General features: G+C 38.1%; 38 protein-coding genes and 1 tRNA gene. 12 read left to right on the forward strand and 27 right to left on the reverse strand.

All coding sequences use genetic code 11. From position 1 onward, the window contains the following. Positions 1-494: 494 nt before the first annotated feature. Positions 495-1,868 carry an MATE family efflux transporter gene (locus NEOC95_RS02980; RefSeq protein WP_213151448.1) on the forward strand — a complete coding sequence of 458 codons (1,374 nt, stop codon included), beginning with the start codon at positions 495-497 and terminating at the stop codon, positions 1,866-1,868. Between the two features lie 101 nt (positions 1,869-1,969). Here NEOC95_RS02980 and NEOC95_RS02985 read toward each other — a convergent pair whose 3' ends face one another. From NEOC95_RS02985 to NEOC95_RS02995, 3 genes are all read right to left on the reverse strand, one after another. After that, entirely contained in the window at positions 1,970-2,665 is a 696-nt protein-coding gene (locus NEOC95_RS02985) for a leucine-rich repeat domain-containing protein (protein ID WP_283248242.1), read from the reverse strand. 9 nt (positions 2,666-2,674) lie between these two features. After that, positions 2,675-3,454 carry a leucine-rich repeat domain-containing protein gene (locus NEOC95_RS02990; RefSeq protein WP_213151452.1) on the reverse strand — a complete coding sequence of 260 codons (780 nt, stop codon included), beginning with the start codon at positions 3,452-3,454 and terminating at the stop codon, positions 2,675-2,677. Positions 3,455-3,749: 295 nt separating this feature from the next. Then, positions 3,750-5,579 (reverse strand): leucine-rich repeat domain-containing protein, encoded by a 1,830-nt coding sequence (locus NEOC95_RS02995; RefSeq protein ID WP_213151454.1) that lies wholly within the window; start codon positions 5,577-5,579, stop codon positions 3,750-3,752. Positions 5,580-5,634: 55 nt separating this feature from the next. On the opposite strand from NEOC95_RS02995, the gene NEOC95_RS03000 reads away from it, so the two are divergent. Continuing rightward, complete coding sequence (locus NEOC95_RS03000) at positions 5,635-5,823, forward strand: hypothetical protein (RefSeq protein WP_213151456.1); 189 nt, start codon at positions 5,635-5,637, stop codon at positions 5,821-5,823. Positions 5,824-5,930: 107 nt separating this feature from the next. Here the strand turns inward: NEOC95_RS03000 and NEOC95_RS03005 are convergent, their stop codons facing one another. From NEOC95_RS03005 to NEOC95_RS03025, 5 genes are all read right to left on the reverse strand, one after another. Further along, complete coding sequence (locus NEOC95_RS03005) at positions 5,931-6,857, reverse strand: hypothetical protein (protein WP_213151458.1); 927 nt, start codon at positions 6,855-6,857, stop codon at positions 5,931-5,933. After that, positions 6,854-7,834, reverse strand: a complete 981-nt coding sequence (gene lipA, locus NEOC95_RS03010; protein WP_213151460.1) for a lipoyl synthase — start codon at positions 7,832-7,834, stop codon at positions 6,854-6,856. The genes NEOC95_RS03005 and lipA overlap by 4 nt, the downstream gene beginning before the upstream one ends. A 19-nt stretch (positions 7,835-7,853) precedes the next feature. After that, positions 7,854-8,027, reverse strand: a complete 174-nt coding sequence (locus NEOC95_RS03015) for a hypothetical protein (RefSeq protein ID WP_213151462.1) — start codon at positions 8,025-8,027, stop codon at positions 7,854-7,856. Further along, a complete protein-coding gene (locus NEOC95_RS03020; protein WP_213151466.1) occupies positions 8,017-8,379 on the reverse strand; it encodes an oxidoreductase dimerization domain-containing protein in 363 nt (120 codons plus the stop codon). The genes NEOC95_RS03015 and NEOC95_RS03020 overlap by 11 nt, the downstream gene beginning before the upstream one ends. Before the next feature lie 904 nt (positions 8,380-9,283). Continuing rightward, positions 9,284-9,979, reverse strand: coding sequence for a hypothetical protein (locus tag NEOC95_RS03025; protein ID WP_213151468.1), 696 nt, complete (start codon positions 9,977-9,979; stop codon positions 9,284-9,286). Between the two features lie 93 nt (positions 9,980-10,072). Here NEOC95_RS03025 and NEOC95_RS03030 point away from each other — a divergent pair, with 93 nt between their 5' ends. Next, entirely contained in the window at positions 10,073-10,525 is a 453-nt protein-coding gene (locus NEOC95_RS03030; protein ID WP_213151476.1) for a phage holin family protein, read from the forward strand. Positions 10,526-10,911: 386 nt separating this feature from the next. Here NEOC95_RS03030 and secA read toward each other — a convergent pair whose 3' ends face one another. The 6 genes from secA to NEOC95_RS09495 form a co-directional block, all read right to left on the reverse strand. After that, positions 10,912-14,007: a preprotein translocase subunit SecA gene (gene secA, locus NEOC95_RS03035; protein WP_213151478.1), complete on the reverse strand. Its 3,096-nt coding sequence runs from the start codon at positions 14,005-14,007 to the stop codon at positions 10,912-10,914. Between the two features lie 470 nt (positions 14,008-14,477). Continuing rightward, positions 14,478-15,389 (reverse strand): archaetidylserine decarboxylase, encoded by a 912-nt coding sequence (asd, locus tag NEOC95_RS03040; protein ID WP_213151479.1) that lies wholly within the window; start codon positions 15,387-15,389, stop codon positions 14,478-14,480. A 5-nt stretch (positions 15,390-15,394) separates the two neighbouring features. Beyond that, positions 15,395-15,784 carry a hypothetical protein gene (locus NEOC95_RS03045; RefSeq protein ID WP_213151480.1) on the reverse strand — a complete coding sequence of 130 codons (390 nt, stop codon included), beginning with the start codon at positions 15,782-15,784 and terminating at the stop codon, positions 15,395-15,397. Positions 15,785-16,068: 284 nt separating this feature from the next. Then, positions 16,069-16,929 (reverse strand): hypothetical protein, encoded by an 861-nt coding sequence (locus NEOC95_RS03050; RefSeq protein WP_213151483.1) that lies wholly within the window; start codon positions 16,927-16,929, stop codon positions 16,069-16,071. 67 nt (positions 16,930-16,996) lie between these two features. Continuing rightward, positions 16,997-17,791 carry a TatD family hydrolase gene (locus tag NEOC95_RS03055; protein WP_349305243.1) on the reverse strand — a complete coding sequence of 265 codons (795 nt, stop codon included), beginning with the start codon at positions 17,789-17,791 and terminating at the stop codon, positions 16,997-16,999. 452 nt (positions 17,792-18,243) lie between these two features. Next, positions 18,244-18,372: a hypothetical protein gene (locus tag NEOC95_RS09495; protein WP_283248241.1), complete on the reverse strand. Its 129-nt coding sequence runs from the start codon at positions 18,370-18,372 to the stop codon at positions 18,244-18,246. Positions 18,373-18,975: 603 nt separating this feature from the next. Between NEOC95_RS09495 and NEOC95_RS03060 the strand changes: the two genes are divergently transcribed. Next, positions 18,976-20,418, forward strand: coding sequence for a bifunctional trypsin-like peptidase domain-containing/SEL1-like repeat protein (locus NEOC95_RS03060; RefSeq protein WP_166156520.1), 1,443 nt, complete (start codon positions 18,976-18,978; stop codon positions 20,416-20,418). Positions 20,419-20,481: 63 nt separating this feature from the next. Beyond that, positions 20,482-21,225 carry a hypothetical protein gene (locus NEOC95_RS03065; RefSeq protein WP_213151485.1) on the forward strand — a complete coding sequence of 248 codons (744 nt, stop codon included), beginning with the start codon at positions 20,482-20,484 and terminating at the stop codon, positions 21,223-21,225. Between the two features lie 496 nt (positions 21,226-21,721). Here the strand turns inward: NEOC95_RS03065 and NEOC95_RS03070 are convergent, their stop codons facing one another. The 4 genes from NEOC95_RS03070 to NEOC95_RS03085 form a co-directional block, all read right to left on the reverse strand. Continuing rightward, the gene (locus NEOC95_RS03070) at positions 21,722-22,642 is read right to left on the reverse strand and encodes a DMT family transporter (protein WP_166156514.1); all 921 of its coding nucleotides are present in this window, start codon (positions 22,640-22,642) and stop codon (positions 21,722-21,724) included. A 116-nt stretch (positions 22,643-22,758) separates the two neighbouring features. After that, a complete protein-coding gene (tsf, locus tag NEOC95_RS03075) occupies positions 22,759-23,613 on the reverse strand; it encodes a translation elongation factor Ts (RefSeq protein WP_242678210.1) in 855 nt (284 codons plus the stop codon). 3 nt (positions 23,614-23,616) lie between these two features. Beyond that, positions 23,617-24,432 (reverse strand): 30S ribosomal protein S2, encoded by an 816-nt coding sequence (rpsB, locus tag NEOC95_RS03080; protein ID WP_166156511.1) that lies wholly within the window; start codon positions 24,430-24,432, stop codon positions 23,617-23,619. 80 nt (positions 24,433-24,512) lie between these two features. Then, positions 24,513-24,583, reverse strand: a tRNA-Gly gene (locus NEOC95_RS03085). A gap of 126 nt (positions 24,584-24,709) precedes the next feature. Between NEOC95_RS03085 and NEOC95_RS03090 the strand changes: the two genes are divergently transcribed. Together NEOC95_RS03090 and queF are read left to right on the forward strand one after the other, a co-directional pair. Next, the gene (locus NEOC95_RS03090) at positions 24,710-28,102 is read left to right on the forward strand and encodes a penicillin-binding transpeptidase domain-containing protein (RefSeq protein WP_213151487.1); all 3,393 of its coding nucleotides are present in this window, start codon (positions 24,710-24,712) and stop codon (positions 28,100-28,102) included. A 478-nt stretch (positions 28,103-28,580) separates the two neighbouring features. Beyond that, positions 28,581-29,408 carry an NADPH-dependent 7-cyano-7-deazaguanine reductase QueF gene (gene queF / locus NEOC95_RS03095; protein WP_213151496.1) on the forward strand — a complete coding sequence of 276 codons (828 nt, stop codon included), beginning with the start codon at positions 28,581-28,583 and terminating at the stop codon, positions 29,406-29,408. Positions 29,409-29,751: 343 nt separating this feature from the next. On the opposite strand, the gene NEOC95_RS03100 is transcribed toward queF, so the two are convergent. The 3 genes from NEOC95_RS03100 to NEOC95_RS03110 form a co-directional block, all read right to left on the reverse strand. Continuing rightward, positions 29,752-32,715 carry a hypothetical protein gene (locus tag NEOC95_RS03100; protein WP_213151498.1) on the reverse strand — a complete coding sequence of 988 codons (2,964 nt, stop codon included), beginning with the start codon at positions 32,713-32,715 and terminating at the stop codon, positions 29,752-29,754. A gap of 24 nt (positions 32,716-32,739) precedes the next feature. After that, complete coding sequence (locus NEOC95_RS03105; protein ID WP_213151500.1) at positions 32,740-33,834, reverse strand: polysaccharide biosynthesis/export family protein; 1,095 nt, start codon at positions 33,832-33,834, stop codon at positions 32,740-32,742. A gap of 193 nt (positions 33,835-34,027) precedes the next feature. Further along, positions 34,028-34,945: a glycosyltransferase family 2 protein gene (locus tag NEOC95_RS03110; RefSeq protein WP_213151502.1), complete on the reverse strand. Its 918-nt coding sequence runs from the start codon at positions 34,943-34,945 to the stop codon at positions 34,028-34,030. 293 nt (positions 34,946-35,238) lie between these two features. Here NEOC95_RS03110 and NEOC95_RS03115 point away from each other — a divergent pair, with 293 nt between their 5' ends. The 3 genes from NEOC95_RS03115 to NEOC95_RS09810 all read left to right on the forward strand — a co-directional run bounded on the left by NEOC95_RS03115 (position 35,239) and on the right by NEOC95_RS09810 (position 37,545). Continuing rightward, the gene (locus NEOC95_RS03115) at positions 35,239-36,438 is read left to right on the forward strand and encodes an amino acid permease (RefSeq protein ID WP_213151503.1); all 1,200 of its coding nucleotides are present in this window, start codon (positions 35,239-35,241) and stop codon (positions 36,436-36,438) included. Positions 36,439-36,706: 268 nt separating this feature from the next. After that, entirely contained in the window at positions 36,707-37,336 is a 630-nt protein-coding gene (locus NEOC95_RS03120; RefSeq protein WP_213151504.1) for a hypothetical protein, read from the forward strand. A gap of 71 nt (positions 37,337-37,407) precedes the next feature. Further along, positions 37,408-37,545 carry a transposase gene (locus NEOC95_RS09810; RefSeq protein ID WP_213151523.1) on the forward strand — a complete coding sequence of 46 codons (138 nt, stop codon included), beginning with the start codon at positions 37,408-37,410 and terminating at the stop codon, positions 37,543-37,545. 395 nt (positions 37,546-37,940) lie between these two features. On the opposite strand, the gene NEOC95_RS03130 is transcribed toward NEOC95_RS09810, so the two are convergent. The 3 genes from NEOC95_RS03130 to NEOC95_RS03140 all read right to left on the reverse strand — a co-directional run bounded on the left by NEOC95_RS03130 (position 37,941) and on the right by NEOC95_RS03140 (position 41,153). Further along, a complete protein-coding gene (locus NEOC95_RS03130) occupies positions 37,941-39,362 on the reverse strand; it encodes a DUF4116 domain-containing protein (RefSeq protein ID WP_213151505.1) in 1,422 nt (473 codons plus the stop codon). Positions 39,363-40,002: 640 nt separating this feature from the next. Continuing rightward, positions 40,003-40,959, reverse strand: coding sequence for a rod shape-determining protein MreC (locus NEOC95_RS03135; RefSeq protein WP_213151506.1), 957 nt, complete (start codon positions 40,957-40,959; stop codon positions 40,003-40,005). A 50-nt stretch (positions 40,960-41,009) separates the two neighbouring features. Beyond that, a complete protein-coding gene (locus NEOC95_RS03140; RefSeq protein ID WP_213151507.1) occupies positions 41,010-41,153 on the reverse strand; it encodes a hypothetical protein in 144 nt (47 codons plus the stop codon). 340 nt (positions 41,154-41,493) lie between these two features. Between NEOC95_RS03140 and NEOC95_RS09500 the strand changes: the two genes are divergently transcribed. Then, positions 41,494-41,847 (forward strand): hypothetical protein, encoded by a 354-nt coding sequence (locus NEOC95_RS09500; RefSeq protein ID WP_349305244.1) that lies wholly within the window; start codon positions 41,494-41,496, stop codon positions 41,845-41,847. An 800-nt stretch (positions 41,848-42,647) separates the two neighbouring features. Here NEOC95_RS09500 and NEOC95_RS03150 read toward each other — a convergent pair. Beyond that, positions 42,648-43,325, reverse strand: a complete 678-nt coding sequence (locus tag NEOC95_RS03150) for a leucine-rich repeat domain-containing protein (RefSeq protein WP_213151508.1) — start codon at positions 43,323-43,325, stop codon at positions 42,648-42,650. 112 nt (positions 43,326-43,437) lie between these two features. Here NEOC95_RS03150 and NEOC95_RS09365 point away from each other — a divergent pair. Next, positions 43,438-44,213 (forward strand): IS5 family transposase gene (locus tag NEOC95_RS09365; protein ID WP_349305245.1). Its coding sequence is split into 2 segments (ribosomal slippage): positions 43,438-43,780 and positions 43,780-44,213, totalling 777 coding nucleotides; the frame shifts between segments, so codons are not numbered across the junction. Here the strand turns inward: NEOC95_RS09365 and NEOC95_RS03165 are convergent. Both NEOC95_RS03165 and NEOC95_RS03170 read right to left on the reverse strand, forming a co-directional pair. Next, positions 44,168-44,575, reverse strand: coding sequence for an F-box protein (locus tag NEOC95_RS03165; protein ID WP_213151517.1), 408 nt, complete (start codon positions 44,573-44,575; stop codon positions 44,168-44,170). The genes NEOC95_RS09365 and NEOC95_RS03165 overlap by 46 nt on opposite strands. A gap of 538 nt (positions 44,576-45,113) precedes the next feature. Further along, on the reverse strand, positions 45,114-46,391 hold a 1,278-nt coding region (locus NEOC95_RS03170; protein ID WP_213151519.1), incomplete at its 5' end, for a leucine-rich repeat domain-containing protein.

Raw genomic sequence — 46,391 nt, forward strand, 5'->3', positions numbered from 1 at the left:
ATCCTTAAAGCCAATCAGATGGCCTATCAAGAACTGCAAAATTTACAAAGGAGTTTTATGCCTGCGTAAGGTGAGTTTAAAACTTAAGCAAGGAATCTAAATACTTTTTTTACATCGTTAGTTTTCTCTATCTTTTTCATCAAAAACGTAAACGGTCATGGCGAAAAGAAATACTTAAGCTCTTGATAAGCAGAAGATAATGTAATCAGAAAGCGCAGTAAATAGAAAAACAGTTATTTGAGAGCTTTTTTGTCTTTGCAGATGCCCGCAGAATCCCATCTAAATTTGGGCTTAGCCCCGTGACCGCTTAATTAAAAGCTTTCTTCCTACCTCTTAAAAAGCCAGAGGGTTTTTTCTCAACAAAAATTGTTTACAATCCCCTGCTCATTTGTTATGGTATTGCCAAGAAGCCTTTTTACTGATGTAATCTCTTTCTTTATGACCATTTTAATTTTATATAAAATTTAAAATATCTTTGCTTTTCATAAGGTCCTATGGCACTTACTAAATATCAAGAAGGCAGCTTTCGAGAGCTTTTTTCTATCTCTTTGCCGCTCATGCTCTCCTCTTTTTCTATGATGCTCATGCTTTTTGTCGATAGGTTACTGCTAGCCCATTATTCTACGGCAGCCCTTAATTCAGCAGTCAATGCTTCTACCTTAGGATGGGGATTACTCTTTGGATGGGTGGTGCTGACCAATATTACTGAAGTTTTCGTGGCTCAATATCATGGCGCTCAACAGCTTAATCGTATGGGTGAGCCTGTTTGGCAGATGATCTGGCTTTCCCTCTTTTCTTTCCTTTTCTTTATTCCTATGGCTATATGGGGAAGCGAATGGTTTTATGGCACTTCCCCGCAAACAGCCATGGAAAGAACTTATATGCGCTGGATGTTATTATTTGGCCCGACTTTTGCTGCTTATGCCGCCCTCAGTGGCTTCTTTGTTGGGCAGGGCCAAACTAAATTGATTACTCTTTTAGCGATTGGCGCCAATATTATTAATGTTTTTTTAGATATCTTTCTTATTTTTGGTATTGAGGGAGTGGTGCCTTCAATGGGCATCCTGGGAGCAGCTATTGCCACAAGCCTAGGATCTTTATTTCAGATGCTGGTCCTCTTTTATTTTTTTCTTAAGAAAGAAAATAGAGAAAAAAAGGGTACAGGAAATTTTTACTTTCGCCCTCTAGCTTTTTGGCAATGTTTTAAAATTGGTTCTCCAGGAGCAATGTTTGCATTAATAGAAATCATGGGTTGGGCAGCTTTTTATCAGATGATGACAAGATTGAGCGAAGTACATATTACTATAGCAGGAATCTGCCAAAGTCTATTTATGCTGCTGCTTTTTTTTGCAGAAGGTGTAAGTAAAGCTGCTACTACTATCTGCGGAAATCTTATTGGTGCTAAACGCACCTGGTTCATTTCTCACGTATTAAAGGCCGGTATACGTATTCATCTGCTTTTTTTATTGGTTATTTCTACCCTGTTTGTCTATTTTCACCCTCTACTTATCGACCAATTTCTCCCTTATGCTACCCCTGAATATAGAGCTTTTATTGAAATAAAACTCATGAATTGCTTATATGCCACTCTTATTTATGTATTTTTTGAAGGCATTCGCTGGCTGCTATCGGGAATTTTAACAGCAGCTGGCGATACTACATTTTTATTAATTGCAGGGTCCTTAAGCGTATGGATACTGATGGTTGCTCCTGTCTACTTCTTTGTAGTAAAAAATCAAGCTTCCGTAGAAGTGGCTCTTTATTTTTGGCTGCTTTTTAGTATAGGAACAGTGATCATCTACTATTGGCGCTATGCCTCAGGCTTATGGAAAAGCAAGTCTATTATCTTAGAAAAGCCTATCTTATAGGCAGAACAATCAACAAAAAGCTAACGAATTCTTCCTTAATTCTTCACGCGTAACTTTTTCTATTTCTTTACTCTTAATTAATCTAAAAGACAAGCAAAGCTTTACAATCTAAAGTGCTGTTTTAGTTGATCTGGAATGTTCTTCAAGGCATTTCCCGTTAACATGAGAATTAACTCTTCTGGTAGCTGCTCTATCTCTATAGGAAGAGAGGTAAGCTTGTTGTCCTCTAAGTTAAGCCAACGTAATTGCGAGAGCTGTCCCATCTCTGTAGGAAGAACGGTAAGTTGATTATTGCTTAAGCTAAGCGTCCACAGCTGAGACAGCTGCCCTATTTCTACAGGAAGAGTGGTAAGCTGGTTATTGCTTAAGATAAGAGCTTTTAGCTGAGAGAATTGTTCTATCTCTGTTGGAAGGGCGGTGAGATGGTTGTCGTTTAAGTACAGCTCTTTCAGCTGAGACAACTGCCCTATTTCTGCAGGAAGAGTGGTAAGCTGGTTGTTGTTTAAATAAAGAGCTCGCAGCTGAGAGAGCTGCCCTATTTCTGCAGGCAGACTGGTGAGCTGGTTGTGGTCTAAGCAAAGGCTTTGCAGCTGTGATAACTGCCCTATTCCTGCAGGAATAGAGGTAAGCTGGTTGCTGCTTAAATAAAGCCATCGCAATTGCAAGAGCTGCCCTATCTCTGTCGGAAGGGCAGCTAGATGGTTGGTGCTTAAATTAAGTGTTTGAAGCGGTAAGAGATGTCCTATTTCTGCAGGAAGAGTGGCGAGCTGGTTGCTGTTTAAATGAAGAGCTCGCAGCTGAGAAAGCTACCCTAACTCTGAGGGAAGAGCGGTAAGATGGTTGTTGTTTAAATAAAGAACTTCTAGCTGGGAGAATTGCCCAATCTCTGTGGGAAGGGCGGTGAGATAGTTGTCGTTTAAGTACAGCTCTTTCAGCTGAGAAAGCTGCCCTATTTCTGCAGGAAGAGTGGTAAGTGGGTTGTTGTTTAAATAAAGAGCTTGCAGCTGAGAGAGCTGCCCTATCTCGGGAGGTAAAAAGCTTAAGCCGATTCCCCTTAAATATAGCCTTTCAATATTTTTACCGTGGTTTTCTATCCAATCTCTAAAGAGCTCTCCTTGTTTTTCTAAAGGTAAATACTTGATTTTTTCCTGACTTAAATATTCTTCTCCACCAGGAAGCTTTTTCCACATTAATAGGCGATTAATATTTATAAGATAAGAGGTATAGTTAGCCAGCGTAAAACATCTCTTGTCCTCGGTTCTCCATTTAAATTCTAACTCCAAAGGGGCAAGCGATCTAGCTAGAGCAAAGGTTTGCTTGAAGATTACCTTAGCTTTTTCTCCTTCTGAAAGTCTATCTTCTAGCTTATAAATTTTATCTAGAATAAAAGCCTGCTTGCTAATATCTCCGTGAGGAAAGTGCATTTTACCTATTTGCTTATAAAGGGGCGGCATGACTTCAGTAGCTAGCAAATGACGCCATTTTGTACAAACGCTAAATAACGAGGGGTTAGCACAAACCTTTAAGATAGGGAGCAGCAATTCATTGGGTAAGCTTTCAATAAAGGCCGAAGAGATAGGATTCATGAAACGACCTCTTTAAGATGCGTATATATTTTTAGTCGCTTTGTAGAAGTATCGCCTTATACATAAAAAAACAAAATAAGCAAAAAAATAGTAGAAATCAAACTTTAACATTTAGCATTGAAAATGAAGGAGTAAAAAAGCTGTTAGAAAATTTTTGCCTTAATTTTAGCTAAGAAATAGAGCTTTAGATCCTATGCCTTTATATTAAACCAAAGGCTTTCTATATCTTTAAAGCTTCTAAGCCTGCCAATTTGCCATTTTAATGTTATAATGATGAAAAAAGGCACCTTTTCAGCTACAGTCTAAAGTATTTTTTTAGTTCATTAGGAATACTTTTCAGCGGATTTCCATCTAACCTCAGATCTAAACGTTTAGGTAGCTGCCCTATCTCTACAGGAAGGGAAGCAAGCTGGTTATCGCATAAATCAAGCTCTTGCAGTCGCAAGAGCTGCCCCATCTCTGCTGGAAGGACGGCAAGATAGTTATTGTTTAAATGAAGTTTTTCCAGATAAGATAGCTGCCCTATCTCTACAGGAAGGGTGGCAAGGTGGTTGCCACCTAAGCGAAGGATTTGCAGCTGCGATAGCTGCTCGATCTCGGCAGGAATAAACGTAAGCTGGTTATTCTCTAAGTCGAGCCATTTCAATCGAGAGAGCAGCCATATCTCAGCAGGAAGAGTGGTAAGCTGATTGTTTTTTAGATTAAGGTAGTGCAGTTGCAAGAGCTGCCCTATCTCTGCAGGAAGGGAGGTGAGCTGGTTGCTGTTTAGATGAAGTTGTTGCAGCTGAGATAACTGCCATATTCCTGCAGGAAGAGTGACAAGATGGTTGTCGCCTAAGCAAAGATTTTGCAGCTGGGATAGCTGCTTAATCTCGTCAGGAACGAACGTAAGCTGGTTATTCTCTAAATCGAGCCAATCCAATTTAGAGAGCAGCCATATCTCAGCAGGAAGGGAGGTGAGCTGGTTGTTTTTTAAATCAAGGCGGTGCAATTGCGAGAGCTGCCTTATTTCTGCAGGAACAGAGGTAAGATGGTTGTTGCTTAAGGAAAGTCTACCGAGGTGTGATAGCTGCCCTATCTCTGCAGGAAGGGAGGTGAGATTGTTGGCATCCAATTCAAGGCCTAGCAGCTGTGATAACTGCCCTATTTCTACAGGAACAAAGCTAAGCTGGTTGTTGTTTAAATAAAGCCATCGCAATTGCAAGAGCTGTCCTATCTCTGCGAGAAGGAAAGCAAGCTGGTTATTGACTAAGCTAAGATCTCGCAACTGAGGCAGCTGACCTAGCTCTGCAGGAAGGGAGGCGAGCTGGTTGCGGCCTAAGCAAAGGCTTTGTAGTTGTGATAACTGCCCTATTCCTGCAGGAACAGAGGTGAGCTGGTTATCGCTTAAGTTAAGAGCTTTTAGCTGAGAGAATTGCCAAATCTCTGTGGGAAGGGCGGTGAGATGGTTGTCGTTTAAGTACAGCTCTTTCAGCTGAGACAACTGTCCTATTTCTGCAGGAAGAGTGGTAAGCTGGTTATGGATTAAGCTAAGAGCTCGTAGCTGCGATAGCTGCCCTATCTCTGTTGGTAAAAGGGTTAAGCCGAGTGCCGTTAAATATAACCTTTCAATATTTTTACCCTGGCTTTCAATCCAATCTCTAAGAAGCTCTCCTTGTTTTTCTAAAGGTAAATACTTGATTTTTTCTTGATTTAAGTATTCCCCTCTACCAGGCAGTGCTTTCCACATTAACAGACGATTAATATTTATAAGATAAGAGGCATAGTTAGCCAGCGTAAAGCACCTTTTTTCCTCGGTTTTCCATTTAAATTCTAGCTCCGTAGGAGCAAGGGATTTAGCTAAAGTAAAGGTTTGCTTGAAAATTGCCTTAGCTTTTTCTCCTTCTAAGGGTCTATCTTCTAGCTTATAAATTTTATCTAAAATAAAAGCCCGTTCGTTAATATCTCCTTGAGGAAAGTGTATTTTACCTATTTGCTTATAAAGAGAAGGCATTACCTCGGTATCCAACAAATGTCGCCATCTTGTGCAAACGCTAAATAAGGAGGGGCTAGCACAAACCTTTAAGATAGGGGCTAATATCTCATTAGGTAAATGCTCGATAGTGATAGAAGAGCTAGGATTCATTATACGGCTTCCTTATTAAAACTGATGTCTATTATCAAGCGTTTTTAAACCATAGATGAATAAAAAAGAAACAAGACATACAAGAAAATATCAAAAAACAGCTTCTTACACTCTACTCAAAGCTCAAAAGATTAGAAAAAACATAAATGAAATACTTTTAAAATTCCTTTTTGCTTTAGCAGGGAACGACATGCCTTTAGATCCATCTATAGGTAGAAGGTCAAATATTCTCTCCACCTTTTAAAATTTTCAAGAAAGTATTTTAAAGCTTATTTCCTTCCTTATACCATCCTAAGTATTAGTGTATAACCCCTAGTTTGTGAAAGAAAAAATAAATTTATTCATCTCTCATTAAGGTTCGCTAGGACTTGTTTCCCATAGGCTAGCAACAGCATGAATATCTTGTATAAGCATTTTTGATATTCTGCTTTCCTGTGCAAGAAGTTGGAAAGCTGTACGGTCCTCTAAGCTTTTTAAGCCTTCACAAGCTAAAATCAAATAGGTTGCCAAAGGAATATCCTTACGAACCTGAGGATCCTTTAACATTTCTAAACATGCTTTGGCCACATCTTCCTCTTCTTTAAAAGCAATCAAAGCAATAGCTGCTCTTTCATTATCCTCGTTAATGGGACGGCCATGCACCACTTTTAGCAAGAAATCTTTGGCTGGTTTTCCTATGGCACGTAAAGCTGCCAACACGATGTCTTCTTCAAAAAAATCTCCTTGGCTCAAGGATTCGAATAAGGCAATAATAGCACGTTTATCGCCTATCATTCCTAAGCATTTGGCAGCTAAAGAAGGCGCTAGACCATACCCTGGAAACAGAGGATCATAAAACTCCTCTGCTTTAAGCAATTCTATTAAAGCAGGTACTATAGCTCCTTTTTCCTGAACAATCGCTTCAATTTCTTGAGCAGCCTCTAAATCTTCAGATAAAATTAAATCAGCCACTAAAAGCATATTTTTCGTTGTCGATTTAGGCTTTTCATATAGGCTTCTAAGTTTTTTGTAAGCTGTTTTGGCTTCTGCAATTTTTTCTGCCTCAACCCCTGCAAGCATTAAAGGAGCCAAATCTGTTTTCATTTTCTTCTCTATTTTAGCTAACGTATGAATTCTTTCTAATTCAAATTCAGGGTTTACCCCTTTTCCCTCATTAAGATAATAATCCAGCATGACATCAAACTTTCCTCCAAAATGCACCTCACGGTGCATAAGAATCGCATGATCTAAGGCGTTGGCCAAAGGTAGATCTTCGATAGCTGCTTCTTCATCTCTCATTGTTTTTCTCCTTTACGCGTCTGCTTCCAAACCGCTTCAGCATTATAGCTAGAACGAATAAAAGGTCCGCAATACATATTTTTGATTCCCAAGGAATATCCATATTCTTCATATTTTTTAAATTGCTGAGGGGTAATAAATTCTTTAACCAACAACTTATTTTTTTGTGGTTGTAAATATTGCCCCAGGGTAATGATATCACAGCCTACTGCTTTTAAATCTTTAAGCGTTTCAAAAACTTCCGTTTCACTTTCCCCTAAGCCTACCATTATGCCAGACTTAAGGAGTAGGCTTGGCGCTCCTTGTTTCCTTACATAGCTTAACACCCTCAACGTTTTATCATAAGTTGCCCGATGGCGTACACGTGGAGTTAAGGCACGCACCGTTTCCAAGTTGTGATTAAAAATTTCAGGGCAGGCTTTTAGGATAACATCTAAGGAGGCATGTTCACCGGCAAAATCGGAGGTTAAGACCTCAATGGTAACCTCACCAACTTGCCGCCTAACTTCAACAATCACCTTAGATAAATGCTCGGCACCTCCATCAAGCAAATCATCTCTAGCCACCATAGTAATTACCACATGCTTTAAACCTAGCGCTAATACCGATTCAGCCACACGCTGGGGCTCATCAGCTTCTAATGCCTTAGGAGCTTTTGAAAAATCAATATCGCAAAAACCGCAAGCTCTGGTGCACTCTTTGCCCATCACCAAGAAGGTCGCTGTCTTTTTAGACCAGCATTCCATTAGATTAGGGCATTTGGCTTCCTCGCAAACTGTGGGCAAGCGATTTTGGTTAAAGATATGTCCTGTTTTCCATACGTTGCTTCCAGGAAGGAGCTTACGATGTAACCAAGAAGGAAAACGCCCAAGACCAACAGCTCTATCCTGGCGGGCTACGTCAGGATTAATAGGAAGAATGTTTAACTTTTTCTTTTTTATCCTAGGCGTATTATCAAACAGTTCTAAGGGATTCATAAGAATTAAGCCTGCTCTTTTATATTTTAGAAAGAAAATGTAAAGGTGGATCAGCCGCTATAAAGGCAGCTTCTAGCTCAGCCTTCGTTGACATTAAATAGGCATGGATGAGCTTTTTAATTGGCTCGATAGTCAATTTATTCGCTATCGTCCAGCCCATTTGCACTATTAAAGTAGAAGCTTCATATCCCACAGCTTGGAGCCCCTAAAGTTTTCCCTGTAAATTTATCTTTTATTATTCGTGTAAATCCTTCTATGAGATAGGTGGCCTGAAACTTGTCCAAAGCATGCAAAGGAAAAGCTTTTACCTCTACTTGATACCCTTTCTGTAAAGCCTCTTCTAAGGACACTCCAGCTGAGACAGTTTTCGGACATGCCAAAACCCCATAAGGGATCGCCTCATAAAGCGTATAGACTTCCTTTCCAGCCGCATGGCGCCCAGCTACGCAACCTTGATGTGTAGCCCCATGAGGTAAACAGCAGTTGGAAGCGAGTTCACCCACAGCATAAATGCCAGGAAGATTTGTTTCCACACTAACATTCATAGCCAGCAAACTATTCTCATTAAAAATTACTCCAGCTTTTTTTAAGCTATTTATAAAGCAACCTATAGCTACCTATCCCCTCTTGGCTGTATTGCTCTTTCCTTCCGCCCGCTGCACCTTAATACCTTCTGAGGTTTTGTCAATCCCTTCTACCTTTATTCCTCACGTCTATTATAATATTAGCTTTCCGAAATGCTTGAGTAAGTACCGCAAAAACAGCCTTACTTTCCAGGGGCAAAAGACAGGGCAACATCTCCAACCTCACTACTCCTGATCTAAAAAAGGCAAATAGTGAAGCAAATTCATATCCAATAGATCCTCCTACCGTGACAGCTTTCTTAGAAAGGTTTTATTAGAATTAATAAGAAATAGAAGCATGAATTTTTTCTTAGCCGAAAGGAAAAGTGGAAATATTGCAAAGCTCCGAGCCAGTGGCAAGACTTACTTTTTCAAACTAATCAGTTATTAATCTTTCTAAACCTTTACATATTCTAACCAAAATCCCACCTTTTTACCATGTGCGCGTAATCAAAACCTAACTTCTCAGCCTCAATGCCAAATTCTTCAGCTTCTTGAGTGCAAGTGCAAATCGCCGAGCAAGCCATTAAAGCTTTAGAAAGGATACATCCCCTATTTAAGTAGGCACCCCTTCATTTTTTTACATCCATCAACGCTACAGATTTGCCAGCTTGCATGGTGTGGATAGCAGCCAGATCACATAGGTTAGTCCTTTCCCTATAGCTGCCCCCTCAAGAGGATATGGCCTATTTTCCATCTTCTTTTCTGTTGCTTTATCAACTGTTCAGATTACTACTCCTCAGGGGATGAGTAAAGAATGGACGTTAAGCTTAAGCTAGAGTTATAGAAGTACTAGAATACAAAAGCCTTATCAAGGGTAGGACCCTTATTCTGCATCTTCATAGGGAAGATTTTCCCAGACGACTAAAGAGTTTTTAGTTAAGGGCAAAAATTTTATTCCAAAATTTCCCCTCTCGCGCCATCCAATATAAAAATCACTTTTCCATTTAGACCCGTAGGATAAACGTAAAGAGATTAAGGGCTTTCCTCCATGTAACCCTAAGTAGAAAGATGTATAACGACCAGCAAAAACTGTGCGCGCTATGGGTTCGTAATGCAAGCAAGAAAAATGGTTTTTATTGATTTTTAAAAGGGTAAATTCGTCATTTACACATCCAGCATTCCCTATCACGTAATGGCAGAAGTTATGTAAAGGATTGCGCACCATCCAAGCAAAAGCCTTAAAAAAGCTAGTAGGCCTGCAAGGTTTAAACAAGGGTAGTTGGGCTTCAGCAAAAAGTCCATGATCATCATTTCCAAAAAGAGCCCATGTGCACCAATGGCCTAAATCAAACCAATAGATTTGGCTACGATGCCGAGGAATTAGATAATAAAGCCAATGAGAAGAAGCTTGAGAATGATAAGTATCATATAAAATCTTCTCTTCCTGCTTTAAAAGGCCTGGAGGCTCAACATAATAACGCTCTGTAGGGTACTTGTAAGCAGCACAGCTATAAAATAATCCAATCATTACACACAATGGTAGATAGAAAAAGTAGCTTCTGGCAAAGTAGTTAGACAAGTAAACTCCTTAACATCAGTTGAATTATTTCTTGCAAGAAATTATAAATAAGGCCATGAAATTGTTTTTAACCCATTTAACACAGAGCCAGTTATGAGTGCCCTACCCAAAAAGAAGTTATGCTGGAATTGCGAAGGTCGTGTCGCATTTTCTGATGAGAACTGCCCTTATTGTGGTGTGTATCTAAGCTCTTCTTCTCTTCTTACCCAGCATGATAAAAGCTTGACCCATATTGCTCCTTTTCCTTCTTATCGTCAAGATCCCTCTGAAACTTATGATATCAATAAAGTAGACGAAGAATCTTCTGAGGAAGAAGAAGACTTGGAGGCAGCTAATTCTTCTGCTAATTATCCAACAAGCTTTCTGCTACCTTTTGTTTTATTACTCACAGGCTCTGTGTTTCTTATTTTTGGAATCATTTTATTCAGTTTTTCTCAAGAAGGCATCCTAACGTTACAATGGAATGCTAATTATTGGGTTTTATATTTAGGAACTGCTGGGCTTTTAATTTTTTTGGGTTGGCGAGCCATGCACCCTTTGAATTAGCAGGTAGGGCTACTTTCAAGAGATTTAAGGGGTAAGAGTATTGGTTAGCTATATAAAAAACCTTATCGATTATCTTATAAGCTTTTCTTCTTTCTTTTTCTTAACTTTAAGCCTTCTTCTGTACAGAAAATGAGTGCTTTTAAGCTGCTTTCTATAAGCAAGGCGCCTATGAGGAAATAAGATCTTAAAAGATCAAGCAGCCCCTCCTCTTTTTTTAAATCATTAAATAAATTTAAGAGAATCCAGGTGAGAATGAGGGCGACTGTTTGCTGTTGCTTTTCATAAACTTTAAAAATTTATCTAAGATTTTTTTTGCTTAATCAAAAACCTTAAGATATAAGCAAAAAAGGAGCCCTCTTGATAAGAAGAGCCCCTAATCCATGCTTTTAAGAAACTTGCTCTCCCACTTCTTGTTGAAGCCCACAGCATTTTTTATATTTTTTACCACTGCCACAGGGGCAGCTTTCATTACGTCCTGCCTTGGGCTCGACAACTAAGGGTTGTAAACGAACAGTAGGAGCATTACTTTCCCTTGCCTCTTCAGCATGGCTTGTAGAAAAAGCAGGTTGAGAGTCTCCATCTAAGTCGGCGACCAGCGAGCGCTGGGTTTCAAGACGCATCTGGGTTAATAAATGTTGGATAGCAGGATGATCCTGCGTTAAGATTTCAAAACGAAAGAGTCCTTGGGCAATCTCGCCTCTTAATAAATTACCTAATTCATCAAAAAGAGTAAAAGCTTCTTGCTTAAACTCCATCAAAGGGTCGCGCTGGCCAAACGTACGTAAGTTAACATCTGCGCGCAAATGATCCATAGCTAAAAGATGTTCTTGCCAACGCTGATCTAGCTTACGGATCATTAGATTACGAATAGCTTCATTAACAGGTTTGGTAGCAGATTTTAGCTTTTCCCCTTGCCCAGCTTGGACAGGAGCTTTTAGATCTTCACGTTCATATTTTTCATTAAAGGCTTTTACGATTTGATCGATCGCTTTTTTTTCAAGATCTATCATATCTGCATGCTCATCATCGAAGTATCCTTCAGGAAAGCTTACAGGAAAGTGGCTAATTAACCAATGGCGATACCCCTCTGCATCCCATCCGCTCTCCTCTCCACGATTTTTAAAATACTTCTCTGCAGCTGCTTGGCAAACAGATTCTAAAACTTCAATAGCCAGAGGCTTAATATCGAGCGCATGTAAAATATCATTACGGAAAGAGTAAATTTCTTTTCTTTGCTTATTCATTACATCATCATACTCTAAGGTATGCTTACGAATTGTATAGTTACGTTGCTCGATACGTTTCTGAGCAGTTTCGATAGATTTATTAAGCATGGAAGCAGAAATCGGCTCCCCTTCAGGAGGACGAAATTTCTGCAACACAGCTGTCAAGCGAGGAGAAGCAAATAAGCGCAGTAAAGAGTCTTCAAAAGAAACATAGAATTTAGATGAACCAGGATCCCCTAAACGAGCACAACGGCCTCGCAATTGGCGATCAATACGACGTGATTGATGACGAGTGGTCCCCATGACATAGAGACCCCCTATTCCAGCGACACCAGCTTCAAGTTTAATATCGGTTCCCCGACCTGCCATGTTAGTGGCAATAGTGATAGCTCCACGTCTACCCGCACTCGCTATAATTTCCGCTTCTCTAACATGATTTTTAGCGTTTAAAACGGTATACTCTAATTTATTTTGTTTGAAAATACGGGAAAGTTTCTCTGAAACTTCTACCGATTCTGTTCCAATCAAAAGAGGACGGCCTGCTTCATGCACCTCACGAACATCTTTTAAAATTGCGCTGTATTTTTCACGTTCGGTCATATAAATTTCATCATTGAAATCTTTGCGCAAGCAAGGTTTATGAGTAGGTATTTCTAATACGTCTAGTTTATAAATTTGCTTAAATTCATTAGCTTCTGTTACAGCAGTCCCGCTCATCCCTGCTATCTTTTCATACATACGGAAAAAGTTTTGTAAAGTTATAGTGGCATACGTTTGCGTCTCTTTTTGGATAGAAACAGCTTCTTTTGCTTCTATAGCCTGATGCAGGCCATCAGAAAAACGCCTACCAGGCTGAGGACGCCCGGTATTTTCATCAATGATAATAATTTTGTCATCCTGAACAATATAATCGACATCTTTTTCCATCAGTAAATGCGCACGCAATAACTGACGAAGATTGTGAGCTCGTTCTTTCCGCTTAGCATCCTCTTCTTGCACTTCCAGTTTTTTTTGTACTCGAGCAGTTTCATCTAAAGAGGCATCTTCATCGATTTGTAGGTATTCATGGCTAATATCTAGCATGATAAAGTCATCGCCATGATCACTTCCTACAACTTCTTTCCAGAGATTGATGCCTTTGTCTGTTAATTCATACTCGTTGCTTTTTTCATCGATGAGAATATAAAGCTCTGCTAAAGCTGTATGCTTTTCTTCTTTATTAGGATCTGCATAATAGTATAAATCCCATTTATCGATCGCAGCTCGAACATCTGGATCCTCTTTCATACGTTTTAAGATTTTATTGTTAGGCGTGCCCTTACCTACTAACCATAGCTTGCGATAAGCCTCTTTTTCTTGTTCTTCTTCTTTTTTATGGCGTTTTGTTTTTATAGAAGAACCTTCACTAAGCTTTAGGCTATCTAAAGTTTTTTTAGCTTCAGAAGCAAGACGATTACATAAATCCCGTTGGAAGCGCACCATATCTGCTACGCTGTGTTTAAGCTCATCATACATTTGTCGGCTGACAGGTACAGGCCCTGAGATAATCAAGGGAGTTCTAGCTTCATCGATTAAAATGGAGTCCACTTCATCAATAATAGCATAATAGTAGCCACGTTGAACTTGCTCTTCTTGGCTAGAAGCCATGGAATTATCGCGTAAATAGTCGAAGCCAAATTCAGAGGCAGTTCCATAAACAATATCGCTGAGATAAACTTTTTTACGCTCTTCCATTGGCGTTTCATTGGTTAAAGCACCTGTGGTCAATCCCAACCAACGAAAAACCGTTCCTACCCATTCACAGTCACGCTGGGCCAGATAATCGTTAACGGTGACTAAGTGAACAGGTTTTTTAGTAAGAGCATTTAGATAAAGAGGCATTACAGCCGTTAGGGTTTTACCTTCGCCCGTTTGCATTTCTGCAATGGAGCCATGATGTAAAGCAATGGCTCCTACTACCTGAACATCGTAAGGAACCATGTCCCATTTCTGATGATAACCTGAAACGTGAATTTCTGTGCCTGCTAAGCGTCTACAAGCGTTTTTTACCACTGCATAGGCTTCTGGAAGTAAGAGCTCTAATGTTTCACCTTTTCTATATCGTTCCTGAAACTCCTGCGTTTTTGCCCGCAGTGCCTCATCACTTAAATTTTGAAATTTAGCGTCATACTCGTTAACTTCTTCTACTATTTTAAAATATTTTCGTCTTAGACGATCCTGAGCTGAACCAAAAAATTTTTTTAAAAATCCAAACATGATATCTCAACTTTTTTAGGCATTTAAGAAGATAAGAATACTTAAAAATTGCTTTTAATACAAGCAACCTGCATAAACTCTAGAAATAAGCCTCAAAAGCATTTTCTTTATTTATATGCTTCAGGGAAGCTTCTTACGCGATCATCTATTAAAAAAAACAAGCCTTTAAGAAGCTAGAAAGTCGCTAAAGGGGTACTTTTTTTTAAATGCAGGCTTAAGTTTTCCTTTTTTAAATTCATTAAAAGAAAAATTAAGTTATCTAGATAAAAGTTTCCCTCCTTTGCATACCTTCAACAGAATCTGTGGAAAGTTTCTTGCTTGGGAAGGCTTGAGATTAAGAATTAGATATACGATTAGGCATGCAGTTGGTAAGGAAGAAAGGTTACCTAAAGCGAAAAATGATAAGCTCTATAAACTTATAAAAAAATTATTTAAAATAAGAATAAAGAGCCGTTTGGTATTTGCCAAGGTCAGCTAAGTGCTTTTCCCATACTCTGACCCATTAAACATTTAATTTCTAAGCCTTGCTGGCTAGCAGCTAGCAGGTCTTGATCAAATTGAATCTTACCAGGCTCAAATAATAAAATAAGGGAAGAACCCCCAAATGAAAAATAGCCTTTTTCATCTCCTTTTTTTTGCAGTACATCGAGTTGATAGGTTTCGTGAATACTACCTACATTAGTCGCTCCGATTTCTAAGAACAAAATACAACCAAAGCAGGATGTAGCTAATTTACAAAGCGTTCGCTTGTTCTTAGTAAAGATATGAATATCTTTTTTTAAGGCCGCAGGATTGACAGAGTAAAGCCAACCATTAATGATTTTTGTTTTGCCGGCCACGCAATCACATGGAAAATGATAACGATGATAATCGCTAGGACAAAGCCGCGCAATGGCCATAGCTCCCTTAGCATAGTGTGCGGCTAAATCAGCATCGTCTAATAAGCTTGTTAAATCAAATTTTTCTCCCTTAACGATAAAACCATCCACTTGTGATAGGTCGGGATAGAATAAGTAACGTCCATCGGCAGGAATAATAGCTACATCCTCTCCAGAAGCAAGAGGGCGAGCTGTGGGCTTAAGCTTGCGAATAAAAAAATCATTAAAAGACTTAAAAGAAGAAACTTCTTCTAGAAATTCCAAGGGGTCTAAGCCAAATTCACGAATGAAAGGCTCTATTTTATTCTTAGACTTTCGTGAGGCTTGCCATTTACCATACCAAGCTGAAAAAAAAGAATATCTTACTAAACTATGTAAAAGTAGAGGGCCTACTATTTTGCTTATCCAATCCTGACCGTATAAAAGTCTTAGGGCTCTGGCCCCATACACTTTTTCTATTTCACGCTTACCATTTTTTCGATCGAGATAGTAAATAATATCCATATCTTTTAAGGGGTGGAACTGCCCTGTTTAGTCGCAAATTGCGAGAAGAAAGTCAATTGGCTTATAAACTCTGTGTCAAAAGTCTGAAGCAGATGGTTGGCTTTTATAGCTTCTAACAATTGATAAGCAGCTTTCACCATATGTAGAGTAGATTCTTTATCCTGAGGATTTTGTAAATAGAAAGATTGCCGCTCTTGGTAATGGAGAAAAATTTCGCGCAAAGCTTTTTGCTGCTCTAAATTCCTTTCAGTAACAAAGATTAGCTGGTCTAAACGTTTAAGTTCATTTTTTACTACTGCTGCAGGTTCTGTTTCCTTCAAATTATAAAAAGGTTCAACAGCAATTAAACGACTTAAACAACTAAATATAGCTATTAAAAAGAGTGTATAGTTCATTATTTCCTAAATTTTTTAATGAGTAGGGAGGAGATTTTTGTTAAGGGCTGAGCTAATCTATCAGGCATAGAGCGTAAAAAAATTTAGGCTTTCTACCTATTTCTCTTACCCACTTAATCTGCCTATGTACTTTCAGCTGCTTTGTAGCTTTTTTCCTAGTGAGGCCTATAAGCCCTTTAAAACAATTGCCTCTTTAGTAAAAAGCTTAAAGTTGTCGCATAATAAGAAAAGAGACCACCGATAGGCTTTTTATGAACAAATGCTTAAATGTTTTGCATTTATGGCTACTTAGCTATTTTTTGACTTCTCAACTCTATAATACGTTTATCAATTTTTGCCAAATTTGTTCCTTGAATGCTGATCTCGCGGTTAATTTCTTTTAGCACGGTAGCCGGATCTAAATTCTCATCGTCTATTTTTATTTTTACGGAAGAAGAAATTTTAGCATTTTCCCATAATTTTTCTCGTAAAGTCTTCATTTGCTCTAAAGCTGTCAGGCGTATATGCTGATCAAGGTCGCTCTCGCTTTTAAAAAAACTTACTATACGCCATTGAGAATTAAGATTTTCATCCAATCTTTTAAGATTTTCTTTATGGGTACTATATTGAATTAAATCATAAAAAGCATTTAGAACATGGATTCGGGAAGCTTTTTCTTCTTCTATTTTTTTATCAATATATTTCATTTTGCGGTAAAATCTTTGAATAGCTATTGCTGCCTGATTTCTTTTATTGAATAAAGCTAGCTGTTCTCTTTTTGCAATCTTTTCAGCCACCAGTACATCCGTTAAAGGTTTAAAAGGCTCATCTTCTGATAAAAGCTTAAGAGGCTCAGACTCCGAAGCAATAAATGGCTTACTGAATACTCTTGATTTTATTTCTTCGGAATAAATAAGAGTTTTAACGGCACGGTCAAAATCTAGCCGATATTGAAAAAGAAAAAATAATTTCAAACTATGAAAAATTTTAGAAGCAATTACAGTAATCTGCGTGGCAAGTGTTTTTGAATGCTTTTTATAAAGGACTTTACAATCCACCTCTACATGGTGCCTAGGATGCCTTATAAGCAAATTAATCTGTTTATTTATTTCAGGATACCAAAAGTGATCCCCTAAGCTGCAGATGCGCATAATATTATTTGCCATACATTAACCATATAAACATGTGACTGTGCATGATATTAACTTAATCTTACAATTTTTAAAAGCTTTATCAAATTTTTATTTTAAATAGTTCACAAGCATTTCTAACTGTTTGGTCTGCTAATTCTTTCAAAGAGATATCTTTTAGCTGAGCAATAGTTTGGGCTGTTTCTACTATATAAGCAGGTTCATTTATTTTTCCCCGACGAGTCTGCGGGGCTAAATAAGGAGCATCTGTCTCTATCAACAATTTATCTAGAGGAATTTTTTTTACAATCTGGCGCAGCTCTTCGCTTTTTTTAAAGGTCAATATCCCACTTATTGATAAGTACCATCCTCGCTCTATGACTTGTTCAGCCTCCTCTATAGTGCCCGTAAAGCAATGCAAAACTCCTGGCTGATGTTTACCCTTACTACTCATATATTCTTTATCTAAAATTTCAAAGAAATCTTTAAAAGCATTTCTACAGTGAATCACCACCGGCAACTTACATTCTAAGGCTAAGTGAAAGTAACGTCGCAAGAAAACTTTTTGAATAGCAGACGAAGAAGCATAATAATGGTAGTCTAGTCCCGTCTCACCTATAGCGACCAAATGTCCGCTATGTGCATGCTTAGCAATAACAGCAAAAACGTTTTCGCCTTCTTTTTCTACATCGTGAGGAGGCGTAGCGGCAGCATTATAAATCCATGGATAATTTTTAGCTAATTCTAAGCCTGCGTTTAGGGTGCTAATACTGGTGCAAATATTTATAACTGAGCACACACCTGCATGCTGCGCACGTTGTAAAATTGAATCAATAGCCGTAAAGGTAGAATCTGTTAAATGAGCATGCGAATCCACCCATTGCATTGCATTTGCCACTATTACTTCATCCTCTTTAAGGAGCCTTTGCTCTTTCTTAGCTCGGGTATCATAGAATATAGCTCTAATAATTTACAATCACCTTTCCACTAGGTGCCAAGAAAGCCAATCAAAGCTTTTTTACCTGTATCTCTTAATTTAGATAGAAGAAAACATTATTTATCCTCCTTAATTGCTTTAATCTTAGTCAACCTTTCCTACTCTAAACAAGAGCAATAAGGAAGATAAAAATAACCTGCTTTTTTAACTGGTAGAAAATCTACGCTATACAATTCTAGGCAAATAATTAATATAAAAAAATTTATTTATCTTTTTTTTTTTCCTTAGGTGCTATTAGGTCGATTAATCTTAATTCCAGCGTAAAAAGTTCTAAAGAAGTCTTTAGCTAAAATCCCCGCTTATTTCCTCATCATTTTATATTTTTTTCTCACGAAAGCCTGCTTAAGCAAGACCTAAAGAGCTAAAGAAGCTATTGTTTCGTTCTCTAGCCCACCTATATAAGATCCCTCTTTAATTATTTCGTTTTCTGCTATAGCTTTGTTAATAGTCATAATATTGTTACCCTCATCTTTTAAGCTCACGCGTTATTTTCTTAGCCAATAGAAGCAATATAAAAGTGCCAACCTGACGCGAGCCTTTAAATAATTTTATCAAGCAGGAAACTCTTTTCTCCCAAGTTAAATTTTGGATTAGAGGGCATTAAAAACAGTAAACAATACAACAGCTAAAAGCGATAATAAGCTAAAGGATAAAAAATTTTACAAGTGGCTTGATGAGAGTTGTCCATGGATAGCTAAAGGGAAGGAAGAGAGCTCTAACATTTTAAAATTTCTTCACAAAGAATAGCCAGACAGCCTTCTTCATAAAAGAAAAATCTTTCCAAAATGGAGTTAACCTAAAAGCAAGTGTATAGATAAATCTTTAAAAATAAAGCTTACATGCTTAAAGAAATAAGAATTAACTTTTTAACTTTTAGCAAAATTACTTTTTTGGCATGGTAAGAAGTGTTCATTATTTATTTTTTTAGTCGTTTGATTATTCGGTAGTAGAATTTCTATCCTAGCGGCTATTTTCTCTCTATAGAGTCTTCTCTATAGGGAAAGGAAATATAATAAATCTGCGAATCTAAGAATTAGGGATCAAACAATAAAGCTTATTAATAGTTTTTGTAAAAAGGAAGTAACATGGCTATTGGACAAAGCGTTAATTCACAATTTTACTCTCAAGATTTTTGCATTGAAAACCTTTATAAACTCCATGAACTAAATTTAGGTGAATCTCTAGAAAAAACTATTCAAGAGCAAGCCGACAGCGTAGCATGCATGATGCCAGATCATAAGCTAAATAGAATCAATAATCAGGGTTTTATTACTTATAAATTTGATACGGAGAGAGTTAGGACGTTAGGGGAACGTATTTCTAAAAAAGCTAAAGGAATACCCCTAGGTCATACTGATTCTTTTCTCCACGAGCCTACCCCTGGATTAAGTACAGCCTTCTTAGTCGCGCCTCAACATGTTGTTACTGTGGCTCACTGTGTTACACGTTCAAACCCCTATACGAAATTAAAACCCAAAAAAGCAAGGGGCGTAATTGTTCGAACAAGTCTAAAAGCGCAAAGCGAATTAGAACGTATTAAATTTGTGTTTGGTTTTCAGATGAAAAGCCAAAACATGAGGACTGAGGATTATGAATTTTGCGAATCAGATGTTTACAGTTTTAAAAAAGTTGTTTTTTTTAATTATACATGTGCGCCGGATTACCTAATTGATTGGGCTCTAATAAAGTTAGATAGAGAAGTTATCGGGCGTCCACCTTTAGCAGTTAATTTTATAAAAAAGTCTTTATTAAATAAAAAAATCTTTATGCTAGGACACCCTCGGGGTTTACCCTTGAAAATTCATCTAGGGGCCTCCGTAAAAAAAGAATGTAGTGATCAACATATTGAAACTAATCTAGACTCTTTTCATGGAAATTCAGGCTCCCCGGTAATCGACGAAAATCTAGAAGTAGTAAGCATCCTTTTTGCAGGAAATGTAAGTAATAAGCCCTGGACCACACCATCTGGCTATGAAGCCAGCACAAAAATGAATCTTCCTACTAACCAATTAAGGCCTAACCCCACCAACCGCACCCATTTGTGCCAAACCACTCATGGCATGTCTTTCGTAAAAATTCATTTAAAAAAATTAAAGCTAAAAAAGCAGAATAAAAATCTAGAGACTGCTGAGTTAAGTGAAATGGGAGCTCATTACCTAAATTTCTATCTTAGCATTTGTATTTCCGACCAGGAAGATGAAGCATGGATCTGCTCGGTTAAAGCAAAAGCTTTTAAATATCTAAGCCAAGCTGCTATCGAAGATCATCGAGAAGCCTTATGCAATTTAGGCATATGCTATGAACGATCACTAGGTACAAGAAGAGATTTAAGGAAAGCTTTTGAGTGTTTTAAAAAGTCTTTCGATAATGGCTATAAAAATGCGGCTTACCATTTATTCCAGTGCTATGAAAGTGGAATAGGAACGGAGAAAGACTCAAAATTAGCTCAATATTATTTTGACCTCGCTCATGCCTTCGGTCATAAAGATGTAATAAAAATTGAGGGACCAAATTGCCTATTGATGTAATTGTACGAAAAAATGTATATAAAAAGTTTTTGAGGACACTTATACCAAGGAAACGATTTAGGCATGCAAATAGCTCTTTTGAGGAATCAACGAGATTTTCATCTGTCAGCTAAGACAATATTCCAAGAACCTTTTAAGCAAGCTTATAAAAATTTTAGCATAACTTTTTGTAATAAGGCTTACTGCTCAGATCAGCTAGAACCCCTATCCATTAGCAAGAAAATCGTTTGCTTATTCACAGCTCTAATCTATTGTGTGCCTATCATTAATACAATTATATTCGTTTTCAAAGAAATACTAGGTTCTTATAAACACAAAATTCAATGGAAAAAATATTATGAAAATCACCCTTTAAATAAATTAACCGATAATAACCTGAAAATTTTAAAAAAATCCCTTTCCTCAGCTATTTTGTCTATTAATTTTGATGACTCCCTTAAATATGCTAATACTCAAGAATGTAACCTAGCTGAATTAGAGTTCAACTCTGAAGGAAAGTTGAAGAATGTATATTACGGTCACTCCCTATGGGATGAAGGTTATGAAGGGCGGGGATTTAATCTTAAAAATGATTCTTTTTATGTGCTTTTATCTATTCAAATTTCAACTTCTAAAGCCTATAATCATAATCCTTATTACCTAGAGGCTGAAGATTTAGAATATTATAAGGAACACTATCCCCCTCGCATCCAGGAAACTCTCGAGCTCATGCTTGATAAGCTTAACAATAAATATGCTGAATTAGCTCTTGTAAATTTTAAGAAATCCCAATATGACCCGCTTGTTTGTAAGGTGGTCTATTTATAGCTTTCTATTCTAACCTGCTGTTTCTAGAGCCTTCTCTTAGTCAACAATAAGAAGAAAGGAAAAAAATTTAAATATCTTATTGCTAAAGTCTGTATAAAGATTAAACTCGGCCTAGATTAAAAGTAGCTTGGAAAAACGCCCAGTAAGTTTATCAGCAAAAGAAAAATAGAAATCTATTTCGCAAGCGCTTTTAAAGGCTAAACGAAAAATTACAAAACTTAATTGCTCAAGGTTATTTATTGAATAAGCTATCCCTTAGCTTTTTTAGAAAGTATTCTCTTTGCCAGCCAATCCACTCCTAGTGAAAACCTTTGCTAAAAAATATTTATAGAGAAGCTAGAATGGGATTTTAGTCTAAAAGCGTTGGGCAAGGGCGTTAACTTAAACCCTTATAAAGAAACAAAGCATACAAGATAAAAAAATCCTCAGCCCTTCCTAATAGATATAACGCTTAAGAAAAAATCTTTCCGATTATCAAATAGGTAAGTTTCAAGGCTTAAGCTTCTTGCTGAAAAAATCTTGGACGCCGCCATTTAAAGCTAATGACTTCATTGACAATCAGCATGCCTAAAAGGATTAAACCTGCTGAAAAAATGCCGCCTGCCGTTAAAGCTTCATTAAGAAATAAATAGCCTAATAACATGCCTACCGCAGGAAAGAAACAAGAAACCATTGATATAGCTGTAGGACCGCAGTGCTCTAAAAGATAGTAATAAATCAAAAAAGCTAAATATGTACCTAGCAAAGTTAACCCTAGAATAGCTAGTATGCTAGTTAATGAAGGGAAGATAAAAGTAGATTTTGTCTCTATAGAACCTAAAACAAAAGGTAACATCATCCATGCTGTCATGAATAATTGGGCTGTTGGAGCTACAAAACGAGGTTGCCCAGCAATAAACTTTTTAGCATACACATGGCTAATAGCATAACAAAAAGCACCTATTAAAGCAGCAGACATACCTATAAAATCTCCATCCATGCCTTGAGCAATGTTAGGGGAAAATAGTAATAAAATTCCACAAAAGCTTATTAAAATTCCTATGAGTTTATGAATAGACATTCTATCATTTGGTAAAAACAAATGAGCCAAAATGGCTGTAAACATGGGTGAACAGCCATTGAGTATTGCTGCAAGAGCGCTTTCTATAGAGGTCTCAGCATAACAAAATAAGAAGGAAGGAAGTCCCGAAGAGAATATGGCCATAAAAGCTGAATGTTTCCAAAAAGTAAGGCTTTTTGGTAAAGATCCTCCCTGTAAGCGTAAAGCTATCCAAAATATTAAGCTAGCTAGGCTAACTCGCAGAAAAACAATAGTGGCAGGATTAAAATCAACCAACGCAAGTTTTATCAAGAGGAAACAAGGGCTCCACATCAATGTCAGAGCCAGTATTAAAAGCGATCGCTTGATAGGTGTCATATTAAACTAAAGAATAATTGTTGTATTCATGATACCTATAACAAAGAAATAATCGCAAATGAAAAAACGGGAGTATTTTTTCTCCCGTTTTAAAACTATAAAAAGTAGAGCTTTAACTATTGACCCACAGTCCAACGCAAGAAGTTAGTCAATTGAAGAGGCTTGCCGCTTTGCTTGGCTCGATCTTCAACGATCTGGGCAATCGATTTGCTATCATCCCTAATGAATTTTTGCTTGGTTAAGCATACACTTTCATAGTAGGCATTGAGCTTACCTTCCACAATCTTATCGATAAAATTCTCTGGCTTGTTTTTGATCTGGCTTTTTGCAATCTCTTTCTCATTGTTTATAAGCTCTGGGGGAACTTTTTCAGGAGAAAGAAATTCTGGATGAGCAGCCGCTACATGCATAGCGATATCTTTAGCTAAAGATTGTTCCGCATCCGAGCCTTCTATCTCAACCATTGTAACGACCTTACCACCAAGGTGAGAATAAATACCAATCGATTTAGATGGAGACTTTGCAGTTGTAAACAAGCGTTTAATCTGGATATTTTCGCCAATCGTTTGGACGACTGTTGCACGATATTGGTCGATAGATATGGAAGTATCTTTAGAATAAGGCTGCGCAAGAAATGCTTCTAAAGAAGCAGGATGGGTTTTAGCAATTTCTGCAGCAATGTTTTCCAAAAACTCTTTAAAACGCTCGTTTTTGGCTACAAAGTCTGTCTCTGAATTAACTTCAACAATAGCAGCAGTCTTGTCATTTTCAAAAAAGCCAATCATCCCTTCATTGGTGGTACGACCTTCCTTTTTAACAGCAGAAGCAATGCCTGCTTTACGGAGATTTGAAATAGCAAGCTCCATATCCCCATGAGCCTCTTCCAAAGCTTCCTTACATTTTCCCATCCCTACGCCGGTTCTCTCGCGCAGTTCTTTAATCATTGTAGCAGTAATAGGCATCTTGGACATAAATTAAACCTCCGAAATTGCAGAAGCTTTTTCATCGGCCTCATCTTTTTCATCATATTTGCCGCTTACACCTTCTTCGTTTTCCTCATCTTCTCTTACATCGCCTTTGCCGAATGCAATTTGCATTTCATTTTTCTTTTCTATAATAGCATGAGCTAATGCTTGGATGATAAGTTTAACGCTTTTAAGAGCATCGTCATTACAGGCAATGACATATTCGATAGGGTCAGGATTACAGTTTGTATCCACTAAGCCCATCACAGGAATGCCTAATTTGTTAGCTTCAGCTACAGCGATATGTTCTTTACTTGGATCTACTACGATCACCAGGCCTGGTAGCTTACGCATCCCTCTTATTCCTGAGAGATTGCCATTGAGTTTCAAGTAGTCCTTATTTAGCAAAGAAAGCTCTTTCTTTGTTAACCCTTCTCCACCAGAAGTAATACGTTTTTCAATACGTTCAAGCTTTTTAATGGATTGACGGATCGTTGACATATTAGTTAACATACCACCTAGCCACCTTTCGCAAACATAAAATTCTCCCGCTTGCTCAGCTAGCTCACGTACGACTACTTTCGCTTGTTTTTTTGTCCCCACAAATAGAATGGAACGATGTTTTGCGACCACCTCTTTAACTACTTCTGTAGCCAATCTTATTTGTTGAAGTGTTTTAGCTAAATCTATGATGTATAATCCATTGCGCGCTTCAAAAATGAAACGTTTCATTTTTGGATTCCATCGACGGGTTTGGTGACCAAAGTGAGCACCAGCCTCTAGAAGATCTTTAATAGTAACATTAACTTGTTGTTGTGTTGCCAAGCCTTGTCCCTTTATTTTGACGACGGCATTCTACTTAGGATAGAATTTCGGTCTTGGTTGATATTAGAATTTGTAAATTGAGCGCCTGATCAGAATCGAACTGACACTCGTAGCTTGGAAGGCTACTGTTCTACCATTGAACTACAGGCGCATTTAATGATTGCGAGCTAAATTATACCTGATAGGCTAATTCTTTTGCAACATCAATTCAATTTTTGCAATCCTATTTTGCTTTAGAATTCAAAATCGTATATTCTCAAAGCCGGGCAATAAAATCATGGCAAGACATATACATTCCTCTTCTCGCAGAGCAAAAAGCAATCTTAATATACCCGAAAAGGCTAATAAAATCCTTAATCTGATTTTTATCGCCTTGGTTGTAATTATCCTGCGCATTTGGTACCTGGCTGTTATTCAATATGAGGTCAAATTAGAGGAGGCCCTTAAGCCTCAACGCAAGACTGTCATTGAACCCTCTAAAAGAGCTACTATTCGCGACCGCTTCAACTATCCCTTAGCTCTGAATAAAATTTCTTATCGGGCTGCTATCATCTACTCTCAGCTGCGCCAGATTCCTTCTATTAGATGGGAAAAGGATGCTCAAGGAAATAAAAAAAAGAAATTTAAACGTAAAGAGTATATTACACAGCTGGCCCAGCTACTAGGAGAAGAGCTTCACTTAGATCCTCTAAGGCTTGAAGACCTTATTCATGCTAAAAGCTCATTTTATGGGCAGATACCTTTCGTAATTAAAGAAGATCTTACCGAAAAAGAATATTATCGCTTGAAAATGCTTGAAAAAGACTGGTTAGGTATTCATGTGCAAAAAGTACCTAAGCGCCACTATCCTAAAGGGCGTGTAGCGGCGGATATCATTGGCTATATGGGGGCGATCAACCGTCAGGAATATGATAAGATCATGCTGGAGATCAAAGTACTAGAAGCATACATTCAAGGTAGTGATGCAGGTGACGAAATACCTCTTCCCTCCGGTATTGACAATTTAGCTCAAGCCCGCCAGCGCCTTCAAGATCTCCTCGATCATGCTTATACGATTAATGACTATGTAGGGAAAGCAGGTGTTGAAGGCAGCTTTGAAAATAATCTAAGAGGCTATCATGGCAAGAAAAGTTATTACTCTGATTCTCGTGGCAATTTCTTAAGAGAATTATCAGGCTCGCATGAGCCTGTAGCAGGACAGCGTATCCTTCTTACGATTTCGGCTGAGCTGCAGGAATATGCAGAACAACTTCTCATTCAAAATGAGCGCATTCGCGAAACGCGTTTATCAAAATACCTTTCCAAGCCTACCAAGCAACCATGGATTAAAGGGGGGGCTATAGTAGCATTAGATCCCCAATCAGGAGAAGTTCTTGCTTTGGCCTCTTACCCCCGCACAGATCCTAACGATTTTATTCCCGCTGCTAATCCCGAGGTGGCAAAAAAGAAAATGGCCAGCATCATTCGCTGGTTTGAAAGTGAGAATTATGTAGCTGAAATGTGGGATCAAAAACGCCCGTTAGAAAGAGAATTTTATCAGGAGGAAGCTAAAGAATTTTATGAAGATACTTTAATGATTGATTGGAATAATTATTTAAAACTTATACTAAAAGCCGATACTCCAATCATGCAGGCCATCCAAGGGGTGGATAGCGTGCAAAAAGCGGTAAGCATCCAACAAGCTATCGATCAGTTAATTGAATTAAGTGGCACCTGTAATATCTATCTGCTGTTAAAGTTACTGTATGGCGAAGATGGAATTCACGTCCAAAAAGAAAAAATTTCCCTTCAAGCAAAAATGGCGATTGAAAATAATCTAAAAGTACATGCCGACAGTGTTGAGCAGCAAAAAAAAATATTAGATCCCTATTTTTCTGCTTTATTATTACATTATGATAAGATCTTACTTATGGATCTATGCCGCCTTGCCGTCTGCAGCGATCGCTTTTCTCCCCAGCTCCTTGCTGCAAAAGGACACCAATCGCTTGAGGATTATAAAAATTCTTCCGCTGCCTACATTTCTTTACAAGAAACAGCGCAAAAGATGGCTAAGGAATTATTTCATGAACAACATTTCCTACCCTGGCGCCAAGAAAATGAAAAGCTTTTTTTAAAAGAAAAACGGGCAGAAGAAAAAGCTCATCATCAATACCCCAAGCCTTATATAGACTATTTTGATAGGCAAGAAAAAGAGATGTTTAATTCATTTTGGAATGAGCATCAAGGGGACTTACTTTTAGCCTTTTTGACGGGTCGCATTTCACCTCATGTATCGGTAGAAATTATACCCTATCTTAATCATTTCTTAACCTGGCATAACGAACTGCAAGCAGGTGCTCATGCGGCGCTTCCTTGGAAAAATGCCTTTTTTAATTTATCTTTTGTTTTGAAAGGATTAGATGATGGGTTGGCGAAAGATTACTTGCGTACTTTTCGCAGCTTTCACCATCTGGATAGACCCTTACTTGGATATTATCGTTACCTCAACAAAACTAATGGAAAGCAAATAGAAAAAGATCTTGCTCGTGCTTTTTATCCTCTACGGGGATATGGTTACGGGCGTTCTCAAGCCTATAGGCAAGCTGCAACGCAGGGCTCTATTTTCAAGTTAATTACCTCTTATGAAGCGTTAAAGCAACGCTATCATCATCTGAACAATGATAAGCTCTCCCCAAGCAGCCTCAATCCTTTGATTATGGTCGACCAGATCTTTAAAAAAGGTAGGGATACTTTTGTAGGTTATCATCAAGATGGCACTCCTATTCCTCAATATTACAAGGGGGGCCGTATGCTTAAAAGCCATGCAAAAAACATTGGTAAAATTGATCTGATTCGGGCAATTGAAACCTCTAGTAATCCTTATTTTTCTATTCTAGCTGCAGAGTATTTAAGCTCTCCGGAGGATCTTTCGCGGGCAGCTTTAGATTTCTCTTATGGCACCCGCACAGGTATAGACTTGCCTGGTGAAATTGCAGGAAAAGTTCCTAATGATCTTATGACTAATCGTACAGGCCTTTATGCTATGGCTAATGGTCAACATACTTTAGTCGTTACTCCCCTGCAGGCTAGCATCATGCTGTCTGCGATAGCTAATAAAGGGCATGTTTTGAAGCCCAAGATAGTTTCTTTAACAGCCGGATACCGTTCACAAGCACAGAGTAAACAGCCCCTTGAAGCTGCCTGCCTTGATCACTCCCAAATCGTGAAAAAAGCTCCTACCCTCGTTCAAAGAAACCTGTTTATGCCTGATATTATTCGCAATATTTTGCTTATTGGAATGCATAAAGTAGTTTTAAAACAATTATCTGAGGGATTGACTAGCCTTTCCCGCTTATATCGTGAGTATCCTGAGGCTATTGCCGATTATCTTGAGCTCAAAGACGAAATGGTTGGAAAAACCAGCACAGCTGAATCCATGGAGAATATTGACTTAGACTTTTACGATGGGACAAACCTTTATACTCACGTCTGGTTTGGAGGCATTGCTTTTAATCAAAAAATACCTAACGATTCGCATGCTCTCCTCTATCTGGATCGCTGGGGCAATCCTGAATTGGTGGTCGTGGTCTACCTAAAATATGGCGCCTGGGGAAAAGAATCGGCTCCTTTAGGAGCTCAAATGGTGCGAAAATGGCGAGAAATCAAAGCTCGTCATGAAGCTCATCGCTAATTGCGAAATGTTTTACGTGAGATTTTAAACCAAATTTTACTTCATTCAGCTCTTAAGAGTTTTGCTTTAAAAGCTTATACTCTTCCCCTCTTAGAGGGTTAAAAAATAAGCCACGCTTAAATCTAATGCTCTTTTTTATATGACAGCCGCTTATAAAAAAAATACTATTAGAAAACAGCCAATTGTCTATTTATAAGCTTTTAAGCAATTCTTAATAAAACTATACATTTTAAAAAACTATCTTTAATTAAAAAGAAAATTTTCAGAAGATTTAAGTGCTTATTTAGATTCCATTTTCTCTCAGATTTATAAACTAGCCCCTTCTTTATTTTGCAAAAAAAGCTCTACTTCCATGTATAGCTCTATTTTTAGAGATGCTTAAGCTAGCTCTCTTAAGAGTTAACCATTGAAAAATATCATTTTGCAGAGTATGGTGGATGCTTAAATTAAACTTTATTTTATCGGAAAAGTGGCTTTTATGAAGGATGAAACTCTTATCAATTCACCGCTAGGAAAACAGACATTTTATAATACTGCCTATGATCCTAGCTTACTATGCCCTTTACCTAGAGATAAACAACGCCAAGCCCTTGGGATCGCCGATGTAAATTTACCTTTTCAAGGCTACGATGTTTGGAATGCTTATGAGTTGTCATGGCTTAACGTAAAAGGAAAACCTCTCCTAGCGATAGGAGAATTTTTCTTTCCTTGCCAATCCCCTTATATTGTAGAATCTAAATCCTTTAAGCTTTATTTGAACTCTTTCCATCAAACCACTTTTGCCAATCTTGAAGATGTTCAGGCCATCTTAGAAAAAGATTTAACAAAATGTGTGGGCCAGCCAGTAAAAGTTAACCTTATTCAATCTAAAGATTATGCAAGCCTTTGCTTTAAAAACCTCCCGGGGTTTTGCTTAGACAACTTAGATATTGAAACCAATCTTTATGCAGTCGATCCCTCCATTCTTGAACATGCAGCAGAACTTGTGGAGGAAGAATTTTATTCTAATCTTTTAAAATCTAATTGCCCGGTTACTAAACAACCTGACTGGGCAAGCCTTTACATTCATTATATAGGGCCTAAAATTAACAAAGAGGCCCTTCTTAAATATATTATCTCCTTTCGCAGCCACTACGAATTTGGAGAGCATTGTATTGAACGTATTTTCATGGATGTGCAAAAACATTGTCGCTGTCATAAGTTAACAATTTATGGCCGGTACACAAGACGAGGGGGCATAGATTTAAATCCCTTTCGTTCAAATTTTGAAAGCTCCTTAAGAAATATCCGGGACTATCGCCAATAAGTGGGCAAAAGATGAAAAGGCGTAAAGCAAAAAAAGATTTTAAGAGAAGAATAGGAAAAATATTTCCTGATCATACCTTTTGAGCCAATTCTTAGACAGTCCCCTACTTTATAAAATCTCTTTATTTGAGCAGAGAGACATGTTTCAGAGAGCTAGGTATGCAGACTAAGTTTTTTTAAAACCTATTATTTTCCTGGTGAGGAGAAATGCAATCCCATTAATTTCTCTGGATCCTCCTTTTGATGGCCCTTATTGTTATTTTTATAGAGAGAAAAAAACCTTTTCCTTCCGAGCTTTCAAAGTAGATGCAAAGAAGCTGATAGCAAAAACATTTACTTCTCCTTTAACTTTCTGTAGGGCTAAAAACAAAAGTAACTCTTTTCTTATCTGCTAAATGTTCTTTATAAGGCATATAAGTTTTCAAATCTGAAAGAGACTCATAAGTCAAGTTAACAGCCACATGATCAAATATTTTTATTAAGAGATCCGCTTGTCCACTAGCTGGCATGGCATCGCTAACGACCAAGACCCAATCGTATCTTTGTACAAGCTGGTCTAATAAATTTTTGAAACGCTGGGAGCCGATTAACTCTACGGCAAAACGTGAGACACCTCCTTCGTAAATACAATCGTAAGAGCCCTGAGAAGTAATCATGGGTTCTTCAATCTCTCCTTGCAGATATTGAATTAATCCCGTCCCATACCCTTGGCAAGTTGCTTTAAAGCAGATAGGTATTAAGACAACCTTTTGACCAAGCTTGGTTAAGAGCTTGGCTAAATGATAAGAATAATCAATTCCTGCTCCATTAAGGAGAAGTAAGGACTGTCCTATCGGCGCCTGCGAGCTATTGGCCATATAAGCAATCATACGACGCAGCACATCTAAATCTTGATCCATCAAATTTTCATTAGACTCATTAGAAGCTTTAGGAGTTAGATGGCCAGAGAAGTGTAAATCATTAGCTTTAAGATTAGAGGGGCTCACCCGAATGCCAGAGATAGTAGATTTAATAATAAAGAAGGTAAAAGTTATAAAGGCCCCGGTAAACGCACCAAAGGCAGCATACAACAAACTACGGGGAGACTTTGGATGCAGAGGAGGCAGAGCAAAATCCTGAGGATAAGATTGCAAGATCTCTAAATTACTCGTCAAATTTTTTGATTCTACTAAACTTGTAATTTCTTCCACCATCTTTTGATTGATGAGTAGCTGCTGATCGATTAAACGCTCTTCGACCCATTTGTTAGGTAGATCCTTCATTTCTTTACGCAGCTGTTCTTGATGCTGAACGATGAGGTTAGTCTCCTGCTTTAAGTCATTTAAGCGTATAGCCATGTATTCCTGCATGTGCTTATCTAAAATAGAAATTTGCTGACGTAACAGGCCTAGTGTTACACTTTGTAGGGAAACAATTTTTTCCTTAATTAGCTGTTCTTTAAGCTTATGAAGCGTAGCAGCTTGATTTAGGTGTTGACGCAAGAAATCTTTTTGAACATCTAATTGTTCTTTCAAACGTTCCATTTCTTTAGCACTACGATTGTTTTGATCTTTGAGGGCCTGAACAATTTGCGAAGCTTTAGAAATCATCTCGTTGGTGACAAAATCATTTTGAATTCCACTCATTGAAGTAACTTCAAAGTGAGGATTTTTCAGCTGCTCAATCATAAAATCCAGTTGGCGGATTAAACCTTGCACTTCATTAAGCATGCGAGTGTAAGAGATATATAATTCCTTAGAAGTGGTAATATCAATCCCTTGAAATTCATTTTGAGGGCTTTGCTGAAAGGCTAAGCGCTCTTGAATGACTTTTTCTTGCACATCAAAATGATGTGTTAAATTTTTTAAATAGGCTATAAAGTTTTCTTTCGCTGTTTTTAATGCTAAAGCCCTGTCACTCCTTTCTTCTTCAGAAAAACAACTATCCATATCATTTTGGGCGACTAACAATTTATCTTGCCAAGCTTGTACAGCAAATCTTGAATCATTAACTAGATTATCTATAGTAGGCTGGTCTTGCCCACTTTCTAAGCTTCTTAGCAAGCAAGTAGCTTCTGTAGATAAACGCTTGGCTTGTTCTAAATCTAATAACTGTTCTGTAAAGCTATCATGAAAAGTATGATTACCAACAGGATAAGCATTTTTTAAAGCCATATCTAAGGCATCGCTTTGCTGCTTTAAAGCTCTAATTTCTGCCAATGATTGGTTGATAACCCCTGGATCGCCTTGTAGATCATAAAAAGCGCAGTTTTCTTGCTGGGCATGGCTTAATCTTCTAATTGCTAATTCTATATCGTATAATTTCTGCTGGTAATGCGTTTGATTAGCAGAATAAAACTCTATGGCTTTAAGGGAATTAAAAAATCCACTGGTAGATATATCCGATGACATATTTTTTGCATGAGCAACCATCATTTGACGCAACTTAGCTCCCATTTCCTGCTGGCGTTTTTCTAAGTAAGCAATCTGCTCTTGAGAAATACGCTTTTGCTCCTGGCGAATATGTTCCTGATAAATCAGCATCATAGAATTTAAAATTTCTGTGCCTACATGGCGATTAGCATGTTGTAATTTGATATGAAGGAGATTGCGGTCATTTTGATCCGCTTGGATAGATAAGGCGGCCAATAAATCTTCCGATACTCTGTGCAAGGGCATCAACTCTAAATACCATTGAGTACCGGCCAAAGGCTCAGAGGATTTCCTCATGACAGTAAAAGCATAATCTTTACCTGTTACTTTTCGCCCCCATTCATGCTTCCCTATCTTTCTATTATTTTCATCGTAAATTTCAAAAAATTCTTCGTTAATGAAATGAAGAGTAAAAACTTTAGAAATCTCATCGTTGTAAGCTACATCTTGAAGCCATAAACTTGGGGGATGATCAGGTAAGATGGGCTTTTTAAGGGCAACGAAATGAGCATATTCAACTAGAATATTTTCCGGTATGGATCCCAGTAAATCAAAGCGGGGTTCCATTTTAACCAATAAGCCCTGCAAGCCCCTTCGGTAGATTAGCTTCTCCATAAGCTTGCGAGATTTGATAGTAGCTAAAGCTTCACCTTCAGTCTCATTAGCACCAGAAATAAGAAGCTGGCTCAATGTAGAAAGACCCGACTTTGATTTACCTTTGTCTTTGAACGTGCCAGAAATATTGTAAATGACCGGCCGAGATAGAGCAAAGCAGGCAGCCAAGATGCAGCAAAATAAGGCCGTAGATATAATAGCAACCTTATGTATCTTTAAAATATGCAAAAGATCAGTGATGGTAATCACACTTTCTGAGGGATGTTTATCTATGGGCGGCATTTTTAAGGTAAACCTCTACTACAATTAATCGTTAATTAACTGATATGTTCCATATCCTGCTTGAAGGCCAGTAAAGCTAGGAATCAACTGCTCGATAAATCTGTTCCATTGCGTCAAAGGCTTTTCGGCTACATAGACAGTATCCCCAGGCATCAATAATAGGCTATCGTTAGGCAAATGCACAATGTGATCTAAAGAGACTAGGTAAACTTTAGGACAAAGCATATTTCCACGGATCACATGGATACAATTGCCATTGCCCGTAAAAGGAATACCTCCGGCCGTTACTAGAGCTTCACGTAGAGAAATAAAGCCGTAGGGAACATTGATTGGGCGAGGAGCCCGCACCTCTCCCATCACCATAACTGTCGCATCCGAAGGAGCAGCAATAAAGATTTTATCTCCTCCACGCATTACAATGTTCTGGTTCATATCCCCTTCATTGATTAACCTATGCAAATCAATAGGCAATTGACGTCCCTCGCGCATTACATAGCTCTTAAATAAGTTAGCGCCTGGTGGAATATGAGATCTAGCAAGCACTTCATAAAGACGCATTTTTCCATCCACCGGTACGGTAGGAATAGAAACTAAACCTATCAACTCTACCCGACGTTGTAGGCGATCACGATAATTGACATAAACTTCTATATCCTGAATTTGGTCCCTAAAAACTCTTTGCAATTCCTCACGAGCTTCTTCTAAAGTAAGCCCTTTGACTTCAAGGGGAGGTAAATCTGGCACATCTATTTTTCCTTGATAGACTTTAAATCCACCCGTTGATTCATTGATAAACTGAATAGACTGCATTAAATCTTTACGCGTGGGGTGATAAACAGCAATGTTTAAAATATCATCTTCAGCGATCACATCGCGATACTCTAACATATCCTCTTCTGCTAGCTCTCCAAGCTCTACTCCCTCAAGCTCCAAGATAGCTAGCTTTCCTTGACGTATGCGATAAGAGTCTATCACAAATTCGTCAGGTCCCATAATAGGATAATCAAAATTAGCAGTTGAGCAAGAAGCGAAAATTATAAGGAGAGATAGATTTAGTAAAACAAAAGGCGAAAACAAAAAATTAATTTTTACTTTCTTTCTTTTCTCGCTTAAAGGCATGTCATAAGCCTCGTTGAATAAAATGAATTTTTAAACTGGATAGAATTAAAGCAATCTTTCTTCTCTTAATTCAATCTACCTTATTTATGTCCCTTAAAATTGCATTATAGCTTTAAATACAGATAATAGAATCTACAACAGCTTTTTTGGAGGGAATAACAAGGCAGTATAATGATGTTAAACCTATTGCATTTTAAGAGGTAGTAATTTTTTTCCAGTAATACTTTTGGCTACTTAAAGCTTTTTTCCACCACAGGGGAGCATTAATGCTAGCCTGCCCTAAGCGATATCCTGCCCATTTAGCACCTATATGCATTAAAGCATAAGGCAGCAATAAAGGTTTTTCTTGATACAGCTGCTTGAGCATGCATGTAGCATAGTGATTCCCTCTCATTTGGTCGCCTTCCGCACAATTTAAAATATTTTCATATTTTTTTCGCATTAATCCGGTATCAAAATATCGGCAGAATTCTTGGCGTAAACTATAGCGATGAGAGTGCCTCACTTCCGCCTCTGCTACATAAGCAATTTTATGTCCTATTTTTAAAAGCTGAGCAGTCGCTAAAGTATCTTCCCCTAAAAGAACAGGATGAAAGCCCTTAATTTCATCTAAAGCGCTGTTTAAGTACGCAGCGCATGAATCGGAACAAAAAAATGTATAGGAGCCATAACGGCGTCTATCAGCAATACTTCGAATTTCACTTCGAACCGGATAATTGTAATAACGAGGAAAAGATTCAAAAAAATCGGCTCCTTCATGGGGAATTTGCCTAGCGTAGGCGATCGATGCTTTACCCTGTAGAATGGGTTCAATCAATTTTTCCAAAACTTGCGGATTTACCGCATAGGCATCAGGGGTTAACATGACTACCAAGTCGGTGCCTAGGTGTTTCCTTGCTAGCTCGCGGGTTTTACCATGGTTGAAAGTTGCTTGTGGGATTGATAAAACTTCTACACCTAATGAATAAGCAAGCGACCTAGTTTGATCCTTCGATGACGAATCTACTACCAGGATTTTTGGGCTTAGCGAAGACTGCATGATAGGACTAAGACAGCGTACCAGATGCTTTTCAGCATTTAATGTTAGAACAACTACGCCCACTGATTTCATAACCTTTGAACTACCTTCCTTAAATTCATTTAATGTGTGAGGAGTTAGAATTTTTAGCCTTCCATCTCTCTTTCATGGCGATTTCTACCTAGAGAAGAACAAACAGATTAAACCACATTAACTCTCAATCCAACAAATTTCATCCTATTTCCTAAAAAATGCTAATTTAAGCTTAAAACCCTCTAATTTGCAAAAACATTTTGTTTTTATCTGTTTTTTTGATAATTTTCTGCCTTAAAGCAATTTTTAACATCTCTTTTCCTGCGTACCAACCCTAGGATAATTAAATTTCTATGCCTACCCTACATAACAAATTCAGCACTCTTAGTGGAATATTACTTGTTTCAGGCACTTGTATTGGTGCAGGCATGCTTGCTCTGCCTGTGGTGACTGGCTTTTCAGGATTTTTACCAGCTATGGCAGTCAATCTTATCTGTTGGATATTTATGCTAATCACTGGCCTGCTTTTTTTGGAAGCCACGCTCTGGATGAAAGAGGAGGCGAACGTATTATCTATGGCCGCACGCTTTTTTGGACCTGGCGGCAAGTGGGTAGCAGGCGCAGCTTTTCTCTTTCTTTATTATTGCTTGGAGGTCTCTTACATTGCTGGCGGTACTCCTCTTTTTATCTCCCAAGTCGAAAGCTTGGGCTTTCATCTCGCAGGTTATAAAGGCTACATAGCCTTCGCTAGCCTTTTTGGTTTCGTTGTTTTCTTAGGCTCGCAAGTCATAGACCGGGTAAATTTGATCCTTATGATAGCGCTTGTTTTCTCTTACTTTTTGCTCATAGGATTAGGAAGTACCGAAGTACAAATAAGCTTCCTTACTCGAAGAAATTGGAACGCATTTTTATTAGCAATGCCTACCCTTTTTAGCGCCTATGGCTACCATAATATTATACCTTCTTTAACCACCCTTATGCACCGTAATGTGCAACAACTACGAAGGGCTATTGTAATAGGCACTAGCCTCCCCTTTATTATCTATACCTTATGGCAATGGATGATTATTGGAACAATTCCTGAATCGCAAATAGCTAAGGCGGTCTCTGAAGGAATCCCTGTTACTCAACTTCTCCATACCATTACAGGACACCCTTGGATTGGCTTTTTAGCTACCTACTTTGGATATTTTGCTCTGATTACCTCTTTTTTAGGAGTCTCTCTTTCTATGGTAGATTTTTTAGCCGATGGAATAGCGGCAAAAAGCCAAGGATGGACGCGTATACTTCTTTGCTTAATAGTTTTTATCCCTCCTGCTATCTTTGCTGGCAGCTATCCCGGAATATTTTTAGAGGCTTTAGGAATTGCGGGCGGCTTTGGGGAGGCCATCCTTAATGGACTGCTCCCTATTGGCATGGTCTGGCTCGGTCGCTACAGATTTCATCTACCCTTGCAAGAACAGGTGAGAGGTGGCAAACCTTTGTTATTAGCTTTATTAGCATTCACATTATTGATCATTGCTCTAGAAACTTACCATCTGGTGAGAGGCTAACCATAAAGCTTTTACTTGCTAACCTCGGCGCTCTTCTCTGGCTACCTGCTTAATTTATTTTAAACGGCTAAAGGCAAAGTTGTAGATAAAAAGCTTCAAGGAATAAGAAAACAGCAGCCTCTTTTTTAATTTTATGTGTTTTCATTAAGTTTCTTTCCCTCTAGTAAAGGGATACCTTTCAAACTTTTTTCAATTAATAGAATTATAAAATTAAAGGCTAATAAAAAACCTGAACACGCTACAATCCCAGCTAGAATTACTAAATAAAATGAAAAACACTCTAAATGAGGAGTTTAATCTTGATCATTTGGACATAATCAACTGTTATCTTAAGGAAACCAGTCTAAAATCTTCCGTAATTTATAAATGGCTAGAAAATGCCCGCCGCCAAGCTATTACCCATAGCACAGATTCTAGATTTCCAATTGTTCGGCGTGACTTTACTACTTATTTAGATAAAAGAATTGCTACATTTCAAGCGTGCATATTGAAGGAGCCGAAAGAAAATGCTGCTCTTGTTTTGGATCAATTTCAGCAATCGCCTCTGCAACTTGATATTTGGAGAGCGAAATTTGTAGAATCTTCATCCAATCAAACAGATTTACTCACAGCAAGCATGCACGTCCAAGATCTTTTATTTGCTTGTCAGGAGATTATAAGGCACCTTAACTTTCATTCTAAATATTGGATGAAAAAAGAATTGATGCCTTTTATTGATGAATCTCTCCCCACTTATTTAAGCTTATTGCCTAACTTATCTGATGAGTTAAAATGTGAGATTCATGCAAGTTTTAAGGAATTGAAGAATTTAATAATACAAGAAGATTTTAGAAGAGCTGAAGCTCAACTAAACTTAATTCAAAATCGCATTATGCCTACCCAGAAAGCTTTTAATTAAATGGAAAGAAAAGGATAAAGACCTCCAAAAAATTGCTTTTCTAAAAAGAAAAAGCTCACCAAGATTGCCTTATTGACTCTACCTCTATTGCCGTTGGTCATAAACAAAGAATTACAAGAGATAAGGTTATTAAAGGGGAAGCTAAAAGAGGAAAAACCACTTCAGGATGGCTTTCAAAGTTTCAAATATTACCTGATTATCAATGGTAAGGGAGAGATTTTAACTTTTTCAGCCCAACTTTGATAATATTTTCAATGTTTTTATGGCTGGCATTTTGCTAAAAAACCTGATGGGAAAGCTGTCTAGCGATAAAGGTTATCTTTCCTTTAAGTTAAGGCAAAAGCTAATTAAGCGCGTTAGAGTCATTGACATGTATACGATCGCATATAAAGCGAGAATTGACGTCCTTTTAAGACAAAATTTCATGGAGAAAAAGATTTATAATCGAACCTGTAAACGAGTAACTAAAAAACAGCTCTTAAATTGCCTATCCACTCAGATTAAGAAGCGTAGCAAATTTTTTAGCCAATATAATGCTAAGAGTAGCAGCTATTACCCCAGCCAAAAAAGCCCTCTTTAAAGTTTCGTAGCCCAGAAGCAAGTCTTATGATTGCTGCCTAAAAAACTTGAAACTCAGGTCAACAAGTTCGGGATTATTCTGAAGCTCTTCGCTAGCATACCTAAGCGCCAAACCATCTTGCTGGATAGCTGCAAGAACAATTTCCCTATCGTTCTGCAAAGCTTTGCTAGCATACATAAGTGCAGAGCCTCTTCTCCGGACGGCGACAAGAAGGATTTCTCTATCATTTTGAAGCTCTTGACTAGCATACCTAAACGACAAACCAAATTTCTGCACGGCAGCTAGAACGATTTCTCTTTCATTCTGAAGTTTTTTGCTAACATACTTAAGCCCCCATGGTGCTTGCTGGACAGCAGCAAGAACGACTTCTTTATCATTTTGAAGCTCTTGGCTAGCGTATCTAAGAGCCAAGCAGTCTTGCTGAACAGCCGCAAGAAGGACTTCTTTATTATTTCGAAGCTCTAGGCTGGCATACTGCAAAGCTAAACCAGTATGTCGGACAGCTGCAAGAACGACTTCTTTATCATTTTGAAGCTCTGAGCTGGCATACTGCAGGGCTAAGCCACCATGCTGGACAGCTGCAAGAACAATTTCTTTATCATTTCGAAGCTCTTGGCTGGCATACTGCAAGGCTAAGCCATCATGTTGAACAGCGGCAAGAACGACTTCTTTATTATTCTGCAGCGCTTGGTTAGCATACTGCAGGGCTAAGCCACCATGCTGGACAGCTGCAAAAACAACTTCTTTATCATTTTGAAGCTCTCGGCTAGCATACTGCAAAGCTAAGCCATTATGTTGAACAGCGGCAAGAACGATTTCTTTATTATTCTGCAGCGCTTGGCTAGCATGCTGTAGGGCTAAGCCATCATGCTGAACAGCGGCAAATACAACTTTTTTAGCATCCTGGAAATCTTGGCAAGTCTGCTGCATTGCTAAGTCATCATGCTGAATAGCCGCAAGGACATCTTCCTTATCGTTCTGATGATCTTTACTAGCATCCCTAATCGTATTCACTTTTTTCTGGGCACTAATTTGAAGCTTTTCTTTAAAATTTTTCAGCTCTACTCCCTCTTTTTTAAGAGTAAGAGGAAATATTCTTTTATCGCCTCTAGAAGGTGGGCCCTCCTCATGCTTAGATAGGCCGCCATAGTACTTGGCCGGCTTTGGCAAAGCGTCTTTATCATTCTCTCTTTTACAAGCAAAGTCCCCAATTCCTACCAGGATATTTCCTAATACAGGAATTAATAAAATTATACACCTTTCAAAACTTTTTCGGTTAAGGTAGGAATAGTAAGGACTTTTAGAAATATTCTTTTCTTGCTTAAGGGGTATGATAAAAACTTTTTGAAAGATACAAATTAAATTAGTCAGAGTACTTATGATAGGCACGTAATCGGCCTTATGATCAATAAATCGGCATGCTTTAGATGATAGATTTATTTGCATAATACACCTAGTGTTTTAATAATTTACTAAAGCAAGATGGTATAGAAAAATTTTATTAAATAATGTAGAAAAAATATGGGGCCTAAATGATTTTTTTGATTGAAGGAGATAAGAAAAATTATAAGTCATTGAACTGAAAAAAAATATGAAAAAAAATAAAGAAAACTTATTCAAGCAAGCCAAGTAGCCACGCTGATTAAGAAGAGAAAGCCTTAAATCTTAATCCTTGTAAAAAAAGTGACCAGCAGTCTAAAAATAAGCTAGCATAAGAGAAGCTTATCCTCACCTCTTTCTTTCTAAAACCAAGTTAATACACTTTTGAGCAACTCCTTATGCAGCCCCGTATTTTATAAAATTCTTTTTGTTAAATACAAATATATGCCTCAGAGGGGTGGGTAGGCAGACTAAGTTATTTATAAGCCTATAAAAGAGGATGCCCTAAAACCCTTCTTTTACCTTATTAATTCATCTTAATATCAGTCTAATTATCGATAGATAAACCCAATTTTCTCCTAAAGGGATTAAGCCACAGGCTTTAGAATTTCTTCAATAATGTGCACAAGGATGTGAGTAAAATAAGGGTTTTAAGCTATCATTGAAATTGTAATTTTAAAAGATAAGATAAAAGGAAATTAAAAATTTAGCGTGAATTAGGCTGATCTTTTCCATTAAATCCTGATGGGGCTATAACATACACCCATGTTAAGTCATCTAAATTTCCTATCGTGGGTTTAGCCTCTAATTCGAAGGCAAAATCTCCTTCCCTTAAAAGATCTACTTTTGTCACTATTGCTACCTTAAGGCCAGCTGGAAAGACTCCATCCATGCCTGTAGTCACTAAAAGATCGTTTACCTTTATTAAAGGCATAGCTTTTGCTTGTGAAGAGCCTATAGGCTCCCCAGAACGTAAATCGCGTGCAGGTCCTTGCTCATCTTCGAAATCATAATTAAACCCTGCCCCCCGAAGAAGATGGCCATCTGTTCGCCAGATAGGACGGCTTTGTCCTCGAATTTCCCCTTTAGCTAAATACCAGGTATGCTTTTTTTCCAATAGCTTTGAACGCAAATGGCGCAATACATTTTCTGCTAGCATTTTTTCCCGCCCATTGTCAAACAACTCTTCATGGGCATGTATATACGCAATTAGATCAGGAATATATTCTGCGATAGCTTTACCCTGCTCATAACCTCTGGCCACACGCACCGAAGGTACAAGCCCCGAATCTGTAATCAGCCTCACACGTGATTGCCTTTTTCCCATATAATCTATTACACCTACCACTGAATCACCGACCAGTACAGGACTGTTCTTAGCCACCAAAGGGCTTTCATAGACTTCATTCGTTTCCTCTCCCACGTTAATCCACAAGGAACTATTCCAGGTTCCTAGAGAACGAAAGATTATACGAGCTGCTACTGCATCGTAAGAGGGTTCTTGAATCTCAGGCATGCTATTTTCATGTAAATCTATAGGCATTAGATTTTTTAATTCTTGCTTTTTTTGCCCTTTTAAATGACTTAAGCCTTCCCACATAGGAGAGAGAATAGCCAAAGCCCTTCCGCGCATCCACTCAGAAGTCGTTAGGGGGAGACTCATTGTAAGTAAAAGCAGGACGAAAAGAATCAAAAAAGGTTTGGAAGTTTTTCTCATTGGACGATGGCTAGGGAAGGAATAATATGCAGAAGAGTATTAATTGCTATACCACGGATTCTTGTATGGCTATTAGGCCTCCTATAAATGGCATAGTCTTTTTGAAGAAGCCCTTCTTGCTCTGATATTAATTCACTCATAGCAAATGTTCCTCTTATTTATAAGGTTAGAATTCTTAATCTTTTGAGCTCCTAAACATTCCTTTTAACATACAATGCATTTTCATTATAAGCAAGCATGTCTACTCTGAGTTCCTCTATCTAAACTGTTTTTTAGAGCTATCGATTACAAAATTGCGGCTATTAGCCGACCTCTATACATACACGACATACAGGGGAGGGGTAAAACAAGCAGAATAGAGCTGGCTTAATGAACTTTAAGTACTTCTTTAATTGCGTGACCTAATAAAGATCACCCATTTACTCGTATTACAAGCACTAGGTTTGTAGATTTTACTAGAGGAAAAATATTGCTTTTAGCATGAATGGAAAAGGAAGGGCGACAGATAATATATTTGTAGAGCGTTCGCAAAGGCCGGTTAAGTATGAAGATGTATATCTAAGAGATTACCAAGACGAGCTTGAGGCCTATCAAGGACTTATCAAATATTTTGAGGTTTCCAATAAAAACCTTCCCCATTACTTTTTAGAATACAAGACCCTAGCAAAGGAATATGGTGTAATAATTAATTATGAAGCAATACGAGATTTGCTGGAAGAGTTAGATAAAAGACAGTCAACCTTTGTGGCTCAAATTCCTGGAAACCATGCCTTCTGGCCTCTAGATATTCCTTTAAATTCTAGTCAGAACATTAGAGGCCAACCAAGAAAATGACTCAAAAGTTACCGATAGAAGCTTTAAGCCTTCTTCTGCCAAGAAATGGCTAAAAAAATTGATAAAGGAAGGATGTAAGTGGCAAAAGGTAAAACTTAATCTTCAATCGAAGAAATATAATAAAATGATGGCCATACGGGTTAAAAAACGATCACAGAGGCATTTTATAGGCCAGAAGTTGAAAGATGGCTAATCATGGAAAAGTTAGGAAACGATCAATATAAATACTATGTTTCCAATGCCTCAAAAGATACTTCCTCAAGAATATAGTAAAATAGATTTATGAAAGATATAGATTTGAGCAAGGCTATCAGCAGATGAAAGAGGAGTTAGAATTAAATCACTTTGAGGGACAGTCATGGCTAGGACTCCATCATCATCTGATGTTACGTCTTATGGCTTGTAGCTTCTTAACCGTGTTGAAATACCAGGCAAAAGGTAAAATAATCTCCATGCTCCGCTTTAAGTAAGAAGATTGACTAACAGCTTATTTTGCATTATTATTTCTCCTTCTTGCCAAGCTATTCATGGCTCATCTAGAAGGCTATTTTTTGATACATCCCAAGTTTAACAAAGTAATACTATCACAACCATCAGAATTTTAGTTCGTCAGCTCTGCTTTCCCAGCCATAACACTCTGCAGAAAAAGAGAGAATCTTCTTGTCATTATAAATGTGTAGGTTAGCTTAAGCTTACTTAGTTGCGGGAAGGAAAGCGGATGACTTGTTTAAAGATAAGATGGCTAAAAATTTTTTATTTCTTTTTAGCTCACCCCCATTTAAAAAGTACATATGGCCATTCTACAATTGAAAACGCTGCCTTATTTTTTCTGCAATATCTTTCAAAGGATTTTCCGCTAATTCAAGACTGGTAAGTTGAGACAATTGCCCGATTTCTACAGGAAGGCCGGTGAGTTGGTTTTGATTTAAGTAAAGCCTTCGTAGCCGAGACAGTTGCCCGATTTCTGCAGGCAGAGCGGTGAGCTCGTTTTGGCTTAAATCAAGCAGCCATTTCAGCTGAGACAGCTGCCCGATTTCTACAGGCAGATTGGTGAGCTGGTTTTGATTTAAGCGAAGCTCTTGCAGCTGAGACAATTGGCTTATTTCTACAGGCAGATTGGTGAGCTGGTTTTGATTTAAGTAAAGCACTTGCAGCTGAGACAATTGGCTTATTTCTGCAGGCAGAGCGGTGAGCTGGTTTTGATTTAATTCAAGCCTTTGCAGCTTAGGCAACTGCCCGATTTCTACAGGCAGATTGGTGAGCTGGTTTTGATTTAAGTAAAGCCCTTGCAGCTTGGATAACTGGCATATTTCTGGGGGTAAATAAGTCAAGCCTACTTCAGATAAATCTAAATTCCTGGTATTTTTACAATTTTCTTCAATCCAATCTCTAAAAAGCTCTCCTTGTTTTTCTAAAGGTAAACACTTAATATTTTCTTGAGCTAAGTACTCTTCTCCCCCAGGAAGTTTTTTCCACATTAACAGGCGATTAATATTTATAAAATAAGAGGAATAATTAGCCAGCGTTAAGAGACATTCTCTGAATTATTAAAATCGTTTAAAATAAAGGCTGTTTAACCAGGAGCCTAATATGATAAGAAAACCTTATCCTAGCGATTTAAATGATCAAGAATGGCAAGTGCTTGAACCTATAATATGCAAGAAAAAAGCTGGCAAGCCACCTATGCACTCTAGACGAGAGATGCTTGATGCTATCTTTTATATCTTAAGGACAGGTTGCCAATGGACAGATCTTCCTCATGATCTACCTCCTTGGAAATCAGTCTATTCTCAATTTTTAAGATGGAAACAGAGTAATTTATTCGAACAAATTAATACTTATTTAAGGCGATCGCTTCGCCAAAGCTTAGGCAAGTTAGCGGAACCTAGCGCAGCTATAGTCGATAGCCAAAGCATCAAAACAACTGAAAAAAAGGGCTTTGCGGATACGACGGCGGCAAGAAAGTTAAAGGTAGGAAAAGACACATAGTGGTGGATCACTTGGGCCTGTTAATAGCAGTCATAGTAAGTAGCGCAGCTTGTAGCGACAGAGATGGGCTAAAAGCGCTATTTTATTATTTCCAAGGAAAAGCTTTATGGCCAAAAAAAATGTTTGCCGATACAGGATATAGTGGGGAAGAGATGAGATCAGAAGCAGCTTTACATGGCATTGATTTAACAATCATTAAAAGATCTAAGCTAAAAGGATTTCATCTACAAGCAAAAAGATGGATAGTAGAAAGAACATTTGCCTGGTTTGGCAAATGCCGCAGATTAAGTAAGGATTATGAGGCCTTGCCAAACACCAGCCAAGCGTTCCTCTACTTAGCTATGATACGTCTTATGGTAAGAAGAATAGCGCAATAAATTAATTCAGAGAATGTCTCTAAGCCTCTTTTTTCTTCTATTTTCTCTTTAAATTCTAAAGGAGAAATAGATTTAGCTAAAGTAAAGATTTGCCTAAAAATTGCATTTACCTTTGCTTTTTCGGAGAGGCTACTTTCTAGCTTATACATCCTATCTAAGATAAAAGCCTGCTTGTTAATATCCTCTTGGGAAACATGTACTTTACCTATTTGCTTATAAAGGGAAGGCATCACTTCAGAAGCCAGCAGATAATGCCATTTTTTACAGACGCTAAATAAGGAAGGAACTGCGCAGGCCTCTAAGATAGGGAGCAGCAATTCATTGGGCAAACTTTCAATAGATGTCGAAGAGATAGGATGCATTTTATCTCCCTGGGTAGTGATGACCTTTTATCATTTTTATTTTTTTAAGACAGAATAAAAAAATTAAAAAAGCAAGTCAAACCAATTCGTATCTTTATCAAGGAAAAACAACTCAAAGATAATCCACCACGCTTTTATTTCAGATAGATTTAAGGAAAGGGGGGGCCTTCCAAGCATTTAGGAGCAGCCACAGGTCCTGGGGATTAAGTGACGCGGCAATTGTGGTTCGGTTAAAAGAATGAGATTGATTCTTTGCCTTATTTGAGAAAAACGGCTCTTTTTGGCGCAATGTTTTAATTCTTCTATCAAATGATGGAATACAATACGCCTAGCTTCTTCCTGTCAAGAAAGGTTGTTCTCCCAGCCTAGCAATCTGCAGAAAAAGAGAGAAACTTCTGGTCATTATAAATATATAGGTTAGCTTAAGTTACTTAAGTTACCGGAAGGAAAGCGGATGACTTGTTTAAAGATAAGATGGCTAAAAGTTTTTTTTATTTCATTTTAGCTCACCCCCATTTAAAAAATACATAGGGCTATTCTACAATAGAAAACGCTGCCTTATTTCTTCTGCAATATCTTTCAAAGGATTTGCCGTTAATTCAAGCTTGGTAAGCTGAGACAATTGCCCGATTTCTGTAGGCAAACTGGTGAGCTGGTTTTGTTTTAATCCAAGATTGTTAAGCTGAGATAAGTGCCCGATTTCTGCAGGCAGACTGGTGAGTTGGTTTTGGCTTAAATCAAGCAATTGCAGCTTAGACAACCGCCCCATCTCTGCAGGAAGGCTGATGAGCTGGTTCTTGTTTAAGTAAAGGCATTCCAACTCAGACAATTGCCCGATTTCTGCAGGTAGACTGGTGAGCTGGTTTTGATTTAAGTCAAGCCCTTGCAGCTGGGACAATTGACCTATTTCTGCAGGCAGGCTGGTGAGTTGGTTTTGGCTCAAATCAAGCAATTCCAGCTTAGACAAACGCCCCATCTCTGCAGGCAGACTGGTGAGCTGGTTTTCTCCTAAGTAAAGGCATCCCAACTCAGACAATTGGCCTATTTCTGCAGGCAGAGCGGTGAGCTGGTTTTGATTTAAGTGAAGTATGCGCAGCTGAGATAACCGCCCGATTTCTGCAGGAAGACTGATGAGCTGGTTCTTGTTTAAGTAAAGTCCTTGTAGCTTAGACAGTTGCTCAATTTCTGTAGGCAGAGCGATGAGCTGGTTTTGATTTAAGTCAAACCTTCTCAACTGAGATAGCTGCCCGATTTCTGCAGGTAGAGTGGTAAGATGGTTTTCTATTAAGTCAAGCTCTCGCAGCTTAGATAACTGGCATATTTCTGGGGGTAAATAAGTCAAGCCTAATCTAGATAAATCTAAAGCCGTAGTATTTTTACAATTTTCTGTAATCCAATCTCTAAAGAGCTCTCCTTTTTTCTCTAGAAGCAAGTGCTTAATTTCTTCTCGGCTCAAGTATTCTTCCCCACCAGGAAGTTTTTTCCAAAGTAAAAGGCGATTAGTATTCAGCAGATAAGAGAAGTAGTTAGCCAAAGTAAAATGTTTTTTTTCTTCAGACTTCCATTTAAACTCTAGAGGAGAAAGAGAACTAGCTAGAGTAAAGATTTGCCTAAAAATTGCATTTACCTTTGCTTTTTCGGAGAGGCTACTTTCTAGCTTATAAATCCTATCTAAAATAAAAGCCTGCTTGTTACTATCCCCTTGGGAAACATGCACTTTACCTATTTGCTTATAAAGGGAAGGCATCACCTCAGAAGCCAGCAGATGATGCCATCTTTTACAGACGCTAAATAAGGAAGGAACTGCGCAAGCCTC

It is taken from the genome of Neochlamydia sp. AcF95 (genome assembly GCF_018342455.1).
GTDB lineage: Bacteria > Chlamydiota > Chlamydiia > Chlamydiales > Parachlamydiaceae > Neochlamydia.

Excerpts from the sequence above, each read along its gene's own strand:
- NEOC95_RS02980 (WP_213151448.1), top strand. The coding sequence starts at position 495 with ATGGCACTTACTAAATATCAAGAAGGCAGCTTTCGAGAGCTTTTTTCT.
- NEOC95_RS02990 (WP_213151452.1), bottom strand. The coding sequence starts at position 3,454 with ATGAATCCTATCTCTTCGGCCTTTATTGAAAGCTTACCCAATGAATTG.
- NEOC95_RS02995 (WP_213151454.1), bottom strand. The coding sequence starts at position 5,579 with ATGAATCCTAGCTCTTCTATCACTATCGAGCATTTACCTAATGAGATA.
- NEOC95_RS03000 (WP_213151456.1), top strand. The coding sequence starts at position 5,635 with ATGAATAAAAAAGAAACAAGACATACAAGAAAATATCAAAAAACAGCT.
- NEOC95_RS03005 (WP_213151458.1), bottom strand. The coding sequence starts at position 6,857 with ATGAGAGATGAAGAAGCAGCTATCGAAGATCTACCTTTGGCCAACGCC.
- lipA (WP_213151460.1), bottom strand. The coding sequence starts at position 7,834 with ATGAATCCCTTAGAACTGTTTGATAATACGCCTAGGATAAAAAAGAAA.
- NEOC95_RS03020 (WP_213151466.1), bottom strand. The coding sequence starts at position 8,379 with ATGAATGTTAGTGTGGAAACAAATCTTCCTGGCATTTATGCTGTGGGT.
- NEOC95_RS03030 (WP_213151476.1), top strand. The coding sequence starts at position 10,073 with ATGAGTGCCCTACCCAAAAAGAAGTTATGCTGGAATTGCGAAGGTCGT.
- secA (WP_213151478.1), bottom strand. The coding sequence starts at position 14,007 with ATGTTTGGATTTTTAAAAAAATTTTTTGGTTCAGCTCAGGATCGTCTA.
- asd (WP_213151479.1), bottom strand. The coding sequence starts at position 15,389 with ATGGATATTATTTACTATCTCGATCGAAAAAATGGTAAGCGTGAAATA.
- NEOC95_RS03045 (WP_213151480.1), bottom strand. The coding sequence starts at position 15,784 with ATGAACTATACACTCTTTTTAATAGCTATATTTAGTTGTTTAAGTCGT.
- NEOC95_RS03050 (WP_213151483.1), bottom strand. The coding sequence starts at position 16,929 with ATGGCAAATAATATTATGCGCATCTGCAGCTTAGGGGATCACTTTTGG.
- NEOC95_RS03060 (WP_166156520.1), top strand. The coding sequence starts at position 18,976 with ATGGCTATTGGACAAAGCGTTAATTCACAATTTTACTCTCAAGATTTT.
- NEOC95_RS03065 (WP_213151485.1), top strand. The coding sequence starts at position 20,482 with ATGCAAATAGCTCTTTTGAGGAATCAACGAGATTTTCATCTGTCAGCT.
- NEOC95_RS03070 (WP_166156514.1), bottom strand. The coding sequence starts at position 22,642 with ATGACACCTATCAAGCGATCGCTTTTAATACTGGCTCTGACATTGATG.
- tsf (WP_242678210.1), bottom strand. The coding sequence starts at position 23,613 with ATGTCCAAGATGCCTATTACTGCTACAATGATTAAAGAACTGCGCGAG.
- NEOC95_RS03090 (WP_213151487.1), top strand. The coding sequence starts at position 24,710 with ATGGCAAGACATATACATTCCTCTTCTCGCAGAGCAAAAAGCAATCTT.
- queF (WP_213151496.1), top strand. The coding sequence starts at position 28,581 with ATGAAGGATGAAACTCTTATCAATTCACCGCTAGGAAAACAGACATTT.
- NEOC95_RS03100 (WP_213151498.1), bottom strand. The coding sequence starts at position 32,715 with ATGCCGCCCATAGATAAACATCCCTCAGAAAGTGTGATTACCATCACT.
- NEOC95_RS03105 (WP_213151500.1), bottom strand. The coding sequence starts at position 33,834 with ATGCCTTTAAGCGAGAAAAGAAAGAAAGTAAAAATTAATTTTTTGTTT.
- NEOC95_RS03110 (WP_213151502.1), bottom strand. The coding sequence starts at position 34,945 with ATGAAATCAGTGGGCGTAGTTGTTCTAACATTAAATGCTGAAAAGCAT.
- NEOC95_RS03115 (WP_213151503.1), top strand. The coding sequence starts at position 35,239 with ATGCCTACCCTACATAACAAATTCAGCACTCTTAGTGGAATATTACTT.
- NEOC95_RS03120 (WP_213151504.1), top strand. The coding sequence starts at position 36,707 with ATGAAAAACACTCTAAATGAGGAGTTTAATCTTGATCATTTGGACATA.
- NEOC95_RS03130 (WP_213151505.1), bottom strand. The coding sequence starts at position 39,362 with ATGCAAATAAATCTATCATCTAAAGCATGCCGATTTATTGATCATAAG.
- NEOC95_RS03135 (WP_213151506.1), bottom strand. The coding sequence starts at position 40,959 with ATGAGTCTCCCCCTAACGACTTCTGAGTGGATGCGCGGAAGGGCTTTG.
- NEOC95_RS03140 (WP_213151507.1), bottom strand. The coding sequence starts at position 41,153 with ATGAGTGAATTAATATCAGAGCAAGAAGGGCTTCTTCAAAAAGACTAT.
- NEOC95_RS09500 (WP_349305244.1), top strand. The coding sequence starts at position 41,494 with ATGAATGGAAAAGGAAGGGCGACAGATAATATATTTGTAGAGCGTTCG.
- NEOC95_RS03150 (WP_213151508.1), bottom strand. The coding sequence starts at position 43,325 with ATGTGGAAAAAACTTCCTGGGGGAGAAGAGTACTTAGCTCAAGAAAAT.
- NEOC95_RS03165 (WP_213151517.1), bottom strand. The coding sequence starts at position 44,575 with ATGCATCCTATCTCTTCGACATCTATTGAAAGTTTGCCCAATGAATTG.